This is a genomic window from Dehalogenimonas alkenigignens (assembly GCF_001466665.1).
In the GTDB taxonomy this organism is placed as follows: domain Bacteria; phylum Chloroflexota; class Dehalococcoidia; order Dehalococcoidales; family Dehalococcoidaceae; genus Dehalogenimonas; species Dehalogenimonas alkenigignens.
The window spans coordinates 1376355-1432542 of the sequence record NZ_KQ758903.1; the positions used below are offsets into that span (position 1 = coordinate 1376355).

At 51.2% G+C, this 56188-nt stretch carries 62 protein-coding genes and 5 tRNA genes (2 of these 67 only partly in view); 39 read left to right on the forward strand and 28 right to left on the reverse strand.

Annotation, left to right across the window (positions count from 1 at the left end; all coding sequences use genetic code 11):
- The 4 genes in view from folD to DEALK_RS07190 are tightly spaced (at most 19 nt apart) and all read right to left on the reverse strand, a layout consistent with a single transcriptional unit that may run on beyond the window.
- Positions 1–466: the 5' portion of a bifunctional methylenetetrahydrofolate dehydrogenase/methenyltetrahydrofolate cyclohydrolase FolD gene (folD, locus tag DEALK_RS07175; protein ID WP_058439569.1), read on the reverse strand. 422 nt of this gene lie to the left of the window's left edge; 466 of the gene's 888 nt are visible here — the first part of the coding sequence; it begins with the start codon at positions 464–466; the stop codon falls past the left edge of the window.
- Positions 463–1242: an ATP-binding protein gene (locus DEALK_RS07180; RefSeq protein WP_058439570.1), complete on the reverse strand. Its 780-nt coding sequence runs from the start codon at positions 1240–1242 to the stop codon at positions 463–465. The genes folD and DEALK_RS07180 overlap by 4 nt, the downstream gene beginning before the upstream one ends.
- The gene (locus DEALK_RS07185; protein ID WP_058439571.1) at positions 1239–3167 is read right to left on the reverse strand and encodes an ASKHA domain-containing protein; all 1929 of its coding nucleotides are present in this window, start codon (positions 3165–3167) and stop codon (positions 1239–1241) included. Before DEALK_RS07185 ends, DEALK_RS07180 begins: the two co-directional genes overlap by 4 nt.
- Positions 3168–3186: 19 nt before the next feature.
- Positions 3187–4947: a formate--tetrahydrofolate ligase gene (locus DEALK_RS07190; protein ID WP_083496403.1), complete on the reverse strand. Its 1761-nt coding sequence runs from the start codon at positions 4945–4947 to the stop codon at positions 3187–3189.
- Positions 4948–5255: 308 nt separating this feature from the next.
- Between DEALK_RS07190 and DEALK_RS07195 the strand changes: the two genes are divergently transcribed.
- From DEALK_RS07195 to DEALK_RS09830, 10 genes are all read left to right on the forward strand, one after another.
- Entirely contained in the window at positions 5256–5465 is a 210-nt protein-coding gene (locus DEALK_RS07195; RefSeq protein ID WP_058439572.1) for an AtpZ/AtpI family protein, read from the forward strand.
- A gap of 17 nt (positions 5466–5482) precedes the next feature.
- Entirely contained in the window at positions 5483–6505 is a 1023-nt protein-coding gene (locus tag DEALK_RS07200) for a F0F1 ATP synthase subunit A (protein ID WP_058439573.1), read from the forward strand.
- Between the two features lie 50 nt (positions 6506–6555).
- A complete protein-coding gene (gene atpE / locus DEALK_RS07205) occupies positions 6556–6786 on the forward strand; it encodes an ATP synthase F0 subunit C (protein WP_058439574.1) in 231 nt (76 codons plus the stop codon).
- 23 nt (positions 6787–6809) lie between these two features.
- Positions 6810–7310, forward strand: coding sequence for a F0F1 ATP synthase subunit B (atpF, locus tag DEALK_RS07210; RefSeq protein ID WP_058439575.1), 501 nt, complete (start codon positions 6810–6812; stop codon positions 7308–7310).
- A gap of 9 nt (positions 7311–7319) precedes the next feature.
- Positions 7320–7865 carry a F0F1 ATP synthase subunit delta gene (locus DEALK_RS07215; RefSeq protein WP_058439576.1) on the forward strand — a complete coding sequence of 182 codons (546 nt, stop codon included), beginning with the start codon at positions 7320–7322 and terminating at the stop codon, positions 7863–7865.
- A 35-nt stretch (positions 7866–7900) separates the two neighbouring features.
- Positions 7901–9412, forward strand: a complete 1512-nt coding sequence (gene atpA, locus DEALK_RS07220; RefSeq protein ID WP_058439577.1) for a F0F1 ATP synthase subunit alpha — start codon at positions 7901–7903, stop codon at positions 9410–9412.
- An 18-nt stretch (positions 9413–9430) separates the two neighbouring features.
- The gene (atpG, locus tag DEALK_RS07225; protein WP_058439578.1) at positions 9431–10288 is read left to right on the forward strand and encodes an ATP synthase F1 subunit gamma; all 858 of its coding nucleotides are present in this window, start codon (positions 9431–9433) and stop codon (positions 10286–10288) included.
- 15 nt (positions 10289–10303) lie between these two features.
- Entirely contained in the window at positions 10304–11695 is a 1392-nt protein-coding gene (gene atpD, locus DEALK_RS07230; RefSeq protein ID WP_058439579.1) for a F0F1 ATP synthase subunit beta, read from the forward strand.
- 46 nt (positions 11696–11741) lie between these two features.
- Positions 11742–12185, forward strand: coding sequence for a F0F1 ATP synthase subunit epsilon (locus DEALK_RS07235; RefSeq protein ID WP_058439580.1), 444 nt, complete (start codon positions 11742–11744; stop codon positions 12183–12185).
- Positions 12186–12393: 208 nt separating this feature from the next.
- Positions 12394–12522, forward strand: coding sequence for a TM2 domain-containing protein (locus tag DEALK_RS09830; RefSeq protein WP_116632688.1), 129 nt, complete (start codon positions 12394–12396; stop codon positions 12520–12522).
- 197 nt (positions 12523–12719) lie between these two features.
- Here DEALK_RS09830 and DEALK_RS07240 read toward each other — a convergent pair whose 3' ends face one another.
- Positions 12720–12947 carry a KH domain-containing protein gene (locus DEALK_RS07240; protein ID WP_058439581.1) on the reverse strand — a complete coding sequence of 76 codons (228 nt, stop codon included), beginning with the start codon at positions 12945–12947 and terminating at the stop codon, positions 12720–12722.
- A 26-nt stretch (positions 12948–12973) separates the two neighbouring features.
- A complete protein-coding gene (gene rpsP / locus DEALK_RS07245; RefSeq protein WP_058439582.1) occupies positions 12974–13213 on the reverse strand; it encodes a 30S ribosomal protein S16 in 240 nt (79 codons plus the stop codon).
- Positions 13214–13477: 264 nt separating this feature from the next.
- Here rpsP and nfi point away from each other — a divergent pair, with 264 nt between their 5' ends.
- The 4 genes from nfi to DEALK_RS07265 all read left to right on the forward strand — a co-directional run bounded on the left by nfi (position 13478) and on the right by DEALK_RS07265 (position 18132).
- Positions 13478–14158, forward strand: a complete 681-nt coding sequence (gene nfi / locus DEALK_RS07250) for a deoxyribonuclease V (RefSeq protein WP_058439583.1) — start codon at positions 13478–13480, stop codon at positions 14156–14158.
- Between the two features lie 25 nt (positions 14159–14183).
- Positions 14184–15282, forward strand: a protein-coding gene (prfB, locus tag DEALK_RS07255; protein WP_186007590.1) for a peptide chain release factor 2 whose coding sequence is annotated in 2 segments (ribosomal slippage) — positions 14184–14249 and positions 14251–15282 — 1098 coding nt in all. Because the reading frame shifts where the segments join, the coding sequence is not laid out codon by codon here.
- Between the two features lie 58 nt (positions 15283–15340).
- Positions 15341–16507 (forward strand): peptidase MA family metallohydrolase, encoded by a 1167-nt coding sequence (locus DEALK_RS07260; protein ID WP_165802711.1) that lies wholly within the window; start codon positions 15341–15343, stop codon positions 16505–16507.
- Positions 16504–18132: a peptide ABC transporter substrate-binding protein gene (locus tag DEALK_RS07265; protein WP_058439586.1), complete on the forward strand. Its 1629-nt coding sequence runs from the start codon at positions 16504–16506 to the stop codon at positions 18130–18132. The genes DEALK_RS07260 and DEALK_RS07265 overlap by 4 nt, the downstream gene beginning before the upstream one ends.
- A gap of 96 nt (positions 18133–18228) precedes the next feature.
- On the opposite strand, the gene DEALK_RS07270 is transcribed toward DEALK_RS07265, so the two are convergent.
- Positions 18229–18318: transfer RNA gene (locus tag DEALK_RS07270), tRNA-Ser, on the reverse strand.
- Between the two features lie 107 nt (positions 18319–18425).
- Positions 18426–18755: a YciI family protein gene (locus DEALK_RS07275; RefSeq protein WP_058439587.1), complete on the reverse strand. Its 330-nt coding sequence runs from the start codon at positions 18753–18755 to the stop codon at positions 18426–18428.
- 186 nt (positions 18756–18941) lie between these two features.
- On the opposite strand from DEALK_RS07275, the gene thrS reads away from it, so the two are divergent.
- The 4 genes from thrS to hflX all read left to right on the forward strand — a co-directional run bounded on the left by thrS (position 18942) and on the right by hflX (position 22765).
- Positions 18942–20690, forward strand: a complete 1749-nt coding sequence (gene thrS, locus DEALK_RS07280; protein ID WP_058439588.1) for a threonine--tRNA ligase — start codon at positions 18942–18944, stop codon at positions 20688–20690.
- Between the two features lie 66 nt (positions 20691–20756).
- Positions 20757–21431: an FmdB family zinc ribbon protein gene (locus DEALK_RS09640; protein ID WP_083496404.1), complete on the forward strand. Its 675-nt coding sequence runs from the start codon at positions 20757–20759 to the stop codon at positions 21429–21431.
- 7 nt (positions 21432–21438) lie between these two features.
- A tRNA-Ile gene (locus tag DEALK_RS07290) sits at positions 21439–21514 on the forward strand.
- A 114-nt stretch (positions 21515–21628) separates the two neighbouring features.
- Positions 21629–22765: a GTPase HflX gene (gene hflX, locus DEALK_RS07295; RefSeq protein WP_240608192.1), complete on the forward strand. Its 1137-nt coding sequence runs from the start codon at positions 21629–21631 to the stop codon at positions 22763–22765.
- Between the two features lie 109 nt (positions 22766–22874).
- On the opposite strand, the gene DEALK_RS07300 is transcribed toward hflX, so the two are convergent.
- From DEALK_RS07300 to dxs, 7 genes are read right to left on the reverse strand one after another with little or no spacing between them, the layout of a single operon-like run.
- Positions 22875–24059, reverse strand: a complete 1185-nt coding sequence (locus tag DEALK_RS07300) for an LL-diaminopimelate aminotransferase (protein WP_058439589.1) — start codon at positions 24057–24059, stop codon at positions 22875–22877.
- A gap of 20 nt (positions 24060–24079) precedes the next feature.
- The gene (gene dapF, locus DEALK_RS07305; RefSeq protein ID WP_058439590.1) at positions 24080–24928 is read right to left on the reverse strand and encodes a diaminopimelate epimerase; all 849 of its coding nucleotides are present in this window, start codon (positions 24926–24928) and stop codon (positions 24080–24082) included.
- Entirely contained in the window at positions 24915–25850 is a 936-nt protein-coding gene (gene miaA / locus DEALK_RS07310; protein ID WP_058439591.1) for a tRNA (adenosine(37)-N6)-dimethylallyltransferase MiaA, read from the reverse strand. The genes dapF and miaA overlap by 14 nt, the downstream gene beginning before the upstream one ends.
- Positions 25851–25874: 24 nt before the next feature.
- Positions 25875–26636, reverse strand: coding sequence for a triose-phosphate isomerase (gene tpiA / locus DEALK_RS07315; protein ID WP_058440091.1), 762 nt, complete (start codon positions 26634–26636; stop codon positions 25875–25877).
- Between the two features lie 4 nt (positions 26637–26640).
- On the reverse strand, positions 26641–27870 hold the full coding sequence (locus tag DEALK_RS07320) for a 2,3-bisphosphoglycerate-independent phosphoglycerate mutase (RefSeq protein WP_244881596.1): 1230 nt from the start codon (positions 27868–27870) through the stop codon (positions 26641–26643).
- Positions 27867–29054, reverse strand: a complete 1188-nt coding sequence (locus tag DEALK_RS07325; RefSeq protein WP_058439592.1) for a phosphoglycerate kinase — start codon at positions 29052–29054, stop codon at positions 27867–27869. Before DEALK_RS07325 ends, DEALK_RS07320 begins: the two co-directional genes overlap by 4 nt.
- A 60-nt stretch (positions 29055–29114) precedes the next feature.
- Positions 29115–31025, reverse strand: a complete 1911-nt coding sequence (gene dxs, locus DEALK_RS07330) for a 1-deoxy-D-xylulose-5-phosphate synthase (protein WP_058439593.1) — start codon at positions 31023–31025, stop codon at positions 29115–29117.
- A 118-nt stretch (positions 31026–31143) separates the two neighbouring features.
- Between dxs and DEALK_RS07335 the strand changes: the two genes are divergently transcribed.
- Together DEALK_RS07335 and DEALK_RS07340 are read left to right on the forward strand one after the other, a co-directional pair.
- Entirely contained in the window at positions 31144–31695 is a 552-nt protein-coding gene (locus tag DEALK_RS07335) for a COG2426 family protein (RefSeq protein ID WP_058440093.1), read from the forward strand.
- 33 nt (positions 31696–31728) lie between these two features.
- Positions 31729–31802, forward strand: a tRNA-Arg gene (locus tag DEALK_RS07340).
- Positions 31803–32083: 281 nt separating this feature from the next.
- On the opposite strand, the gene rplT is transcribed toward DEALK_RS07340, so the two are convergent.
- From rplT to infC, 3 genes are read right to left on the reverse strand one after another with little or no spacing between them, the layout of a single operon-like run.
- Positions 32084–32431 carry a 50S ribosomal protein L20 gene (gene rplT, locus DEALK_RS07345; RefSeq protein WP_058439594.1) on the reverse strand — a complete coding sequence of 116 codons (348 nt, stop codon included), beginning with the start codon at positions 32429–32431 and terminating at the stop codon, positions 32084–32086.
- Between the two features lie 23 nt (positions 32432–32454).
- Entirely contained in the window at positions 32455–32658 is a 204-nt protein-coding gene (rpmI, locus tag DEALK_RS09835; RefSeq protein ID WP_083496407.1) for a 50S ribosomal protein L35, read from the reverse strand.
- Positions 32636–33256 (reverse strand): translation initiation factor IF-3, encoded by a 621-nt coding sequence (infC, locus tag DEALK_RS07350; RefSeq protein WP_083496465.1) that lies wholly within the window; start codon positions 33254–33256, stop codon positions 32636–32638. The genes rpmI and infC overlap by 23 nt, the downstream gene beginning before the upstream one ends.
- Before the next feature lie 98 nt (positions 33257–33354).
- On the opposite strand from infC, the gene DEALK_RS07355 reads away from it, so the two are divergent.
- The 13 genes from DEALK_RS07355 to DEALK_RS07415 all read left to right on the forward strand — a co-directional run bounded on the left by DEALK_RS07355 (position 33355) and on the right by DEALK_RS07415 (position 44345).
- A tRNA-Ser gene (locus DEALK_RS07355) sits at positions 33355–33444 on the forward strand.
- Positions 33445–33676: 232 nt separating this feature from the next.
- Positions 33677–34051: an NADH-quinone oxidoreductase subunit A gene (locus DEALK_RS07360; protein ID WP_058439595.1), complete on the forward strand. Its 375-nt coding sequence runs from the start codon at positions 33677–33679 to the stop codon at positions 34049–34051.
- Entirely contained in the window at positions 34042–34656 is a 615-nt protein-coding gene (locus tag DEALK_RS07365) for an NADH-quinone oxidoreductase subunit B (RefSeq protein WP_058439596.1), read from the forward strand. The genes DEALK_RS07360 and DEALK_RS07365 overlap by 10 nt, the downstream gene beginning before the upstream one ends.
- The gene (locus DEALK_RS07370) at positions 34653–35102 is read left to right on the forward strand and encodes an NADH-quinone oxidoreductase subunit C (protein ID WP_058439597.1); all 450 of its coding nucleotides are present in this window, start codon (positions 34653–34655) and stop codon (positions 35100–35102) included. The genes DEALK_RS07365 and DEALK_RS07370 overlap by 4 nt, the downstream gene beginning before the upstream one ends.
- Positions 35092–36195 carry an NADH-quinone oxidoreductase subunit D gene (locus tag DEALK_RS07375; RefSeq protein WP_058439598.1) on the forward strand — a complete coding sequence of 368 codons (1104 nt, stop codon included), beginning with the start codon at positions 35092–35094 and terminating at the stop codon, positions 36193–36195. The genes DEALK_RS07370 and DEALK_RS07375 overlap by 11 nt, the downstream gene beginning before the upstream one ends.
- Positions 36195–37247, forward strand: coding sequence for an NADH-quinone oxidoreductase subunit NuoH (gene nuoH, locus DEALK_RS07380; protein WP_425479153.1), 1053 nt, complete (start codon positions 36195–36197; stop codon positions 37245–37247). Before DEALK_RS07375 ends, nuoH begins: the two co-directional genes overlap by 1 nt.
- Positions 37234–37812 (forward strand): 4Fe-4S binding protein, encoded by a 579-nt coding sequence (locus tag DEALK_RS07385; protein WP_058439599.1) that lies wholly within the window; start codon positions 37234–37236, stop codon positions 37810–37812. The genes nuoH and DEALK_RS07385 overlap by 14 nt, the downstream gene beginning before the upstream one ends.
- Positions 37812–38294: an NADH-quinone oxidoreductase subunit J family protein gene (locus DEALK_RS07390; RefSeq protein ID WP_058439600.1), complete on the forward strand. Its 483-nt coding sequence runs from the start codon at positions 37812–37814 to the stop codon at positions 38292–38294. The genes DEALK_RS07385 and DEALK_RS07390 overlap by 1 nt, the downstream gene beginning before the upstream one ends.
- Positions 38294–38605, forward strand: a complete 312-nt coding sequence (nuoK, locus tag DEALK_RS07395; RefSeq protein ID WP_058439601.1) for an NADH-quinone oxidoreductase subunit NuoK — start codon at positions 38294–38296, stop codon at positions 38603–38605. Before DEALK_RS07390 ends, nuoK begins: the two co-directional genes overlap by 1 nt.
- A gap of 16 nt (positions 38606–38621) precedes the next feature.
- Positions 38622–40586, forward strand: a complete 1965-nt coding sequence (gene nuoL, locus DEALK_RS07400) for an NADH-quinone oxidoreductase subunit L (protein WP_240608131.1) — start codon at positions 38622–38624, stop codon at positions 40584–40586.
- A gap of 12 nt (positions 40587–40598) precedes the next feature.
- The gene (locus DEALK_RS07405) at positions 40599–42089 is read left to right on the forward strand and encodes a complex I subunit 4 family protein (RefSeq protein WP_058439602.1); all 1491 of its coding nucleotides are present in this window, start codon (positions 40599–40601) and stop codon (positions 42087–42089) included.
- Positions 42090–43550 (forward strand): NADH-quinone oxidoreductase subunit N, encoded by a 1461-nt coding sequence (locus tag DEALK_RS07410; protein ID WP_240608127.1) that lies wholly within the window; start codon positions 42090–42092, stop codon positions 43548–43550.
- Positions 43551–44345 (forward strand): TatD family hydrolase, encoded by a 795-nt coding sequence (locus DEALK_RS07415; RefSeq protein WP_058439603.1) that lies wholly within the window; start codon positions 43551–43553, stop codon positions 44343–44345.
- On the opposite strand, the gene nth is transcribed toward DEALK_RS07415, so the two are convergent.
- Complete coding sequence (gene nth / locus DEALK_RS07420; protein WP_116632683.1) at positions 44342–44980, reverse strand: endonuclease III; 639 nt, start codon at positions 44978–44980, stop codon at positions 44342–44344. The genes DEALK_RS07415 and nth overlap by 4 nt on opposite strands.
- Positions 44981–45027: 47 nt before the next feature.
- On the opposite strand from nth, the gene DEALK_RS07425 reads away from it, so the two are divergent.
- The 4 genes from DEALK_RS07425 (at position 45028) to DEALK_RS09995 (ending at position 48038) form a co-directional block, all read left to right on the forward strand.
- On the forward strand, positions 45028–46044 hold the full coding sequence (locus DEALK_RS07425; RefSeq protein ID WP_058439605.1) for a tyrosine-type recombinase/integrase: 1017 nt from the start codon (positions 45028–45030) through the stop codon (positions 46042–46044).
- A gap of 9 nt (positions 46045–46053) precedes the next feature.
- The gene (locus tag DEALK_RS07430) at positions 46054–46845 is read left to right on the forward strand and encodes a nuclease-related domain-containing protein (protein ID WP_083496408.1); all 792 of its coding nucleotides are present in this window, start codon (positions 46054–46056) and stop codon (positions 46843–46845) included.
- 108 nt (positions 46846–46953) lie between these two features.
- The gene (locus DEALK_RS10280; RefSeq protein WP_083496409.1) at positions 46954–47556 is read left to right on the forward strand and encodes a PH domain-containing protein; all 603 of its coding nucleotides are present in this window, start codon (positions 46954–46956) and stop codon (positions 47554–47556) included.
- A 68-nt stretch (positions 47557–47624) separates the two neighbouring features.
- On the forward strand, positions 47625–48038 hold the full coding sequence (locus tag DEALK_RS09995; protein ID WP_144437092.1) for a hypothetical protein: 414 nt from the start codon (positions 47625–47627) through the stop codon (positions 48036–48038).
- A gap of 469 nt (positions 48039–48507) precedes the next feature.
- On the opposite strand, the gene DEALK_RS07445 is transcribed toward DEALK_RS09995, so the two are convergent.
- The 5 genes from DEALK_RS07445 to DEALK_RS07465 all read right to left on the reverse strand — a co-directional run bounded on the left by DEALK_RS07445 (position 48508) and on the right by DEALK_RS07465 (position 53259).
- On the reverse strand, positions 48508–49770 hold the full coding sequence (locus DEALK_RS07445; protein ID WP_144437093.1) for a zinc ribbon domain-containing protein: 1263 nt from the start codon (positions 49768–49770) through the stop codon (positions 48508–48510).
- A 5-nt stretch (positions 49771–49775) separates the two neighbouring features.
- On the reverse strand, positions 49776–50114 hold the full coding sequence (locus DEALK_RS07450; RefSeq protein ID WP_058439610.1) for a hypothetical protein: 339 nt from the start codon (positions 50112–50114) through the stop codon (positions 49776–49778).
- Positions 50115–51103: 989 nt separating this feature from the next.
- Positions 51104–51598: a terminase small subunit gene (locus tag DEALK_RS07455; RefSeq protein ID WP_058439611.1), complete on the reverse strand. Its 495-nt coding sequence runs from the start codon at positions 51596–51598 to the stop codon at positions 51104–51106.
- Positions 51599–51677: 79 nt separating this feature from the next.
- A complete protein-coding gene (locus DEALK_RS07460) occupies positions 51678–52994 on the reverse strand; it encodes a TOTE conflict system archaeo-eukaryotic primase domain-containing protein (RefSeq protein ID WP_058439612.1) in 1317 nt (438 codons plus the stop codon).
- A 1-nt stretch (position 52995) separates the two neighbouring features.
- The gene (locus DEALK_RS07465) at positions 52996–53259 is read right to left on the reverse strand and encodes a hypothetical protein (protein WP_058439613.1); all 264 of its coding nucleotides are present in this window, start codon (positions 53257–53259) and stop codon (positions 52996–52998) included.
- 90 nt (positions 53260–53349) lie between these two features.
- Here DEALK_RS07465 and DEALK_RS07470 point away from each other — a divergent pair, with 90 nt between their 5' ends.
- Together DEALK_RS07470 and DEALK_RS09840 are read left to right on the forward strand one after the other, a co-directional pair.
- Positions 53350–54231 carry a hypothetical protein gene (locus tag DEALK_RS07470; RefSeq protein ID WP_058439614.1) on the forward strand — a complete coding sequence of 294 codons (882 nt, stop codon included), beginning with the start codon at positions 53350–53352 and terminating at the stop codon, positions 54229–54231.
- 43 nt (positions 54232–54274) lie between these two features.
- Positions 54275–54442 carry a helix-turn-helix domain-containing protein gene (locus DEALK_RS09840; RefSeq protein WP_083496410.1) on the forward strand — a complete coding sequence of 56 codons (168 nt, stop codon included), beginning with the start codon at positions 54275–54277 and terminating at the stop codon, positions 54440–54442.
- 108 nt (positions 54443–54550) lie between these two features.
- Here the strand turns inward: DEALK_RS09840 and DEALK_RS07475 are convergent.
- The 4 genes from DEALK_RS07475 to DEALK_RS07490 all read right to left on the reverse strand — a co-directional run.
- Positions 54551–54626: transfer RNA gene (locus DEALK_RS07475), tRNA-Lys, on the reverse strand.
- Positions 54627–54695: 69 nt separating this feature from the next.
- The gene (locus tag DEALK_RS07480; protein ID WP_058439615.1) at positions 54696–55349 is read right to left on the reverse strand and encodes a thymidylate synthase; all 654 of its coding nucleotides are present in this window, start codon (positions 55347–55349) and stop codon (positions 54696–54698) included.
- A gap of 23 nt (positions 55350–55372) precedes the next feature.
- The gene (locus DEALK_RS07485) at positions 55373–56077 is read right to left on the reverse strand and encodes a hypothetical protein (RefSeq protein ID WP_058439616.1); all 705 of its coding nucleotides are present in this window, start codon (positions 56075–56077) and stop codon (positions 55373–55375) included.
- Between the two features lie 7 nt (positions 56078–56084).
- Positions 56085–56188 carry the 3' portion of a hypothetical protein gene (locus DEALK_RS07490; protein ID WP_058439617.1) on the reverse strand. The gene runs 484 nt beyond the window's last position, so only the last 104 of its 588 coding nucleotides appear in the window; its start codon lies off the right edge, out of view — the gene reads right to left on this strand; it ends in the stop codon at positions 56085–56087.

Below are 56188 nucleotides of genomic sequence, written 5' to 3' on the forward strand. Positions count from 1 at the left end.
TAATACCGCTGCGTAAAAGTAATTGTTGGATGCCGGCCGGAGTGCAGGACAGGAAAGTAGGCTGCCCGATAACCATGCGGCCGACGCTGACAGGATGAAAACCATCGACGTCCTTTTCTGGACTTATGGCTACCAGCACCTTGCTCTCATCGATATGTTCCGGTAAGGGCACCTGGACCAGAATACCGCTGATGCGGTGGTCGCAATTCAAAGTATCAACCAACGCCAGCAAATCAGACTCCAAGGTCGATCCCGGCAATGGATGGTTTAGTGAAAATATTCCGAGCGCCTGGCATGCCTTAACCTTCGAATTGACGTAAGATTGAGACGCCGGGTCTTCGCCTACAATGATAGTAGCCAGTCCCGGCACGATCCCATGTCGCTCTTTCAACTCGGCGATCTCTGTTTTCAGTTCTTCGCGTATTCGACCGGCGATAGCGGCGCCGCTGATGATTCTAGCTGTCATGCCTTTTCTCCGGTAAAACGATTTGAACCGATCTTTCTCATGAGCCCATTGACCGCAGCGACAGCAGGGGAATCGTCCGGCATTTCCAGTAGGGAACGACGATGCCAATCGAACTCCACCACCATGCGGTCCTCGGGAATAGCGGCGTCAACCCCGATCCCAAGCCTGTCGATTTCTGCGGCCACCAAAGGATCGACCACGGCAGGGCACTGATTCAATATCACCCATTTCCGTTTTACGTTAAGCTTGAGTTCATCGACCAAGCTGATGATGGTACCGACAGTGCGTATTCCTTTGATAGAATGGTTAGACATTAGAATCAATTCGTCCACACATTCTGTCGTTCCACGGCTTAGATGCTCTAACCCGGCTTCATTGTCCATGACAAGGTGACTGTAGTTGGGCAAGAGTTGGTCAATAAAGTTCTTAAGAACGTTATTTGGGAAGCAATAGCAGCCTGCACCCTCGCCGCGGCCCATTGTGATTAGATCGACACACCTGCTCTCAACGATGGTTTCGTTGAGTCTGATGCTGAGAGAAGCCTCTTTAGATAGCCCGGGTGGTATCAACAGCTTGTTCTCGTTAAAACCGGCAAGTACCTGGCCGACCGTTTTTCCGACTTCTAAACCGAGTCCCAAGCCCAGGTTGGCTGCAGGGTCGGCGTCTACCGCCAGCACCGGAGCACCGCCGTGCCGCACCAGGTAGCGAATAATAAGGCAGGCAACCGAGGTTTTTCCCGTGCCGCCTTTGCCCGCCATGGCAATCGAGACCGTCATCGGGTCGCCTCATCGGCAGACGTTTCCAACCGTTGAGCAACGTTGGGAAAGAGTCGGGCGTCGGTGTGGGGCAGGAACATCGAGGCGGTGTAATTCTCCATGAAATCGGCATTCTCGGAAAGTTCGATATTGGTCACCAGCCGGGCGACACGCTTGCCAGCCTCGATAAGTTCTGTCGAAAAGGATGACAGCCTTGTGCCCAAGAGCGAGCTGTTACCGACAAAGACGAATTTCTCCCGGTCAATATCCGGTAAGAGGCCGACGGTTACCGCGTCTTCGACATCCAAGTGGCTGCCGAAGGTGCCGGCGACGATGACCTTATCCAACTTATCGAAAGAAAGGTCAACACTCTGTAGGAGCGTCTGATATCCGGCATACATTGCCGCTTTTGCCCGAATTAGATTGTCGATATCGATTTCGGTCAGGACAATGTCCCGACTGATACCGGTTTCCTGAGCGGGGGTCAGCAGATACTCCAAGCCATCGCTGCCGGTACGAATCCTGTAGGACGTGCCGATATTGAACTTGCCTTTTTGATTGATGACGCCACTAAGGAGCAGTCCGGCGACGACGCTGATGAGTCCGGCCCCGCAGATCCCACGCGGTTTTTCGCCGCCGATTGTGATAACCTCAGACTGTCCGGTGGAAGGATCGAGCCGGTAACTCTCTATGGCGCCGCCTGTTGCCAGCATCCCGTGACGGATGCCGCCACCTTCGAAAGCCGGACCGGCGGAGCAGGCGGCGGACACCATCCATTCCTTATTGCCGACCACCGTCTCGCCATTGGTTCCGATGTCGATATAAAGCACCGTTTCCGAGCGCTGAAAGATGCCGGTGCCGACGAGTCCCGAGACAATATCGCCGCCGACGTAACTAGCGACCGAGGGGATAACGGAGAGGGGAGTAGCCTTACCGACATCGAGACCGATATCTCCGGCGCGCACTACAGGCAGCGCCGCTGCGGTGGGCACGTAGGGTGACAAACGAAGATGTTTCGGGTCGAGACCGAGCAGAAGCTGGACCATCGTGGTATTACCGGCGACCATTATGTGGGCGATGTCTGATTTTGTAATACCGGCATGCCGGGACATCTCACCGGTGAGTTTGTTGAGTGTCGAAACCACAGCCTGCTGAAGGGTGTCCAGACCGTCGGGCTTGCTGGAGTAAGCAATGCGGCTGACGACGTCATCTCCATAGGAGCGCTGGGAGTTGTATTCTACACCTTGCGTCAGCACTCTGCCTTCGGTCAGGTCAAGGAGTTCGCCGCGAATGCCGGTAGTGCCTATATCGAACGCCAATCCGAACAGGGAGTCTCGGGTGTCGCCTGGCTCGACATTGGTCAGGCGCAGTCCGTCTGGTTCCTTCAAAAAGCTGAGAGTGATCTTCCAGCCGCAGTCGCGGAGTGATGCCGCCAGTTTTTTCAACAGACCAACATCACAATGCGGATTTTCGATGCCGTGTTTCTCCAAAGCGCGCTCGAGTCGGGTCAGGTCGCTGGAGTTGTCCTGAAGGGTAGGCGGCGGCAACTCCAGGTAGAGTTTAAATACCGGAGGGGCAAAACGCCAGCCGGCAGCCGCCATTATTTCCTCGCGGGTCACCAGCGACCGCAGGTGACCTGTTGAAGCCGGAACGCGTGCCTCTAAAACGACTGAAACGACTAGATCGCTCATTACCCGGCAGCGACAGGCGAGCCGGACGCCCGTGGCGATTTCTTCACTGCACAGTTGGGTGGCAGGCGGACTTTCGATCTCGCCTTGTTCAATAACCACCCTGCAGGTGCCGCAGACACCGTCGCCGCCGCAAGAAGCAGCGATACCTACACCAGCTCGCCGGGCGACGTCCAGCAGGTTGTCGCCACGGGCGGCAGCGGTGATGATGCCGTCTGGCTCGAATCGAACTCGATATGGTGCTTCAGTGGGCATCATGATCTAATCATAAAAACAATTAAAATAACCCTTTAACCCGACCAGTATCTACATCGACATCAATACGGCGGAAGGCCGGGTCGGACGATGTCCCCGGCATCAGTTTGATGTCGCCGGCCACGGGCACGATAAACCCGGCGCCGCTATAGACCAAGATGTCGCGGATGGGCAGCGCCCAGCCTGAAGGCCGCCCCTTGAGACTGGGGTCGTGGGACAGGCTGAGGTGAGTCTTGACCATGCAGGTGGCGAATTGCTGCATCGACGGGTCTGTCTCGATGGCTTCTGCCTTGGCTTTGGCTTCGGGAGTATAACTGACGCCATCGGCGCCGTAAACTTCGTGAGCGACCTTTTCGATACGCGCTCTAACGGGTAGGGAGTCTTCGTAGAGCAATTTGAAATCGGAAGGCTCGTCGCAGGCGTCGATGACAGCGTCGGCAAGTTCCAATGCGCCTTCTCCACCTTTAAGCCAGTGCTGGGACACCGCCACTCTAGCCCCCGCGGCCTCGGCAGCGCGCCGCACGATAGCGATTTCCTCGGGGGAGTCGGTATGGAAGTGATTGATGCAGACCACCGGATTTATGCCGGATTTCTTGACGGTCTCAATGTGAGCCAATAAATTAACAATACCTTTTTCAACCAGCGCTGGATTGGGCTCGGTGTAAGCCACGTCCAGCGGTTTTCCCGGTACTACCCTTGGACCGCCGCCGTGCATCTTGAGCGCCCGCACCGTTGCGACGATGACGGCGCAGTTGGGTTTCAAGCCACTCACCCGGCACTTGATATTCCAGAATTTTTCGAAGCCGATGTCGGCGCCAAAGCCACTTTCGGTCACGTGGTAATTAGACAGCTTCAGAGCTACCTGGTCGGCGACGATGGAGGACTGCCCGACGGCGATGTTAGCAAATGGCCCGGCGTGGACCATCACCGGCTGGCCTTCCATAGTCTGCAGCAGATTTGGGTTACTTGCCCTCATCAGCCAAGCGGTCATTGCACCATCGACCTCGAGGTCCCTTGTTGTTACCGGCTTCCCCTGGCGATCATATGCCACAACAATACGTCCGATGCGCTCTCGCAGGTCGCGTAAACTGGTAAAAACGGCCAAGATAGCCATAACTTCAGAAGATACCGAGATGGCGAAACCCGAGCGCATCATGAATCCGTCGGTCTTGCCGCCCAGGCCGATGATGGTGTCCCGCAGAGATTGGGCGCAGAAGTCGATAACCCAGCGCATTGAGACGTTGGTAGGATCAATATTTAACCGATGAAGTCCCCGTTTAGCTAAAAACTCATCGGTGTTGATAGCTTCGTGCTGCAACCGAGCGGTGACGGCCACCATAGCGAGATTATGCGCGTTGGTCACCGCGTCAATGTCGCCGGTTAGTCCCAGAGAAAAAGGCGTCAGCGGGATGCACTGTGACAGGCCGCCGCCAGCGGCTGAACCCTTGATGTTAAATGTAGGACCGCCTGAAGGCTGGCGGATAGCGCCGGAGACTCCGCCCTTCCTCTTAGCCAAGCCTTGAACCAAGCCCATCGTCGTCGTGCTTTTGCCCTCGCCAAGAGGCGTCGGCGTGATGGCGGTGACATCGATGTACTTGCCGTTAGGCCGTTCTTTGAGCCGATCCAGCACCGAAGCGTAGTCTATCTTGCCCAAATGATGGCCGTAGGGCAAAAGTTCCGCATCCAAAATACCCCAATCGGCGGCCAACCGGGATACCGATTTCATCGATCTCTCGGCTTCTTCAGCGATCTGCCAGTCGGCAAGCTTGGTCGGGTCAAGCATAATTACCTCTTCCTGTCGCCTCGTCTTCTGAGAATATAAGAATAAAGGAATAAAACTACCCGTATGACTGGAAGAATCGATATCGAAGGGCAATCCAGTATAATTTGGTCCCCTTGGTGAGTCAAGGAATATGGGTATTATAGCACACTAGTACTTATATTCTGTCAATCGGGTGTTGTCGTTTTATATTGACATAAAATAATATATATCAGCGAACAAAGCGACAATAGTGGACATAATTCGGGAGTATTAGGACTTGACCCCTAAAAAGACTTCTGCTATGCTTTGGCGGGTTTTTTGAGGCAGGGATGAACCGATGGCAAACCGGCCTGCAGTTCATCGGCATCGGCTGGTATATCAGCCTGACTATCCTTGGAGGAATCCTCCTGGGGCGGTGGCTTGATACCAAGTTCGAGACCGAACCTCTGCTCCTGATATTGGGTCTTTTTCTAGGCCTCTTCATAGCGTTTTACGGCGCCTACCGGATGATGCCGAGGCCGTCCGATAAAACCAAATAGAATAAGGAAAACCGATAGTGCTTGACGCAGCGCCAAAAAAGAAGATAATCGGGTTATCCAAACCGGTCTTCATCGCTTTTATCCTCGTGGTGCTGGCACTGTCTATCGTTAGCATGCTAGCCGGCGCAATCGGCCGGGCTATTATCGGCGACGTCGGGCTGCCGGACTGGATCATCGTCGACCAACCGCACCCGGAACTACCCGCCGAAGCAATCGCTCATGTCGGCAGCATCCCGATTACCAACACCATGCTTACCGCCTGGATCAGCATAGCCGTGCTTGGCATCTTCTTCTTCCTGGCCACCCGTAAGATGAAGCTCATTCCCAACCGGCTGCAGGCAATGGCCGAGTCTATAATCAACTACCTCTTTGGCTTCTGCACCGACATCGCCGGCGAAAAACACGGCCGGAAATTCTTCCCACTGATGGCTACTATATTTCTCTTTGTCATCACCAACGCCTGGATGAACCTCATTCCAGGTTACGGCTCGATCCTCATCGACTCCGAACACGGGATGGTCCACCTGCTCCGCGGCGCCAACACCGACATCAACTTCCCGTTGGTGCTTGCGGTAGTTTCCTTCGTCATGGTGGAGTATTGGGGTCTCAAAGCCCTGGGCGTCTTCCACTACCTAGGCAAATTTTTTAACTTCAAGAAGTTTTTCCGCGGCTGGAAGGAACTTTTTACCGGCAGAGCTAAGGCTGGAATCACCAATATCTTCATGGGAGCAATCGACATCTTCATAGGCCTCATCGAGCTGATGTCCGAGTTCATTCGCCTGCTCTCCTTTACCTTCCGTCTTTTCGGCAACATGACCGGCGGCGAAATCCTGCTCATCTCGATGCTCTTCCTGGCACCGTTCATAGTGGCCATTCCGTTTTACATCCTGGAAATCTTTGTAGGCTACATCCAGGCGCTTATCTTCGCCGGCCTGACCCTGGTCTTCGCCTTCATGGCAGTGACACCGCATGCGGCTGAGGATGAATCTCATGCCTCGACGACCCACCATGAGGCGCTGGCCGAAGGTGCCCATCACTAACTGCGTTCAAGTAAACACGATAAACGGAAAACCAAGAAAGGGGAATATCAATGGAACCTGAGGCGGTAAAACTCCTGGCAGCTGGTCTGGCAATGGGTCTGGGCGCAATCGGTCCCGGCGTCGGCCTGGGCATCCTGGGCATGGGCGCGGTCAACGCGGTCAGCCGCAATCCCGAGGCTAAGGGCACCATCTTCACCAACTTCCTTTTCGCCCTGGCTCTGACCGAAGCCGTCGCCATCTACGCCCTGGTCGTAGCCATTATCCTGATCTTCGTCGCCTAGCGCTACCAAGGAGGATTGGACCCATGGGAGAACTAGGCATTAATCTGCCTTCTTTCATCGCGCAGCTAGTTAATTTCGGTATTCTGTTCCTGCTGCTTTCGGTACTGGCATACAAGCCCATCCTCAAGATGATGGATGAGCGAAGCCGCCGTATAAAAGAAAGCCTTGAACAGGCCGAGGTCATGAAGGCGCAGGCGGAGAAGGCCCAAGAAGAGTTCAAACGGCAGATCGCCGAGGCATCCAAGCAGGGGCAGCTGGTCATCGAGCGCGCCGCCAAGACCGGCGACGAGATCCGCGAGAAAGCCAAGGTGGAAGCCCAGGCCGAAGCCGAGGCGCTGCTGCAGCGGGCCAAGGCCGACATCCGGCGCGAGCGCGACGAGGTCATCGACGAGCTGCGCAAGGAGTTCGCCGACCTGACCATCCTGGCGGCGGGCAAGGTTATCGGTAAATCCCTGGACAAAACGGCTCACCGTGAAATGATCAACCAGGTGCTAGAAGAAAGCGCCGGGCTGAGAAAGAACTAGGGGAACGAGTTGGCAAAGAGCGCCTACGCGCTGGCCCTGCGGTACGGCCAGGCAGTCTTTGAGATAGCCGCTGAGCACCAGAACTTCAACACATGGCGTGACAACCTGGAAACGCTGGTGCGCATGGTACAGGACCGCGACGTTCTTGCGTTCCTCGAAAACCCCAGGATCTCCATCTCTAAGAAACGCCAGGTGCTGGAAGCCAAGCTCAAGGGCGTCAACCCCATGGCGGTCAACTTACTCTACCTGCTAGCCGAGCGCAACGGCTTGGGAATGATGCCGTACGTCTTCGCCGACTACAACCGCCGGTTGGACGACCTACGCGGCGTGGCTCACGCCACGGTGACAGCGGCAGTGCCGCTGTCCGACGCCGAAACGGCTGATATCCGCGAGAAGTTGGGAAAGATGTTTGGCAAGCACATCGAACTAAGCGCCAGACTTGACCCATCGCTTCTGGGCGGCATCGTCGCCCGGGTAGGCGATAAAGTCATAGATGGCAGCGTATCGCGCCGCCTGCAAAACCTCAAACGAGAAATTAACCAGGCCAGGTTATAATACCGCGGCCAGGCTCCCGGAAGGAGATATAAGTCATGGCTCAACAGGGACTGGACATCGTCGCAGTCATTAAGGAACAAATCGAAAGCTTCGGTGCCGAGGTAGCGGTCACCGATGTCGGTACCGTCATCGAGGTCGGCGACGGCATCGCCCGCATCCACGGCCTGGCCACCGCCGAATATAACGAACTGCTGGAGTTTCCAAACGGAGTCATGGGCATTGCCATGAACCTCGAAGAGGATTCTGTAGCCGCTATCCTGCTGGGCGAAGACACTCTGATCAAAGAGGGCGACGAAGTCAGGCGCACCAATCGCATCGTCGAAGTGCCGGTCGGTCCCGAGATGATCGGCCGGGTGGTCAACCCGCTGGGTCAGCCTGTTGACGGCAAGGGTCCGATCAAAACCTCCCGCCAACGCGCCGTGGAGCGTGTGGCGCCCAACGTGGTCACCCGTAAAGGCGTCGACACCCCGGTACAGACCGGCATTAAAGCTATCGACTCCATGATTCCGGTCGGCCGCGGCCAGCGCGAACTCATCATCGGCGACCGCTCCACCGGCAAGACCGCCGTGGCTCTCGACACCATCATCAACCAGAAGGGCGGCGACCTCATCTGCATCTACGTAGCCATCGGCCAGAAGACCTCCAAGATCGCCCAGATAGTGGGCACTCTGGAGAAGTACGGCGCCATGGCCCATACAATCGTGGTAGCCGCTTCGGCTTCCGATCCAGCCGCTTTCCAGTACCTGGCTCCATTCTCCGGCTGCGCTATGGGCGAGGAGTTCATGGACAACGGTAAAGAGGCGCTCATCGTTTACGACGACCTAACCAAGCACGCCTGGGCTTACCGCCAGCTTTCACTGCTGCTGCGCCGCCCGCCAGGCCGTGAGGCTTACCCCGGCGACGTATTTTACCTGCACTCCAGGCTATTGGAGCGCGCCGCCAAGCTCAACAAAGAAAATGGCGGCGGTTCATTGACGGCTCTGCCGATTATCGAGACCCAGGCTCAGGACGTTTCGGCCTATATCCCCACCAACGTCATCTCCATTACCGACGGCCAGATCTATCTGGAGCCGGACCTGTTCAACGCTGGCATCCGCCCGGCCTTGAACGTAGGTATTTCCGTCTCCCGCGTCGGCTCGGCAGCCCAGACCAAAGCGATGAAGAAGGTTGCTGGCCGACTCAAGTTGGAAATGTCCCAGTACCAGGCGCTGGCTGCCTTTGCTCAATTCGGTACGTCTGAACTGGACAAAGCCACCCGCGCCCAGATAGACCGCGGTCAACGCATCACCGAGGTTCTGAAGCAGCTCCAATACAAGCCGGTGGCTATGGAAAACCAGGTCATCATCTTTTTTGCCTTGCTGAACGGTTTTCTGGATGATGTCCCGGTAGCTGCCTGCTCCAAATTTGAAACCGACCTCTACCAGTTCCTGGCTGCCAACTACCCGAACATCGGCAAAACCATCGCCGAGACCAAAAACTTCACCCCGGAGACTGAGACCGCCTTGAAAGCCGCCCTGACGGAGTTCAAGAAGAGTTTTGTGGCTTAAGGAAGGATCTGACGATAAATGGCTAATTTAAGAGCCATCCGGCTGCGCATCCGCGGCGTCAAAAACATCGCCAAGATCACCCGGGCCATGGAGATGATAGCCGCCTCGAAGATGCGCAAAGCGCAGGACCGCGGCTTGGCTGGACGGCCTTATTCAGAAAAAATAACCGCGGTCATCGCCGCTCTGTCAGCTCTTACGGCAGGCAAGGGGGGAGACCCATTGTTGGCGCAGAGGCCAGTTAAGAAGATCGCGCTGCTGCAGATCACCCCGGACCGCGGACTGTCCGGCGGCCTGGTGGGCAACATCAACCGCGCCGCTCTAAATTTTGCCGTTGAGCACCGCGAGACGCCGCTGCAGATGGTCGTCGTCGGTAAAAAAGGCCTTGACGCCATGCGCCGTGCGCAGCGGAATATCGTCGCCGAATTCACCGGCCTGGGCGACAAGCCCGGTCTCTATGACACACTGCCCATCTCCCGCATAATCATGGACGATTTCAAGTCCGGCGTGGTCGACGAAGTTTATGTGGCTTACACCCAGTTTGTTTCCACCATGGTACAGAAGCCGGTCATCATCAAGTTGCTGCCGGTTGAGCCGGCTGAGATACCCCCGACGCAGAATGTTGAATACATCTTCGAACCGGACGCCGCCGCGGTGCTGGGTTCGCTCCTGCCGCGCTATGTCGAGATGAAGATCTACCATCTAATACTGGAATCCATTGCCTCGGAGCAGTCGGCGCGGATGGTTGCGATGAGGAGCGCCACCCAGAACGCCAACGAACTGATCGGCGAACTTACCCTGGAATACAACAAAGCCCGGCAGGAGTCCATCACCGCCGAACTCCTCGATATCGTCGGCGGCGTGGCGGCGCTGGCTTAATAACTGGAGGATTTGATGGCCAAAGGCAAAGTAGTACAGGTTATCGGCTCGGTGGTAGACATCGAGTTTCCGTCGGCGGAACTTCCGGCGCTGTTCAACGCCCTTGAGATTGACAACGAGGGCGAACGCATTGTGCTGGAAGTCCAGGCGCACGTTGGCAACAACTGGGTACGGTGTCTCTCATTCATGCCCACTGACGGACTTGCCCGCGGCGCCGAGGTAGTCGATACCGGTGCGCCGGTTTCCGTTCCTGTCGGCCAGGCTACCCTGGGCCGTATCTTCAACGTGTTAGGCGAACCCCTTGATAATGAAGGCGAGGTCAAAGCCACCGAACGCTGGCCGATCCACCGCAACGCCCCGCCCTTCGATGAGCAAGAAACGACAGCCCAGATGCTGGAAACTGGCATCAAAGTTATTGACCTGATTACCCCATTCGCCCGTGGCGGTAAGATCGGCGCTTACGGTGGTGCCGGCGTGGGCAAGACGGTTATCATCCAGGAACTCATCCGTAACATCGCCTCGGAGCATGGCGGCTTCTCAGTCTTCGCCGGCGTCGGCGAGCGTTCTCGCGAGGGTAACGACCTGTGGCATGAAATGAAGGACTCCGGCGTTATTGCCAAGACAGCCCTGGTCTTCGGCCAGATGAACGAGTTGCCGGCTGTCCGTTTGCGCATCGCCTTGACCGGCCTGACCATGGCCGAGTATTTCCGCGACGTGGAACATCGCGACGTACTACTTTTCATCGACAACATCTATCGCTATACTCTGGCCGGCGTTGAAGTTTCCGCTTTACTCGGCCGCATGCCTTCCGCGGTGGGTTACCAGCCGACGTTGGCTACCGAGATGGGCGCCCTCCAGGAGCGCATCACCACTACCAAGAATGGCTCCATCACCTCCTTCCAAGCGATTTACGTCCCTGCCGACGATTATACCGATCCGGGCGTAGTGGCCACCTTCGGCCACCTTGATGCCGTAATCGCTTTGGAGCGCTCGCTGGCGGCTCAGGCTCTGTTCCCGGCTGTGGACCCGCTGGCGTCTAACTCTCGCATCCTTGATCCTATCGTCGTCGGCGACGAGCATTATCGAGTCGCTCGCGAGGTGCAGCGGGTGCTGCAGCGCTACAAGGATCTGCAGGATGTCATCGCCATCCTGGGTATGGAAGAGCTCTCCGAAGAAGATAAGGCCACGGTTGCCCGAGCCCGTAAAATCCAGCGTTTCTTGACCCAGCCGTTCTTCGTTTCCGAGATCTTCACCGGCAGGCCAGGTAAGTATGTGCCGCTGTCCGAAACCATCCGCGGCTTTAAAGAAATCCTGGAAGGCAAGCATGATGCGTTGCCGGAACAAGCATTCTATATGGTGGGCAGCATCGACGAGGCGGTCGAAGCTGCGGCTAAAATGGCGACCTAGCGCCATTATCGAGCGTGCGATAGAATAGATAGCATCGGAGTCGATCTTGGCAACGATAAGACTTGAGGTAGTCACCCCTGAGCGCAGTGTTTTTTCCGACGATGTCGATATTGTAGTAGCGCCGGGCATCGAGGGTGAGCTTGGCATACTGCCGCACCATACGCCGTTGATGACAGCTTTAAAAACCGGCGAACTCCGGGCGCGCAAGGGCAGTGAGGAATTCCTGCTGTGTGTAGCAGGAGGTTTCATGGAGGTCAGACCTGACCGGGTCATCGTTCTGGCTGATACTTGCGAGCGTGCCGAGGAGATCGACCTGGCGCGGGCGGAAGAAGCACGGCGTAAGGCCGAACAGCGTATGGCCGAAAAATACCAACCCGGCTTCGACGCCGCTGAGAGCGAAGCAGCCCTCCACCGGGCTATGGCGAGGTTGGCCATTGCCGAGAAGTCGAAACGACGCAAGGGTTCGCTTCGACCGCCGCCAGCGAACTAAATTCTTAGTTGGAAGAGAATATACGACAGGCTCCGGGCATCCGGAGCCTGTTTTGTTTTTAAGGTGTTTATTCTCACAGCGAATCGTTGGTTGTAGGTTGCCTGCGGCGGGTCCATAATTCACTCAATAATCTGATGAGGTAGAAAGTACCATGACTGCCATTACAGTCTCGGACAAGTCACGGCTGGCGATAAGCCTATGAACTTTTTTGGGGGTATTCGGAGCGCACCGCCGGTGTCTGGGCAAAGCGGGTACGGGTTTTCTGATGCTATTGACGTTGGGAAGTTTCGGTATCTGGGCACTGGTCGATATTATCAGGCGGTATCAGGCCAGATGAAAGACATAAAAGGATGGGTGATAGCCAAATGGTAGCGAACCCGGGTTGAGATTCACCTGTTAAATCCTAGTAATACCCTTTTCACACTTGGGAAATCTCATGACGTACCGTTAGGCGAATATTGCGGAAAAGCAAAAGGGGTGCGTAATAACGCACCCCTTTTTGAATTATTATCGATAGTAAGAGCCGGGGAAATGCTAGAGGATCTCTAGGCGGGCTTTGGTGCCGGCTTTGGCCGCTTTCACCCGAATGAGGGTGCGCATAGCCTGGGCGATGCGGCCTTGCTTGCCGATGATGCGACCCTTGTCTACATCATCCACCTGTAGGGTTAGTTTGAGGCCTTCCTCTTCCTGTTCTTCGGTGACCACCACCGCGTCCGGTTTGTCCGCCAATGATTTGGCGATGTACTCCACTAGCTCTTTCATGGTGGGCTCCTTGTCTGGGTTAGAGTCTATAGAACCCCGACTTTTTTGAGCAGTCGGTTAACGGTGTCAGTGGGCTGGGCGCCTTTACTGATCCAGTTCTTGGCTTTCTCGACCTCAACTTTAACAGTTTCAGGCTCGGTCATTGGATCGTAGAGACCTATAATCTCCAGAAACGCGCCGCCACGGGAAGTCCGGGAATCGGCGACGACCATCCGGTAGCTCGGTTTTTTCGGGGCACCCATTCTGCGCAGTTTAATTTTCAGCATGCTGATTCTGGAATACTCGCTTCTCTTTTTGGGCTATTATCCAATATGCGGATAGCAGTGTCAAATACAAAAAGACTATATCGAAAGTACAATTCACAAACTACACATTTGTTCTCTGTTCTGGTTCGACCCAAAGGATAGACGCAGAAGTTGAAGATGTATCCTCTTTCAGATGACTCGCAAAGGAATTAAAGTGAGTATCAGCCGTTTTTAATAAATCCAGCGGCTTGGCAAGGTAGTGTACGACAGGTATAATTACATAAAGTGAACATTAATAAACTACATCGCTTCGACCTAACACGAGCCAACGCGATAAAACTTCAGGCTGAGTTGGCGCCGGCGATCAAAACAGTCGATCAACCGGAAGGCAATATTTTTCTCATCGCCGGGGTTGATGTTTCCATCGGCAGACAGGGGAGTACCGGGAGGGCCGCAGTGGTAGTCATTAACTACCCTGCGCTCGAAATCATCGCGGAATCCATTCACGAAGGTCCGGCGGCAATGCCTTATATTCCGGGACTGCTTTCGTTCCGTGAACTTCCATTGATTTTGCCTGCCCTGGAGAAACTCGATTTTGAACCCGACCTGTTCATTGTCGACGGCCACGGCGTAGCTCACCCGCGAAGGCTGGGAATCGCAGCCCACCTGGGGCTATTTATCGACAAGCCCACCATCGGCTGTGCCAAGTCAAGGTTGTGCGGCAAACATGATGAGGTCGGCTGGAGCCGGGGCAGCAGCGCCGACTTATACGAGGGCGACGAGGTCATCGGCCGTGTTATCCGCACCCGCGAAGGCAGCAAGCCGGTATATATTTCGGTCGGTCACCGCATCGGCCTTGAATTCGCAGCGTCTTGGGTGCTTAAATTAACCAGCCGCTTCCGACTGCCGGAACCGGTGCGACGAGCGCACTTAACCGCCGGCCGCAGCGCTAACCTTAAAGTGTAACCGGGCGTTATATATTGGAGATACGATGGCAGAATTGACTGACCGATTTTCCGAGCTATCCAAACGGATTTCCCATGACATGGTGCGTCTTTGACATCTCGGCTAAAGAAACAGAAATAGTGGAGTTTGAGAAACTGACCGGCCAGGCTGAGTTCTGGCAGGATTCAACGAAAGCCCAGGGGATCATGCGACGCCTGACCGAACTTAAAAAATCGGTCGAGCAGTGGCGAGGCTTGGAAAAGCGGTTAGCTGACCTGACCGAACTTGAATCGCTGGCGGAGGAAGACCCGGCATTGTCCGGCCAAGTAGCGGAGGAAATGGATGCTCTGGCTGGCGAATTGGACAAACTGGAATTTGAACTAGCCTACGGCGGGGAGTATGACGAGCGCAACGCCATTTTGTCCATCCACGCTGGGGCCGGTGGAGTGGAAAGCCAGGACTGGGCCGAGATGCTGCTCAGCATGTACCTGCGCTGGGCCGAGAGGCGCGATTACATTACTGAGGTATTGGAGACCTCGGCTGGTGATGAGGCCGGTATAAAAAGCGTCACCGTCATCTTCCGGGGCCGCTACGCTTATGGCAATCTCAAGAGCGAGCACGGCGTCCATCGGCTGATTCGGCTGTCGCCATTCGATTCCGACCATGCCCGGCATACCTCATTTGCCTTAGTTGAGGTCATGCCCGAAGCCGAAGCCGACGCTGATATCGAAATCGATCCGGAGGACATCAAACTGGAAGCATACCGTTCCAGTGGCGCCGGCGGGCAGAACGTGCAGAAAGTATCTTCAGCGGTGCGTCTAACCCACATTCCAACCGGGACGGTAGTCACTGCCCAGACGGAACGTTCACAACACCAAAACCGGGAGATAGCTATGGGGCTGCTCAAAGCGCGGCTGCTTAAGCTCAAGATCGCCGAACAGGAAGCCGAGAGGGCCAGGCTCAAAGGCGAGCGTATCTCAGCGGAGTGGGGCAGTCAGATACGGAGCTACGTACTACACCCGTATAAAATGGTCAAGGACCACCGCACCGGTTACGAGACCGGCAATACCGCAGCGGTGCTGGAGGAAGGTGACATCGACGGTTTTATCGGCGCTTACTTGAAAGAGATTCTCACCGATGGTTAAACGGTCCTGGTCGGCGTTGCTAGTCTCAGTACTGTTATGGATATGTTTGTGTCCACCTGTGTTCATCGAGGCCGATTCAATTCAGATCACCAAATCAGCAAACTTCGGCCAGTTTCCTACCAACATCAGTTTTAATCTTTCTGCGTCAAGCGATTATGAGATTACAGGCGCTCGGCTGCATTATCGAGTTCACCGCCAGAGCTATGCTATTGTAGTGAGCGAGGCTTTGGTACGCTTCACTCCAAGTAAAAATGTTGACCTCGGATACACCATCGATCTCAGACGAGCTGGCGGTTTACCGCCTGGCACCCTCATAGATTACTGGTGGACAATCACCGATGCAAACGGGTCTGTCACGCAGAGCCAGGTAACAACCATAAGATTCGATGATAATCGTTACTCATGGAAAGCCCTGTCTCAGGGTCTGGTCACCCTGAATTGGTATTCAGGTTCGGATTCATTTGCGAAAACGCTCATGGATACCGCGCAGCAAGCTCTTATCAAGCTCCACGAAGATACGGGCGCTGCTTTGGTCCAGCCGGTTTCGATCTATATCTATGAAAACGCTCAAGCCTTACAAGGTTCTATGGTGTTCCCCCAGGAATGGACGGGCGGCGTAGCTTTTACTGATTTTAATACGATTTGTATCGGGATTGAACCGGCAAACGTTTCCTGGGGGAAGCGGGCTATCGTCCACGAACTGGCGCACCTGGTGACCAGCCAGATGACCGATAATCCTTACGGAGGAATACCAACCTGGTTAAACGAAGGGCTGTCGATGTATGCCGAAGGGCCGCTGGATGCGGTTTATGTTGCCTTCATGAATGCGGCATTGGATCAACAAACCCTGTTTTCCGTTGCTTCCCTGGCGAGTCCGTTTTCAGCCTTCGCGAATCTCTCGTATTTATCGTATGCCCAGAGCTATCACATAGTCAAATACCTTATCGAACAATATGGTCAGGACAAAATGCTTCAACTACTTAACACTTTCGCCTCTGGCGCAACGACAGATGATGCACTACTTGCAGTCTACGGATTTGACACTGAAGGTCTTAATAAGGATTGGCAAACCTTCATCGTAAACACTGTTCCCGAGAGAGTTAACTCAGATATAATCTGGACACCGTGGCTGGTGGTTCTCATGGTGATGGTCGCCGGCGCCACATCGATTATAGGAGTTTGGTTATTCTATCCCGCATCGTTTACCGACAGGAAAAAATCATGACCGGTTTTCGTATCGGGGCTTCTTTTATAATTCTTTTAGCCGCGTTCAGCCTGTTGATTACATCTTCGTGCACACCTGCGGCAATAGTTCCTTCTCCCACGAGTTCAGGCGGGCGTCTGACATTGACTACCGCCGAACCATTCACCCTTGACCCGGCCATGGTAGGGGACGCGGGCGCCCTCACTTTTGTCACCCAGATATTTAGCGGTCTTGTTAAAATTACCGACACTGGCGTGATGCCAGACATCGCTGAAAGTTGGACTATCAGCGCCGACGGGACAACGTACACTTTCAAGCTGCGAAAAGATGTCAAGTTTCATGATGGCCGGCCAGTCACCTCGGCGGATATCAAATATTCATTTGAAAGGGCACTTACTCCTTCCACAGGTTCCACTACCGCTAGAACATACCTCGGGGATATCGTGGGCGCAGTTCAAATGCTGTCAGGCGCCTCAATAAGTCTGGAAGGTCTACATATTATCGATGATTACACGCTGTCAATTGGGATAGACAAGCCGAGGTCCTATTTCTTGGCAAAACTGACTTATGCCACAGCATACGTCGTCGACAGAAACAGCGTCGGTGGCGCTCAGTGGTGGCGCAGCCCTATAGGTACCGGCCCGTTTAAATTAGCGGAGTGGAGTTCCAATTCATTCATCCGCTTGGACCGTAACTCGGACTATTATGGCGGTGCACCGAAACTTGAGAGTGTCGTTTTCCGTTTTCTTGCCGGCCGCCCAATGGACCTTTACGAGACGGGGCAGGTAGATGTCGCCGTCGTCGATCGAGCATATATCGACCGAGCTCTCGACGTAAATGGACCTTTCGCCAGTGAAGCGCAGGTCGTCTCTGAACTCAGCTTCTATTTTTTAGGGTTTAGTTGCAACTCACCTCCATTTAATGACCCGCTCATCAGGCAGGCGTTTTGCCTGGCGCTAGATCGCGAGACAATCGTCAGGCTTGTATTCAACGATATTCCCCAAGCAGCCCAAGGCATAGTACCGCCGGGGATACCTGGGCACAATTCTACCATGAGCGGATTGGGATTCGACCTTCGTCTTGCAGACGCCCTAATATCACAATCTAGTTATGGGAGTATCGAAAATATACCTCAGATTGTTCTAACGACGCTGGGATATGGAGGAACGATCACACCAGAGCTTGAAGCGATAATCTTTCAGTGGAAAACGAACTTAGGAATTGACGTCAGTATTCGGCAGCTGGAACCTGAAAGGTTCTTGTACAACTTAAAGCAGGAGAAGGATCAAATTTACTACCAGGGTTGGATTGCAGACTATCCTCATCAACAGAATTTTCTTGAGGTACTTTTTCAAACCGGAGCCGATAACAATTGGGGAGAGTACTCAAACGAAGAGGTTGACAGCCTTCTTGATCAAGCTGCGGGTTTATCCGATACTGCTATGAGTCAGGCATTATACCGTCAAGCTGAAGACCTGATTGTGCAGGACGCGGCTGTGTGGCCGATTTTATTCGGTCGAAACTATATTTTAATAAAGCCTTATGTTATCGGGTACGAGCTCAATCCGTTGGGCGTGCCAGTACTCCAGAATGTAACTATTGAACGGTCAGACATCCCCTCACCGATAAGTCTAAGCGTTCATTGAAAAATCTTATCGTTTGAAGAATGTCGACCGTTTTCGCCTTTAAGCCTGTCTAGCAACTTTGTACAAATGATATACCTGTACAAATGATAAAAATGATGGCGGAGGGTGTGGGATTCGAACCCACGGCTCTCTTGCGAGAGCAACGGTTTTCAAGACCGTCACCATAGGCCGCTCGGACAACCCTCCGTTAAAGCGGGGAGCATTTTAACATGAAACCAGGGAAAACGCATTCGAGTCTGAGAAGGATAACTATCGTTCTGGTTTAGAATTTTGATTTAACCCAAATTGAACAATCAGGGGCAGAATATATGCTGTCTCATGTCGGTAATGCCGCCGATAGCTTCAATGATAATGTCACTGGTCTTTTCAAAATCGGCTAAAGGTTGTACAGAAAACTTGCTCAGGTGGATCAACGGAAAGCTCAGCATTATACTTGTAAGTTCTTCATGAGAGGTGGCATCTATGATGAATATACCTCCGCCATCCGGGAAACTATAGGCCCCGCAAAGCTTTTTCTCGTCACGAAGGCGCTGAACCCACTCTTTGCTCGATTCAAGATAGTTTAGTTGGGACCGATGCTCCGCGGCGGCCAGAGTCTGATGACCGGATACCAAGAACTTCATAACCGCCTCCGATTCGGATATTCTCAACAAATGGTTTGTGTTTGAATTGTAGATTGAGGTTAGTGCCATGTCAAGAAAGCATGAATGGTATGTATCGTTGCGTCCTTCCGAGGGTGGGGCTATAATGGCCGGAATTGCCATCAAATAAACTGTGATTATAACGAATCGATTTCAGAGGTAATGCAAATGGTACACGGTACGCCAAGTGAAGCACTTGACATAATGCGTCATTCCGCCGCTCATATCCTGGCTTATGCGGTATCGCAGCTATTCCCGGGAACCAAGTTGGGGATAGGACCAGCAATTGAAAATGGTTTTTATTACGATTTTGAGCTTTCTCGAGCACTGTCTCAGGATGACCTGCCTCTGATAGAAGCTAAAATGAACGACATCGTCAAACAAAACCTTCCCTTCATGCGAGAAGCAGTAGGGCGAATGGAGGCTGAAATAACCTTTGCCGATCAGCCGTATAAATTGGAATTGTTGTCGGAGTTGCCTGCCGATGAAGATGCAATACTTTACCGAAACGGTGACTTTGTTGATCTGTGCAAAGGTCCGCACGTCTCCCATACCGCCAGGGTGAAGGCTTTCAAGTTATTGTCCATCGCCGGTGCCTACTGGAGAGGAAATGAAAAACGACCGATGCTACAGCGCATTTACGGAGCGGCTTTCCAAACCAAGTCCGAACTGGATGAATATTTAAAGCGACTGGCTGAACTTGAAGCGCGTGATCACCGCAGGATTAATAAACAGTTGAACCTTTTCGCGACCCCAGATGAAATCGGAGGCGGTCTTGTCATTTACGGGCCAAAAGCAGGCCGTATCAGAACCACAATCGAAGAATTCTGGCGCCGCGAACATTATGACAACGGCTATGAAATCCTTTACAGCCCACACATCGGGCGGAGCACGCTGTGGGAGATCTCAGGTCACCTGGCCAATTATAAAGATATTATGTACTCCCCAATGGATATCGACGGGCAAGATTATTATGTGAAACCGATGAATTGCCCGTTCCACATCCTGTACTATAAATCTCAGGCTCGGTCCTACCGCGACCTGCCGCTACGTTGGGCCGAACTGGGGACAGTCTACCGGTACGAGCGCAGCGGTGTCTTGACCGGTCTTCTACGGGTTCGGGGCTTCACTCAAGATGATGCTCATATTATATGTACTCCGGAACAGATTGAAAGCGAGATATCCGAAGTTATAAATTTCTCTTTTAAAATGTGGAACACTTTTGGATTCAAAGAACATCAGCTGTACCTGGCAACCCGGCCGGAAAAAGCCATCGGCACAGAAGAGCAGTGGCAAAAAGCATCGGATGCGTTGAAACGGGTGTTGGACGCTCAGGGATTAGACTACAAAATTGATGAGGGCGGCGGCGCGTTTTACGGCCCTAAAATAGATCTTAAGGTAAAAGATGCTTTAGGGCGCGAATGGCAGATGACGACCATTCAGTTTGACTTTAATCTGCCAGAGCGCTTTGAGATGGTTTATACAGGCGCAGATGGGCAGGAGCATCGACCATATATGGTACATCGGGCTTTATTAGGTTCATGGGAACGATTCTTCGGGCTACTCATTGAACACTATGCGGGAGCTTTCCCTGTCTGGTTGCACCCGGTGCAGGCTGCCGTGCTGCCGATCTCAGACAGGCACATTGAATATGCACGTAAATTGGCGGAAAACCTTAAATTACAGGGCATCCGGGTATATCTTGATCAAAGGTCGGAGACCATCAACCAAAAAATAAGGCAGGCACAACTTGAGAAAATCCCATGTATGCTGGTCATCGGCGATAAGGAGATTGACAACCGTACCGTCGCCGTTCGTCTGCGTACAGGGGAGCAAAAATTTGGGGTCGGCCTCGAAGAGTTTAAGGAATCAATCAACACAGCGATTCGTGACCGACTGCCAAATGTCGTCGTCTAACTTGCCCGGGAGCTTTGGTAAGTGATACAATTTAACGTAAAATAAACGTCTCGGGGGTTTGGTTTAATGCCGATTTATGAATACATCTGTCCGCAGTGCCGGAAGACATTTGAACTGCGGCGTCCATTCAGTGAATGTGACGCGATAACCCCATGTCCAACCTGTAACGTTGAATGTGATCGGATTCTGTCATCAAATTTCTCTCAGGTAATGGCTACTCCGGCGGACAGTTACCTGCTGACCCAGGATAAAGCCAAGGAGAAGATGTGGTTATCACAAAGGCGGGTTGAAGATGACAAAATAAAGGATCCAGATCCTCTAGCCCGCTGGCGAAAAGAGCGCGAGCAGGCTTGCGGTAAGGGTCCTGAAGCTTGGGTGGAATGGGCTAAAGAAGAGCTGGTTAAACAGGAGAAAGAAAAAGACGAGAAGCGGATGAAGGAAACCGCTGAGAAGGATTATGCCGCTTGGGCGCTCAAATCTTCCAAAGTGGATCCGCTGGAAAAGACGCGGTATGAAGCCCTGAAAGAACTTCAAAAAATTGATGCTGCTGAACAAGCCTACAAAGAAAAAATGAAGTGGAATCCTGCCACCGAAACCTGGGAAGAGGATAAGCCGGCTTTTGATTACCCGCCGGTCATCAAACCGACCGGACAGAAAAAAGAAAGCAAATTTGACCGAAAAAAGACGGTTACAGAGGAAGAATCGGAAAACGAGATACCTGAAGACGAGCAATATCTCTAAAGCTACCGGGCTCGTAGCTCAGTGGTTAGAGCGGGCGGCTCATAACCGCTTGGTCGCAGGTTCGAAACCTGCCGAGCCCACCAAATCAAACCTTTCACAGAACGAGGAAGAGGATTTTCTTCCCCGTTCTTATTTTTTGGAGGAACTGGATCATCGTTAAAAAACTGTTTGAGACGGTTGAAAAACCCGAAAAAACGATACTTGTAGCCGTAGATACGGGGTCGCAAGCGATACAGTCGGGATGGACGGTCCAGGACTCACTCAACGAACTTGAGCAGTTATTAACAACAGCTGGTGGAGTATCAGTTGGCCGCCTCATTCAAAAACTGAGCCAGCCGAATAAATCGACTTATTTGGGTAAGGGGAAATTAGAAGAGTTATTATCTTTACAAAATACACTTCAATATTCAATGGCGATCTTCGATGATGAACTCACGCCTGCTCAACAGAGAACACTTGAGGATTTCCTTAAAGTTAAGGTGATAGATCGTGCTGCTCTTATTCTGGATATTTTTGCTCGGCACGCCAAAACGATGGAAGGCAAACTTCAGGTGGAATTGGCGCAATACCAGTATCTGTTACCGCGCCTGGCGGGACAGTGGAGTCACCTTGAAAGACTTGGCGGCGGCATTGGTACCAGAGGACCTGGCGAGTCCCAACTCGAATCTGACAAACGGCTGTTACAACAAAGAATATCTAAGCTTAAAGATAATATCGATCGCGTGAGTCGGCAACGTAATCTGTATCGAAATACGAGACGCGCCCGCGGCATTCCAGTTATCGCCATCGTAGGATATACAAACAGCGGGAAAAGCAGTTTGTTAAACGCGCTTACCAAGTCAAATGTTCAAGCAGAAAATAAACTATTCGCGACTTTAGACCCCACTACCAGGCGGATAGGTCTGCCTGACAACCGTCAATTCTTACTAACCGATACAGTTGGTTTCATTAAAAAACTACCTCCAACAATCATAAAGGCGTTCCGGGCAACCCTTGAGGAAATCGTTGATTCAACCCTTCTAATACATGTCATCGATATCAATTCACCTAACGCCGTCGAGCAGTGTCAAACGGTGGAACAAATTCTAAATGACTTAGGCTTAGGAGAGAAACCCCGGATCACAGTATTTAACAAGATAGACCTTTTACCTGAGTTGAAGGGGAGAGTGAATGAACCTAACAGACTTTCCATGCTTGACGACTTTCTGCAATTTCAACCTTCAAATACTGTCCTGACATCGGCAACTCGCAGATGGGGTCTAAAGAATCTACTAGAAACAATAGGCAGGTATCTGCCAGAACCATATCGATCAGAAGAAGGAAGCGTATCTTAATCGAGAAGACTTAGGGATCGAATAAGGTTCGCACTATATATGTTATGTAGTGTTAAACGATCCGCTATCATGGTAATTTGACATAATATTACTTGTTTCGTCAAACATTTTATCTGTTTTTTGAACGTCCGAGTGTACCTTTCCACGCTGATAGACGTGATAAACCCTTCACAAGGCTGGCATCAGGGATAGTCAGAGACAACCTAACATAGCCTTCGCCTGCCTTGCCGTAACCGGTCCCTGGAGTTACCACAACCCCAACCTGTTCTAACAGTTCTGAAGCGAATCCAGCGGAATCGTACCCTGGAGGTACTTTAGCCCACACATAGAGACTTGCCTTGGGAAGCAAAACCTCCAGTCCCATATCGCGAAGAGTTTCAACCATTAGATCGCGACGTCTCTGATAAATATTGTTATGTAGTGTTAATTCATCCTGGGGACCAGTCAATGCCTCGACTGCCGCAAGTTGTATTGCCTGGGGGATCCCCGAATCCAAATTAGATTTAAACCGTTTGAGCGCGTCGATAACCTGAGAATTACCAACAACCATGCCAACGCGCCATCCAGTCATATTGTAACTCTTGGATAATGAATGGAACTCAACGCCGACTTCTTTCGCACCAACCGCCTGCAAGAAACTCGGCGGGCGGTAACCATCATAGGCAACTTCGGTATAAGGTCCGTCATGGCACACGATTATGTCATGTTGTTTGGCGAAAGCGACAACGCGGTCAAAAAAGGCCGTATCTGCCACCGCTCCAGTTGGATTGTTAGGATAACAGATCCATAATATCTTGGCTCTATCCAAGATGGTTTGAGGGACAGCACCCAGGTCAGGCAGATATCCATTCTCCGGGCGAAGAGGCAAATAGTACGGTTCTGCATCAGCAAGTGTAGTACTGATACTATAAACAGGATAAGCTGGATCAGGGACCAAAGCAACATCTCCGGGATTCAACAAACACCAGGCAAGGTGCCCGATGCCTTCCTTTGAGCCGATTAGAGGCAACACCTCCGCGTTAGGGTCTAGACCAACATCAAATCTCTGCTGATACCATTGAGCGATAGCCTGCCGTAATTCCGGCAACCCTTCGGATTCAGGATAACGGTGATTGGCCGGATCTTTGGCCGCCTGGCATAGGCGCTCGATAATATGCGATGGTGTTGCCAGGTCAGGATCGCCTATCCCAAAACTGATTACTTCTTCACCACGGGCTCGCTTCTCGGCGATTTTTCTACTGATGGTGACAAACAGATATGGCGGAAGATTTTCGATCCGTTTGGCGATTTGCATCCTCAAGCCTTTCAAACCCTCTATTTTAACCAGCTGCCGTTGAATACGGTTTCGGCCCGACCCGATAAGTAAACCTCCCCTTGCCCGCACCAGTCCGCAGTTAACTGGCCACCTGGAAGTTTTATGTCAACTCTATTTCCGGTGCGTCCCAAAATCCAACCGGCTACGGCGACGGCACAGGCTCCAGTACCGCATGCGAGGGTCTCCCCTACTCCGCGCTCCCACACTCTCATCTCGACGGTTCCGTGATTAATAACTCTGACGACTTCAAGATTTGTTCTTTTAGGAAACATTGAGTTGCGCTCAATCATCGGGCCGATGATATTTAAAGGGAAATCGGCGACTGCATCGTCTATGAAACACACCGCATGTGGATTTCCCATGGATACGAAATTGAGATTTAGTTGTTTCCCGTTTGCCTCAACGGGATAATTGGATATCATGCCGCAAATGCGGTCTCCAAGATCGGAATCGATTTCTACGGGAATTTCATCCGGTTCGAGAATGGGTACGCCCATACCAATTTTGATATTGGGAGAGCCGTTTATCAGGGTCACCTGTGCTATCCGAATACCCCCATAAGTCTCGATGGAGAGCATTTCACCAGGCGCCATTCCGGTGGTTATAAGATGATGCACCAGGCAGCGAAGGCCGTTGCCACACGCTTCGGCTTCGGATCCATCTGCATTGAAGATCCTCATACGGAAATCAGCTTTTAAAGATGGCAACAGAACCAGTAATCCATCTGAACCCACGCCATAATGACGGTCACATATTGCCAGGGCAAGGCTTTTCCAATCGAAAGCGTCCTCTCGAGACTCAACGAGGACGAAGTCATTGCCGACACTCTGTACTTTAGTAAAATCCATTTCCGACACCTTCTCCCCTTATGAACGCCAGAACCAGGTTATTAACATCGGGCTTGTATTCGCTGGCTGTGATATCAAACCAGTGGATTCTATCGTCACTCAGCCGAAACCAATTGTATTGCTGTCGTACCAATCTGTGGGTTTCTGCTTTAATACGCTCACTTAAACCTTCATAATCCAGCTCGCCTCGAAGGTACTTAATAACTTCCTTATAACCAACGCTTTTGAATCCGGGTGTTTCTGAAGAAAATCCCCTGGTCAGGAGACTTTCAACCTCCTCGACAAAGCCTTTACACAGCATTTTATCAACTCGCTGGTCAATCCGTCGATAAAGCTCAGTCCTGCTGCATGTAAGCCCGATAACTAGAATTCTGTATGGCGGAGGTATCTTTTTTGATTTGTTGGGATCCTGCTGATGTGTACTTAACTGTATCTCGAGAGCCCGGATAACTCTGCGGATGTTACGCGGGTCTATTGATAAAGCCCTTTTCTCATCAAGCTGCCGATAAAGGGCTTCGGGGCCTTCTTTTCTGGCGCGGTTCTCAAGAACTCGACGTAAGGTCTGATCCGGCGGCACTTTGGATATCTGCCAGCCCTCGAGCAAAGACCATACGTATAGACCGCTACCGCCCACCAAAATGGGTATACATTTTCGAGATTGGACCTCTCCAATGATCGCGTTCGCCGCCTGTTGAAATTCCGCGATGTTATAGTCTTCACTCGGCTCGATGATATCTATCAGATAATGCGGGACGTTATCTCTTTCCTCAACAGACAATTTTGCTGTGCCAATATCCAGGTGCCGGGAAAACTGACGGCTATCGGCATTAATAATCGCTCCGCCAAATATTTTTGCTAGTTCAACAGCCAGAGCGCTTTTACCAGTACCTGTCGGGCCCACAACAGCTATCAATCGGTTCACGATGTAGCTTTCCGTAGATACAACTTAACAGCTACTTTTCGCAGCTTGCCGGACGATTGACAAAAACAATCCGGGCTTGAGGCTGGCTCCGCCGACTAAAGCCCCGTCGATATCCGGCTCAGCTAGCATTTCAAGGATATTTTCTGGGTTAACACTGCCCCCGTAAAGGATCGGAAGCTCGTTTGCCGCAGTTTCAGTGAATATCTCAGCAATCTGGCGCCGGATAAATGCCATCATTTTTTGAGCATACGTTCCGGTCGCAGCTTTTCCGGTACCTATCGCCCACACCGGTTCATAGGCAACCATAAGATTAGAGGAAGTTAACCCGCTCAAGCCGACCCGGAGTTGTTCACTGATAACAGACTCTGAAGTACCGGATTCATTTTGCTTAAGATTTTCGCCGACACACATGATCGGCTTGAGTCCATGCCGGAGTGCCGCTTTCATTTTCCGATTTACGATCTCATCTACTTCGTTAAAATATGCTCTTCGCTCGGAGTGCCCGACAATCACATACTGGCAAAGGTCACTCAGCATTGACCCCGATATCTCACCTGTGTAAGCCCCTTTATCCTCGTAAAATAAATCTTGGGCGCCTAACCTAATCGAGGTGCCTTGGAGCAATTCCTTTATCTTTGCGAGCGAAATGAACGGCGGACAGATAATTTTCTCAACGGTGTCAATTTCGTCGAGTTCGTATCGTAGTCCATTCACTAACTCTACAGCTTCATCCAAAACTGTGTTCATCTTCCAGTTACCGGCAATGACCCGAATACGTTGCGACATTATTTCAAGCACCATATTTCCCAAGTTTTAAAGCATTGGCCATGACTAGCGGCATCAAATGGTATGCTGGCAACCTGCCGAGACCGCCCTGACAGCAAGCGGTTTCATTGAACTCCCGAACCGTATCTGGTCGGCAGTAGCGGCCAGATACCATCACCGGTACCGGGTGCCAACTGTGGCTTCCCATCATTGCCGGAGTCGAGTGATCGCCCGTCACTAAAATAACTTCTGGATTCAGTTCGGTGATCAACGGCAAGCACCGATCAAACTCTTCGATGGCGCTGACTTTACGCTGAAAGTTGCCATCCTCCCCTGCCGCATCCGTAGCCTTTATATGGAAAAAGAAGAAGTCGAATTGGCGATAATTGGCTTTCAGGATTTCCAACTGTCCACTCAACGAGGTTCCGCTCTTCAACACGGTCATACCCACAACTTTAGCCAATCCTCGATACATTGGATACCCGGCGATAGCGCATGCGTTTAATTTGTAGACCTCTTTGAAACTCAAAAAGGACGGCTTTTTCGAGAAGCCCCGAAGTAACAAACCATTAGCAGGATGAAAATCGCTGATAATCTCCGCTGCGGTCTCAAGAAAACGGTTGACAATGGAAGCGGTTCGGTTTGCTGAAGACTGCGATGGAAAAACTGCTAACGGACGAGAACCGGTACGTTGGGGATCGGAATCACTGAGGGCATCTGAAAGCCCTCCACCACGGAAAACCGCAACTAACCTATGATCCTTAACTGGCTCCACAAGAACTTGGACACCGTCAATCTCGATGTTATTTAACAGCGCGGCGATCTGCTGACTTTTTTCGGTGTTTATTCTCCCGGCTCTCCGGTCAACGATGACACCATTATCATCCAGAGTGCATAAATTGACTCGGGCAGCCACGTCACCTTCTTCCAGCTCAAAATCGATACCCAAAGCTTCGAGAATACCGCGGCCGATTATAAACTTTAGCGGGTCATATCCAAATAAGCCCAAATGCCCCGGCCCGCTTCCCGGAGTGATACCCGGCATAACCGGGTCAGATAAACCGCAAACACATTTAGCAGCAAGGGCGTTAAGATTAGGCACCGCAGCGCTTTCCAGTTCGGTACGTCCGGTTTCAGGACTTGGTAATCCCCCGAGACCATCCAGTACGATCATAACAATTTTGCTGGGAGTTTCCAGCGATAATTCACGCATCAATGAAATCTGGTCAACCGAATTCATTATGTTAGAGCTCATAGCTTTCTCATCAATGCTTCGACACCGGGAAGGTTTTCACCGGACAAATACTGCATCGATGCTCCGCCCCCAGTGGAAACGAAACTCATTTTATCGGCAAGTTTAAGTTCCGCCACAATTTCAGCGGTCGAACCGCCACCGATAATGGTAGTTGCGTGTAATCGGCTGATGACATCTGCCATGCACTTGGTGCCTTCTGAGAATTGCGGCATTTCATATATTCCCATTGGACCATTCCAAAAAACGGTTCGGCAGCGTTCAAGTTCCCGGGTGAATTGGTTTATTGTCAGCAAGCCTATATCAACGATCTTCCCCAGTGGAGGGATATTCTCAACCTGAACGCAAATCCCGCGGGCTTCAGGTGTTAGATCACCGGTCACAACCACATCTCTGGGTAAGAGTAATCGAATATTATGTTGTGCAGCTTTGGCCATGATTTTCGCTGCCAGCTCAAGGCCCTTTTCGTCAACAATGGACTTCCCAACGATGTAATTATTCGCTTTGAGAAAAGTCGCCGCCATACCACCGCCGACAAGGATTACATCCACCTTATCCATGACGTTTTCAAGTAGCTTCACCTTATCCGCTATCTTTGCGCCGCCGAACAGCACACAGAAAGGCCGCACCGGTTTTTCAAGAATATGACCTAATGAATTCAGCTCTTTCTCCAGAAGCAAGCCGGCGACTGATGGCAGGTGCCGTGTGATGCCCACGATTGAGGCATGCTTGCGATGAGCAGTGCCGAAGGCATCATCGACAAAGATGTCGGCAAAACGAGCAAGTCTCGCCGAAAATTCAGGATCGTTAGTTTCTTCCTCTGAATGGAACCGCAGGTTTTCTAGGAGCAGGATATCTCCATCCGCCATGCTGTTTACGCCACTCTCGACTTCTGGCCCAATGCATTTATCAATGAATCTCACCGGGTGCCGAATCAATTCCGATAGACGTTCTCCCGTTACTTCAAGAGACATCGAGGGAATGGATTTACCATCGGGCCTCCCGAGATGGGATACAATGATTACCTTTGCCCCTTGCTCAACCAGATATTCCAGCGTTGGTATTGCGGCACGGATGCGGCCATCGTCTGAAATGCTCCCGTTTGGGTTCAACGGCACATTGAAATCTACCCGAACGAGAACACGCTTGCCTTTGACATCAACGTCACGCACCGTCATTCGATCCATGATGGCTCCTGATGCTTCGTTCGGGACAATTCCAGATAATTTAATCTTGCCGGTAAACCTTTAAACGTGGGAAGAAATCAAGTCGAGTTTCATCAATCGGTTGGCTTCAATGAAGCGCTGCACTTCCGTTTGAATCCCGTTCGCATCCAGATGATAGAGGGAGCGTAATTCCGCCTGTGTTCCATGGCTGACAAACTCATCCGGAATGCCAAGACATTTAAGGTGAACCCCTCTAACATCAGATCGATGCAGCAAGGAGGCTATCTGGCTCCCAAGACCGCCTGAAAGAACATTCTCCTCAACCGAGATAATGTTTTTAGTTTCTCGGGCCACATCTAGTATTAATTGTTCATCCAGGGGTTTTACAAACCTCATATTGATTACCGCAACCCGGTAGCCTCGTTCACTTAATCGTTCTGATGCGGCTAGCGCGGCGGAAACCGATGGCCCAGTAGCTAAAATCGCTGCATTGTCGCCGGTCCGAAGGGTTTCGGCTGAACCAATTGGGATCTCTTTCAATTCATGTTCGAGCTCGACCCCAATACCAGTTCCTCTTGGATATCTCACCGCCATTGGGCTTCCGCATAACGTCGCGGTGTAAAGAAGATGCTGAAGTTCATTTTCATCCTTTGGCGAAGCAACAATCATGTTGGGAATCAATGATAAATATGATAGGTCGAAAATCCCCTGATGTGTTTTCCCGTCTTCACCTACAATTCCGCCCCTGTCCAGAGCGAAAACCACAGGCAACTTCGGCAGCGCAACGTCATGAATTATCTGATCGAATGCCCGCTGCAGGAATGTGGAATATATCGCTACAATGGGCGTCATTCCCTGTGCTGCTAACCCTGCCGCAAACGTCACAGCATGTTGTTCGCAAATGCCCACATCAAAGATACGATCTGGCATAACTGATTGCATATGGCCCAGACCATAGCCGTCCGGCATTGCCGCAGTGATGACGGCTATCTTTGGATTACCTTTCGCCATCATTTCAACAGTTTCGGCAAACACCTGGCTGTAGGACGGTACTTTCTGCCCGCTGCCGTTTTTCTTTGGGCTTCCCTTTGGAGAGATCCCATGGAAATTTACTGCGTCTATTTCGGCTGGAGCATATCCCTTCCCTTTGGTCGTCACCAAATGAATAAGCGCAGGTTTATGTGTGTAATTCTTTGCTTTTTCGAGCGCTTGAATGATTTCGTTGATATTATGACCGTCTATTGGCCCGGAATACGCAAAACCGAATTCCTCCCACAGAGTGGTCGGCATAATTATCTTTTTTAAACTACCTTTTATCTTCTGCCCGAAATTCCAGAAATGCTTTCCCATACTAAACCGGGATAAGAGACGCTTACTCTTTTCGGATGCCTGGTAGTATCGTCGATCAAACCGGACACGGGAGAACAATCGCGACATCGCGCCTACAGTCGGTGAAATTGACATGCCATTGTCGTTCAAAATAACGATCAGTCGTTTGCCAAGATGGCCTGCATGGTTAAGGGCTTCGAGAGCCATTCCTCCGGTGATCGCGCCGTCTCCGATAACCGCAATCACATGGAAACTCTCTTCGGCAATATCCCGGGCAGAAGCCATCCCAATTGCTGCTGAAATTGAAGTGCTGGCATGCCCGGTAGTAAAAGCGTCATAAGGACTCTCATCACGGCAGGTGAAACCGGACAGACCCCCATATTGCCTCAGTGTTGAAAATTGTTCACGCCGGCCGGTAATAAGTTTATGGGCATATGATTGATGGCCTACGTCCCAAACGATTTTGTCTTTCGGGCAATCAAATACGCGGTGAAGGGCGATCGTCAACTCGACGACCCCAAGACTTGATGCCAGATGCCCGCCATTTGCGGTAACCCGACTAACCATTTCTTCGCGGATTTCGGCAGCAAGTTCGGATAGCGAAGAGCCATCGATTGATTTTAAATCGGAGGGTGAGTTGATACTATCTAGAATTTTGGGCATGGACCGCCTTTATATTGAGGTTCAGGCTTACTTTTAATACTAACAGCGGTTCGACTGCCATGTCAAGCTAATTTGTTCGTATTGACGTTTAATGAATGGCTCTGATACACTCGCCGCCATGAGCCTCGAGCAGACCTTGGCTGACTTTGGGTTGCCCCCGTCATTCATCGTTTTCCTCATCGCAACTCTACCGATCATTGAATTGCGCGGCGCGATCCCCATAGGAATCAACTATTTTAATCTTGAATGGTTTCCAACTTTAGCCATTGCAGTCGCTGGAAATATGCTGCCCGTTCCCGTAATACTTGGGCTTCTTAGAAGAGCCGAAATAATTCTCTCGCAATACCCCATTTTCAAGCGTTTTTTCGCCTGGTTATTTTGGCGCACCCGATCCCGCAGTACAACTATCCAAAAATACGGCATGCTCGGGCTCGTCATTTTTATCGCGATACCGCTGCCAGTGACCGGCGCCTGGACTGGATCTGTCGCCGCCGTCCTGATGGGATTCCCATTTCGCCAGGCATTATTGCACATTTTCTATGGCGTATTAGCTGCGGGTCTGATTGTGACCATGCTGTCCTTAATAGGTTGGCTTGGAGCGATTGTTGCGGGAGCATCAGTTCTAACGCTTTTGTTAGTAACCTCTTCTCGCTCAACACTCAAGCCTTGACCGTGTTTAAACCTGGTGTTAGTATAGCGGCGTGTCCCAGTAGCTCAGCTGGATAGAGCGGCTGCCTTCTAAGCAGCGGGCCGTGGGTTCGAATCCCGCCTGGGACGTTTTCAAGTCGCTTTAATACAAAGCCACACATTGTAATTGTGTGGCTTTTTTACTGTCAGCGAAGTTGACCAGAGGATCAACTCCCCAGAGTCCTTCGAATTCTATTGTGAACCGCGGCGTTTAAATATGAAAAATAGAACCCCTATAATCACTAGAATGATGATGATTTCAACCGGCCCGATGCGCACTACTGTTACCTCGCTGACTTAATGACTTTTCCATTATATACCAAACACCCTCTACCGTATAGCAGAGGGTGTTTGGTAATAGCACCGAATTTCTAACCCTGCGAATTTTTCGCCAATGTTGCAAATGCCTCAGGATTGTTCACAGCCAGGTCGGCTAAGGCCTTTCTGTTAAGAGCTATGCCGGATTTCTGCAATCCTTCGATAAACCTGCCGTATGTTAGGCCGTTAATACGTGCGGCGGCGTTGATGCGTGCAATCCAAAGCTTCCGGAAATCGCCTTTCCTATCACGGCGGTGAGCGAATGCGTAGGCCAATGCGTGTGTTGCACTCTCATGAGCCCGCTTCCAAATATGATTGCGCTGGCCCCGATGACCTTTGGTTAGCGCCAGAATATTCTTATGTCTTTTGTGGGTTGAGACTCCACCTTTAATTCTAGCCATCTGATGTTATCCTTTTATATTTTTTACGCGGATCCGTAGGGTATCAAACGCCCCAAGCGTTGAACATCTACCTTGGCAACCGGAATCATTTCGTCGAATTGACGTCGAGCTCTCTTTGACTTGTTGCGGCGCAGATGACTTTTTAAACCCTTCATCCGCATCATTTTCCCAGTGCCAGTGATCTTAAACCGGTTTTGTGCGCCTTTATGCGTTTTTAGTTTCGGCATCTTCTAATGAACCTTCTTTATTTTTGTTACCTTTATTGGTAGTTTTTGGTAGCAACATCAGGTGGATTCGCGATCCCAGGAGTGTCGGTTGTCCTTCAACCGTTGAAATGTCGGTTAAATCTTCAGCAGCACGTTTCAGGATTTTAATACCCAGTTCCGAGTGTGTGATTTCACGCCCCCGGAACATAATGGTTAGTTTTACTTTATCGCCGTCTTCGAGTTGTTTCCTAACACTTCGAACTTTTGCTTCGTAATCATGCTCTCCAATTTTGGGCCGTAGCCTGACTTCTTTCAATAGTGAAAGCTTCTGACCCTTTTTGGCTTCCCGTTCTTTTTTTGTCTGTTCGTAACGGTACTTGCCATAATCCATCAACCGGCAAACTGGAGGTATCGATGTAGGTGCAACTTCCACGAGATCGACATTCGCCCGGCGCGCCATATCTTTTGCCTGGGCGACTGTCATCACCCCGAGTTGTTCTCCATTCTCCCCGACCACCCTGACTTCTCTTCCAAGTATCTTTTCGTTGATTCGAAGTTCCTTAATTATATGCCGGCTACCTCCCGTAAGAATAAAGCAAAGGTAAATATAACACAGCATCAGTGTTTCATTCAAGTTGTTGTATCAACTTGTGTAGAACCAGGAATACGAATCCACATTGTTTCACTTTACTACTTCTTTACGCTAAAATACCCCCCGGAGAGGTGTCCGAGTGGCTTATGGTGTCGCTCTCGAAAAGCGATCTCCGTTCATCCGGAGCGTGGGTTCGAATCCCACCCTCTCCGCCAGAAAAACTAGTTACTTTTTCTAAGTTAACGCTCGAGCTTAACTACTGGTTCGGGAGTATGCTCTTGCCTCCGCGGTCATGAATCGCTATCCTATAGCAGAAGGAACCCGTTACTCTTCAGGTTTTTCAAAGATTGAAAGTCAACATACTGGACAATTGTTTCCAGGCCTCGAGTTAATGTATAATGTACTAATACTTTCGTCCTAGTACCGATATCCGGAGGCTGACAAACTATGCTCTCTCAATTCGGCTATATCGGGCTTTTCCTCATTTTCGGTTGCACGTTTATCCTCATAACCCTTGGAATACCGGCGGTGCTTTCACGGCTGACGCGGATCGTGCCCAGAAAACCCACTAAGATCAAGCTGGAAACCTATGAATGCGGCATGGAGACCACCGGCCGCAGTTGGGTGCAATTCAACTTCCGCTACTATATCTACGCCCTGATGCTCATCGTCATGGATGTTCTGGCGGTTTTTCTATACCCCTGGGCATCGAGTTTAGGTGACTTGGGGATGACCGGTTTTTTCATCATCGCCTTCTTCTTGATTATCGTCACCGTCGGCTACCTTTACGCCTGGAAAAAGGGAGCCCTGGAATGGCAATAGAAAACCTGAGACCATCGGCCTACTCCGACATCGAGCTAGACGCTCGAGAGGGCGCCATCGTCGAGAGTTTTTTCACCGAGCACCAGACCGCTATCCCCGATCCGGCCGACTGGATCGGCGCGCCGCCACTGCCGGGTAATATCTTACTAACCACCGTTGATAAAGTCATTAACTGGTCCCGCCATTACTCTCTGTGGCCTGTGACTTTCGGTCTGGCTTGCTGCGCTATTGAAATGATGTGCACCGCAGCTTCGCGTTTCGATATCGCGCGCTTCGGCATGGAAGTTTTCCGAGCCTCTCCGCGCCAGGCGGACCTGATGATCATAGCCGGCACACTGACCTGGAAAATGGCACCGTGGCTGAAGCGTATCTACGAACAAATGCCGGAGCCCAAGTGGGTGCTGGCGATGGGCGCCTGCGGCACCTCCGGGGGTATCTTTAAGGGTTCGTACTCCGTGGTGCCGGGATTCAATAGGGTCGTGCCCATTGATGTCTACGTTCCCGGCTGTCCACCGAGGCCGGAAGCCCTGCTACAAGCCATCATGGAGATCCACAACAAGATCGAAAAGATGAGCCCCACCAGAAAGGCACCCGGCGTTTTATGAAAGACATCGCTTTCATCGAGATCGCCGCCCTCATCCGTGAGCGATTCGGCGACGGTGTTGCGGCGGCCGATGATAAACGGCTCATCGTCGAGCCGCCTCGCCTGGCCGAGGTTGCCGCGTTTCTACGCGACGACCCTAATTTAAACTTGGATTATCTGAGTTCGGTCACCGCCATCGATCACAAGACCGATTTCACTTTGATCTACCACCTCTATTCTCTAACTAAAAACCAACGGCTCACCATGAGGGTGCCTGTAGTAGACAGGGTTAGTCCGGCTGTGCCCTCTGTCACACCCATCTGGCGGGGTGCCGATCTCCAGGAGCGAGAGATCTTTGATCTGTTCGGCATCGAATTTTCCGGCCACCCCAACCTCAAGCGGTTGTTCATGTGGGAAGGGTTTCCGGGCTTTCCGCTGCGAAAGGACTGGGTGAATCGTGGTCCTTAAAACCGAGCATTATGTCATCAACGTCGGCCCACAGCACCCTTCCACCCACGGCGTCTTCCGGCTGCGGTTGACCCTCGACGGTGAAGTTATCGTCGATGTCGAGCCCATTTTCGGTTACCTCCACCGAGGCATGGAGAAAATCGCCGAGGGACGAAACTACACCAAGAACATCCCGCTGACCGACCGGCTGGACTACCTGTCCTCCATGATCAACAACCAGGCCTATTGCATGGCTGTCGAGAATCTCCTCAACATCACCGTCCCGGAGCGGGCGCAATATATCCGGGTCATAATGGCCGAACTACAACGGATGGCCTCTCACCTGGCTGGTATCGGCTTTTTCATGAACGATATCGGCGCTTTCTCGACGCCTCTTTTGTATATGTTCCGTGAGCGCGAGAAGATCGTCGAGCTTTTCGACATGGCCTGCGGCCAACGTCTGAATTACAACTACATGCGCTTCGGCGGTGTCTCCATGGACTTACCGGAGGAGTTCCTGCCAGCGCTTAAGAAACTGCTGGACGGTATGCCCGGCTTCATCAATGAATACGACAAGCTGATCTCCACCAACGAAATCGTGTTGGTTCGGGCTAAGGGCGTAGGTATCTTGCCGAAGGAACTGGCTGTTAACGCCTCGGCAGCCGGACCTGTGCTTCGGGGTTCGGGCATAAAGTGGGACCTGCGCAAGAACCAACCTTATTCCATCTACGATCGGTTCGAGTTCGATATCCCGACTGGCGAGATAGGTGACACCTACGACCGCTATGCAGTACGACTGGAAGAGATCCGACAGAGCGTCCGGATTCTAAAGCAAGCGATTGCACAATTGCCCGCCGGCGAGACCATGGCTAAGGTGTCGAAACTCATACGGCCACCGGCCAGCGAGACCTACACTGCAGTCGAGGGACCAAAGGGCGAACTCGGCTTCTTCGTTGTCGCTGATGGATCTGAAAACCCTTACCGCTGGCACGTACGGGCGCCTAGCCTGATCAACCTCACGGCACTTAAAGAAATGCTCTTGGGTTGGAAGGTGGCGGATTTGATGGCCATCTTTGGTTCCATCGACATCGTCATGGGCGAGGTGGACCGCTGATGGACTGGCTGCACTTCGCCCTCTTCACCCTGATCGTCTTCGTCTTCGTTATTACCGGCGTCCTCTTTTTTATCTGGTACGAGCGCCGCGGCCTGGGGCGTTTTCAGTTGCGCCCCGGCCCGAACCGCGCCGGGCCTTTCGGCCTGCTGCAGCCGCTGGCCGATGCCGTCAAGGTGCTACTCAAAGAGGACATTGTGCCGGCGCTAGCCGACAAGCCGGTGCATTTCCTGGCGCCGATGGTGGCTTTCGTGCCGGCGCTGGCCGTTTTTGCCGTCGTCCCCTTCGGCGATGGCGCGATGCTGGCCGATCTAAACATCGGCATCCTTTACATCATGGCTGTCAGTTCCATAGTGGTCATCGGTATTTTCATGGCCGGCTGGTCTTCTTCCAACAAGTACTCCCTACTCGGCGCCATGCGCACAATCGCCCAGGAGGTCAGCTATGAAATACCTCTGGTGCTGTCCATCCTCGGTACCGTCATGCTGGCCGGATCGCTGTCTTTGAACGATATTGTCAAAGCCCAGCAGGTGCCGTTCATCCTTATCCAACCCCTCGGCTTCCTCATATATATGACAGCCGCCATGGCCGAGATCAACCGCACCCCGTTCGATCTATTGGAGGCCGACTCGGAGATTATCGCCGGTTTCCAGACAGAATACTCCGGCATGAAGTTCGGACTGTTTTACCTCACGGAGTATGCTGAGACGTTATCAGTCTCCGCCGTAGCCAGCACCTTGTTCCTGGGCGGTTGGGCTGGGCCGATATTGCCTGGATTCATTTGGCTTATTATCAAGATCGTGGCTGTGTTCTCGTTCATCATGTGGGTGCGGGCGACCTTCCCGCGCCTAAGGATCGATCAAGTCATGGCTTTCTGCTGGAAGTTCCTGCTGCCGCTGTCGGTAGCAAACCTCCTCATCACCGCCGGGTTGGTGCTCACCGGCTTCAACGAACAGATATGGCTGGCTGTTCCGCTGAACCTCGGTCTGGCTGCAGTGCTAGTAGTGCTAGCCAGCCGTCAATTCCGCACCGGAGGCGGCCATGCCGTCACTTAATAATTTCGGCGAGGGACTGCTGCGCGGTCTAAAGGTAACGTTAAATCATATCGGCCGAAAATGGATTACAGTGCAGTACCCGGAGCAGAGACTCAATATGTCGAGGCGTATTCGAGGCACCGACATCATTTGGGACCGGGAGTCCTGCATCTCCTGCCGTGCCTGCGAACGCGCTTGCCCGGTGCAATGCATCTCAATGGCCGTGTCGCGAGGAGAAGATAAAAAACTAAAAACCGATGATATTACCGTAGACTTGGGACTGTGTATTTTTTGCGGTTTATGCATTGAGTCATGCCCGACCGGCATCTCCATCTACCTGGGGTACAACTATACCAACACTACACACCGCTGCTCCACCTTCAGCGGCGCCAAGACGGGGAATACTCCCTCAGACGGTCGTTGCCGTGAGATAGTGCGGTCCAATGACGAACTGCTCGTAGACGATGCGGCGCGGCCCCGCTCCGGCTACTACCGCCCGGAGATCAGCTCCGCTCTGCCGCCGCAGACGCTCTTAATCGACCAGACGACCTATCTTGAAGATCTCAGGAAGCGAGGGTTAAAGTAATGGCTCTCGCATTCTTGATCTTTTCAGCGGGTATCATCATAAGCGCACTGGCGGTAGTGCTGCTCAAGAACATCTTCCGCGCCTCCTTAATGCTGGTGCTGTGCTTCTTCCTGGTAGCCGGGCTATTTGCCAGCCTCTCGGCGGATTTCCTGGCCGCCATCCAGGTACTCATTTATGTAGGCGCTATCTCGGTGCTCATCATCCTGGCCATCATGCTGACCCGGGAGATCACCCTAGGCAGTCTAACCAACAAACAGGCCATGCCGGCGCTCCTGGGCAGCGGCTTTGTCGCCGCGGCTCTCGTTTTCTCGATGCTGGCCACCGACTGGAACATCTCTACTGCCGAACCGGCCGAACCGACTACGCCGATACTGGCCAACCTGCTGTTTACCCCGGATAACTTCATGCTGCCGCTGGAGATGGCCGCGGTGCTGATGCTCACCGCCATAATCGGCGCCATCATTCTGGTGAGGGACAAGTGATGGAAGTCGGTCTGGACCACTATCTCATCCTTTCGGCGGTGCTCTTCGGTATCGGCTTATGGGGCGCGCTATCCAAAAAGAGCGCCGTGGTGATATTGATGTGCATCGAACTAATGCTCAACGCCGCGGCCATCGCCATGGTCGCCTTTTCCCGTTTCGTCGTGCCGGGACTCCTGACCGGGCAGGTATTCGCCATTTTCATCATCGTCGTGGCCGCCGCCGAGGCCACCGTAGCTCTGGCCATCATCATGTCCATCTACCGCTCCCGCGACACCATCGACGCCACCAAGATCGACCTGATGAAATGGTAACCATGGAGCGAATGACTTGATAACGCAACCGTTTGTTTGGGCGATCTTCCTGCTTCCGCTGGGCGCCTTCGCCTTGATTTCTCTGGTCGTCAAGCCGGTACTGAAGCTGCGGGCTGAGGTCTCCGGCTATATCGGTATCGGCGCCATCGGTCTTGCCATGGCCCTGGCGCTGTGGGCGCTTGCCGCCGTTCTGGGCGCCGAGGAGCACGAAATCTTTATCGCCCCTCTGGAATGGTTGTCCGTCGGCAGCCTCAATATCGAGATGAGCATCATCCTCGACGGTCTGACGTCGGTGATGCTGGTGGTAATCTGCGCCGTGGCACTTATGGTCAACATCTACTCCATGGGCTACATGCACGGGGATCCCGGCTTCGAGCGCTATTATGCAGTACTGTCGCTATTCTCCGCCTCCATGATCGGGCTGGTGCTTTCAGGCAACCTGTTCATTACCTTCGCCTTTTGGGAACTGGTAGGCTTGTGCTCCTATCTGCTCATCGGCTTCTGGTTCCAACGCCCGGCGGCGGCCAGTGCCGCCAAGAAGGCCTTTATCATCACTCGCGTCGGCGATTTCGGCTTTTTGGCGGCGATCCTAGTACTGTTCGCTGCGACCGGAACCCTCAATATCCACGAACTCAACGAACTGGCCGTAGCTGGCGTCCTGGCCGGTGGCGTGCTGACATGGGCGGCGCTGGGCATCTTCATGGGGGCGGTGGGCAAGAGCGCCCAGTTCCCGTTGCACGTCTGGCTGCCCGACGCCATGGAAGGCCCGACGCCGGTCTCGGCCCTCATCCACGCGGCGACCATGGTCGCCGCCGGTGTCTTCCTGGTGGCCCGCACCTTCCCTATGTTCGAGCACTCAACGACGGCGCTGACCATGGTGGCCGTCATCGGCGGCGTCACCGCCATTTTTGCCGCCTCGATGGGACTGGTGATGCACGACATGAAGCGTGTCCTAGCGTACTCCACCATTTCCCAACTCGGCTATATGATGCTGGGCTTGGGCACCGGCGGCGTGGCCGTAGCCATGTTCCACCTGGTGAACCACGCCTTCTTCAAGAGCCTGCTGTTTCTTGGTTCCGGTTCGGTCAACCACGCCACCGGCACCTTCGACCTGCGGCAGATGGGCGGGCTGAAACAACACATGCCCAAAACCTACTGGACCATGCTCATCGCTTCGGTTTCGATGGCTGGAATCTGGCCGCTGTCCGGTTTCTTCAGCAAGGACGAGATCATCGCCGGCTCTTCGTCCCAGCCATTACTCATGGCGCTGGCGCTGGCCACCGTCTTCATCACCGCTTTCTACATGTTCCGGCTGATGTTCCTGGGTTTCCACGGGCATTACCGCGGCCACAGCCACCCACACGAATCGCCCTGGGTAATGACCGCACCACTGCTTTTACTGGCAGTGCCGGCCGCATTCTCCGGCTTCCTCAACCTGACCGGCGGCTTCGGAGGCTTGCTAGGCCATGGCGAGGAGACGAGCGTCATCGAAGGGCTTTTCGGCGCCTTCGCTCACCCCCTGACCTGGCTGTCGCTGGGGCTAGCCGCGGCAGGTATCTTTTTGGCTTATGCCATCTATTTGAAGGGTTGGCTGTCGGCCGAATCCATCAGCCGCCGTTTCGGCGTCTTCTACGAACTGGTCAAGCGTAAATATTTCTTCGACGAGCTGTACGAGAAGGTAATCGGCGAGATACTGTTATTGCGCGGCGTATTCTCCGGCCTGCAATTCTTCGATTCCCGTGTGCTGGACAACGGCTTGAACACCGTGATCGTCGAAAACGCCGTCACCAGGAAACTTTTCGGCAAGTTCAAGTACTTCGATGAGAAGGCGGTCGACGGCACCGTTGACGCGATGGCTGAAAATACTATCGCCGCCGGCTCTTTGCTGCGGCGTGCCCAGACCGGTCAGCTTCAGAACTACGGCCTGTTCATCGCCTTCGGCATCCTGGCCGTGGCCGTGATCGTCTTTCTTGCCGGCTAATAGGAGGTAGATTTGGAGATACCCTATTTGACGCTCACCATCGCCATCCCTATCGCGGCGGCGATACTTATAGCCTTCTGGCCGCGGCTTCCGGCTTCGGGCATCAAGGTTCTTTCGCTCCTGGCGACCATTGTACCGTTCATCCTTTCGGTGATCGTTTTCGCCGGCTTCGACCGTACTGCCGGCGGCTCTATGCAGTACGCCGAGAAAGTCTCCTGGATACCCCTCATCAACGCCAATTATGCACTTGGTGTCGACGGCCTTTCGCTGCCCTTCTTGTTACTGACCACCTTCATCGGCTTCCTGGTCATCCTCATCTCATGGAAGATCAACCTCCGGGTTCGCGAATACTTCGCCTGGGTGCTGCTGCTCCAGGCTTCCATCACTGGAGTCTTCCTGGCCACCGATTTCTTACTCTTTTTCATCTTTTGGGAGCTGGAACTCATCCCGATGTACTTCCTCATCTCCATATGGGGCGCCGGCCGCCGCGAATACTCGGCACTTAAATACGTCCTCTACACCCTTCTTGGCGGTGCTTTCATACTGGCTGGCATCCTTATCCTGTACTTTGCCACCGGTTCGCTGGACATCGTCAACCTTATCAACACCGACCTGACCGAAGTCTTGAAGACCAGTTCGCTGGCCCTAACCTTCGTCTTCTTCTTCCTGGGTTTCGCCATCAAACTGCCGGTATTCCCCTTCCACACCTGGCTACCGGACGCCCACACCGACGCCCCCACCGCGGTCTCTGTCATCCTTGCCGGTACTCTTCTTAAAATGGGCGGCTACGCCATGATCCGCATCAATGCCGCCGTGTTCCCCGAGGAGGCCCTGAAGTTCGCCCCTTTTATTCTCGTGCTGGCGGTGATCAACGTCGTTTACGGCGGCGCCATTACCTTGAAGCAGACTGATATCAAACGCCTCATCGCCTACTCCTCCATCAGCCATATGGGCTTCGTCCTGTTGGGTATCTTCGCCCTGGGCCAGGTATCGCTGGTCGGTGCATCGCTTCAGATGGTATCCCACGGCGTCATTACCGGCCTGCTCTTTGCCATCGTCGGTGTCGTGATGCATAATACGCATGAGCGGTCCATTCCCAAACTCGGCGGCTTGGCGCAGCAGACGCCGCGCACTGCCGTAATCTTCATCCTTGGCGGTCTTGGCGCCATGGCCGTACCGGCGACTTCCGGTTTTATTGCAGAAGTCATGGTGTTCCTTGGCGCCTATTCCAGTGGCGTAGTCGAGGGCATTCAGGTCTTCACTCTCATCTGCCTTTTGGGCATCCTCCTGGCCGCGGCTTACATCCTGTGGACGGTCCAGCGCGTCTTCTTCGGCCAACCGCTGCCGCGCTTCGAGGGCGTCCATGACGCCGACCGGGTGGAGCAAGCCTTCTCCGTCATCTTCATCGCCGCCATGTTCGTCATCGGCCTGTACCCGCGCATCATCACCGACGTTCTTGACAGCGGCCTGAAGCCTATCGCCGCCCTGTTCGGAGGCTCATAGTTGGACTACAGCCTCCTCCTGCCGGAACTCATCGTCCTGGGCACTGCCCTGGCCGTCATCCTGGCCGACCTGTTCATTACCCGGAAGAAGGTTTTGGTCGGCCTGGCTTTAGCCGGCCTTGCCACCGCCATCGGGATGGCGATTATCCAGTGGCCCGACGCGCCGCAGACTTTATTCGGCGGCATGGTGGCCCACGATCCCTTTGCTTCGTTCTTCAAGGTCTTCTTCCCATTGATGGCCGGATTGGTCATCCTGGCCTCGGAAGACTACGTCGATAAGTTCCGCAAATACCACGGCGAATACCACGCCCTGGTGCTGCTGGCTGCTCTGGGCATGATGCTTATCGCCCAGGCATCGAACCTGATCACCCTCTACCTGTCGCTGGAGATCACCGCCGTGGCCTTCTATGTCCTCGTGGGCATTCAGAAGGATAAGAAGTCCACCGAGTCGGCATTAAAGTACGTGCTGCTATCCGGCGTGGCCTCGGCAGTGCTGGTCTACGGCATGGCCCTGGTCTTCGGCTTCACTGGCTCCACCGGCCTCGCCGATATCGCCGCGGCCATCCAATCGATGCCTCCGGCCGAGATCCTTAACAGCCCCGGCCTGCTCATGGGTCTGGTGCTGGTTATCGCCGGGCTGGGCTTCAAGATTGCCGCCGTGCCTTTCCAGTTCTGGGTGCCTGACGTCTATGAAGGCGCGCCGACGCCCATCACTATGTACCTCTCGGTCGCTTCCAAGGCGGCCGGTTTCGCCCTCATCCTGAGGGTCTTGGGCTCCGCCTTCGTCGAGCCCGGGGCGCTAGCCCAGCAGTGGGCGCCGGTCGTCGCCATCGTCTCGGCTATCGGCATGACGCTGGGCAATCTGATGGCTATCCCCCAGCAGAACATCAAGCGCCTGCTGGGCTTCTCCACCGTGGCCCACGCCGGCTATATCCTGGTCGGCTTGGCCGCCCTGGGCAACGCGCCGGACCTTTCGACGCTGGCGGTCAGCTCAGTCCTCTTCTACCTCATTGCCTTCGCCGTCTCCGACCTGGCTGCCTTCATCGCCGTCATCGCCATCTCCCGGCGGCTGGGATCGGACAACTTCGCCGATTACGCCGGGCTGGCCCGCACCTCGCCGGTCATGGCCGGAGCGCTGACCCTGGCGCTCCTGTCACTCATCGGCTTCCCGCCGACTGCCGGCTTCCTGGCCAAGTTCTATATCTTTAACGCCGGCGTCCAGGCCGACTTGCTGTGGCTGGTGGTGCTGGCGGCCATCAACACCGTCATCTCCGCCTACTATTACTTCGGTGTTATCAAGTTGCTGTGGCTGCGTGAACCGGCGGAGCGTATCGACGTACCGGCTTCCGGTGCGTTGAAGACCGCCCTGGCTCTGTCGCTCATCGGCATTCTCCTTTTCGGCATCGTCCCGGCGGCGGCGCTGGAACTATCCGAGGCCGCGGCGGCGATGTTCGGCCCCTAAATGTCCCTCGACCTGATCGACAGCCACGCACACCTCGACCTGCCGGACTTTGCCCCGGATCTCGACGATGTGCTGATACGGGCGGATGATGCCGGTGTAAACACCATCATCACCATCGGAATTGACATTCCTTCGAGCAAGAAAGCCATCGGATTGGCCGCAGCACACGACAATATCTACGCCACCGTCGGCATCCACCCATGCGACTCTGCGGCAGCCACCGATGAAACGCTAGCGGATTTGGCGAAATTAGCGGCCAGTCCAAAGGTCGTCGCCATCGGTGAAACCGGCCTGGATTTCTACCACAAACCGTTCTCCGAGGCAGTCCAATTTAAGGCCCTGACATTCCAGCTAGACCTGGCGGTACAAACTGGTAAACCTGTCGTCATCCACAACCGAGCCGCCGATGCAGCTATCGTACCACTGCTCGAAGATTGGGCCGCGGCTAACCCGGGGCATCAACAGGGTGTCATCCACTGCTTCGGTGGCGACATCGAAACGGCGGACAGATACCTCAAAGCCGGCTTCCACATCTCGCTCGGCAGTTATGTCACCTACCCATCATCACGCAAGAGCCACGACATTTACCGTTACATCCCGCTAGAGCGTTTGCTACTTGAGACAGATTGCCCCTTCCTGCCGCCCCAGGGACAACGTGGCAAGCGCAACGAGCCGTCGTACCTAGTTCAGACGGTACAAGCGCTGGCCGACATTAGAGAGATCCCAGTTGAGGAACTGGCCCGGGCGACTGCGCAAAACGCCCGCAGACTGTTTGGCCTACCCGAAATCAGCTAGACCTTGAACGCCGAGGGGCAGATGTCGTTCAAAAAGCAGACGGCGCAGTTGGGCTTGCGCGCCGTGCAGACGGCTCGACCGTGGTCTTGGAGCAGGTGGGCGACACGTCCCCACTCGTCGTAAGGGACGATTTTCATCAGGTCTTTCTCTATCTTCACCGGGTCTTCCTGTTGTGTGTAGCCGAGCCTCTTTGACAACCGGGCGACGTGGGTATCTACTGCGATGCCCTCAATCTTGCCGAAGGCATTCCACAGCACAATGTTGGCCGACTTTCGCGCCGCCCCGGGTATCTGCACCAGTTCTTCCATGGTCTGCGGTACTTTACCCCCGAACTTATCAATAAGGGTATTTCCCATGCCGATGAGGCTCTTGGCTTTCTGATGGTAGAATCCTGATTTCTTGATTAGAGCCTCGAGTTCTTCGACGTCGGCGGTGGCATAGTCCTCGGCAGTCTTGTATTTGGCAAAAAGCGCCGGTGTCAGGGAGTTGATAGCGACGTCGGTCGTTTGCGCCGAAAGAATGACAGCCGTGAGCAGTTGGAGGGGATCGGTGAAATTCAAAGCGATATGAGACTTGGGGTAAGCCTTTTTCAAGCGGTTGATGGTCTCGGAGATATCGGCCGGTCTGTCGATCATGATTTAAGTGTAAACGTCAGGCGGGGGTTTGACAAGGGAATTGGGGTGTGAGTGGTGAGCCGCACAGGCTTCGAACCTGTAACCTGCTGATTAAGAGTCAGCGAAACACGAATAAACTGCTTAACAAGTTGACTGTGACCGAACTTGCCTTGTTAAGCGGATTGAGCAAATCCTATATCTCCCAAGTAAAAAGCAGTAAACGCCCTCCCAGTGAGAAATTACTTCGACGTTTGAATCACAAGACTACCTCTAATGCTCGTCAGGAAGATTATGTTGCTCTGTTCATATCATCAAGAACGTCAATGGGTGTCAGCCCCAAAACACTTAGATTCTATCTTGACAGACTTGGGCAGTTTGAAAGAAAAGTTTCCTATCTCAAAGCAAATAAACTTGATATAGAGCTTTACCTGAACACTATTCCACCTAATAAGAATGGATTGGCAACTCGTCATGCCTCATACCGAGCAATAAAGGCTTTTTATGCATGGTTAGAATCAACATTTGAAATCAAAAATCCAATAAGCAATCTCACTGCCCCAATACTTTCAAAGGTGATTATGCCCAGCCTCACGAAGGAACAGGTACAACATCTAATTGAAGTGGCAGATAATCAAAGAGATAAGGCAATTATTGCCCTTTTTGTTGAGAGTGGTCTTCGACTAAGCGAACTATCAAACATTCAAGCCCAGCACATAGACTGGAGCAACCGAACCATACAAGTACTTGGAAAGGGCAGGAAAGAGGCTCTAGCGCCCTTTGGCGAACTCTCAGAAGGTTATATAAGAGAACTGTTATCCAAGGAGCGTAAAGGTCAAAATATTTGGGGAATAAATCACTGGGGAATCGTAATGATGCTCAGACGACTAGAAGAGCGCACTGGTCTGCCCTGCAACCCCCATACTTTTAGAAGGACATTCGCTTGCTTGCTAAGGAAAGCTGGGGTGGATACAATGACCATCAAAGATCTTGGCCGTTGGGAAAGCATCGAAATGGTTCAGAGATATACCAGGTCGATTCGATTCCAAGATAGCTTGAAGTTCTACTCAGGTCCGCTAAGCGTTTGAGTAAATAGAATGAACAATCTCACTGCTAAAAGGGAAAAGCCCGCAACCCGACCACCATCCCTTCATTATCCTGGCCAGTCTCTTGATTATGAGATTGAAAACATCCGTTTGCTCAGAGCACGCAACTTCATAGTTGTAATGATACTATTGACAGTTGCGGTATATTCTTGGATGCCTTATCTGGGAATTCCACCTCAACCGTATGTCGCCACAGCGATTCTCATTGGGTATGCGGTTTATTTTATTACCGAGGATAGTAAACTTAGCCAGCGCTTACGCAATGCCCAGCTAGGAAGTGATGGAGAAAAACAAGTTGGAGAAGTACTCGACGGGCTCAAGCGTAAGGGCTACGCGGTATTTCACGATATAGTGTCTATCACGCCCGACTTCAATATAGACCATGTGGTAGTCTCTGAGCACGGAATCTTTGCCATTGAAACTAAAAACCATACGAAGCCTAATCCGCATGACAAGGTTGTATATGATGGAAAGAATATTGTTGTCGGTAGTTTGAAGCCCACAAGTGATCCCATTGTACAAGTGAATCGAAACGCAAAATGGCTTACTGAGAATCTCTACAAGAGTACTGGTAAAAGCTTCCCTGTCAAGCCAGTCGTTGTTTATCCTTATTGGATGGTAGACAACCTCGTAAAAGACAATTCTCGAGGAACTTGGGTATTAAATCCTAAGCAACTTTCGGGATATATCGAGCGTGCCCCAATGAGTCTTAGCCAGGAAGAAGTGCAACAAGTCAGCTATTATCTGACATTTTTAATTCGCGTGAACGAAACGAAAAAATGAATAGCAATATAGTCAACCCAGACACGCCATTTTCTATGTAAGAAGGAATTTTCGTCTAATTAGAAAATACAATAAAGGCTAGCAATTAGAGAGAGGAATAACCTAAAAATGCGTTGCGTCTCTTGCGGTGCTGAAATTGGAAAATCTAATACTCTGTTTTGTTCCAACTGCATGCAAATTCAGAATGCACCAAAAACAGGAAGTCAGACCTATAATCCAGTGCATCAACAACCAGCGATCGATTGTCCGAATGAGGTTAAAAGAATCTTGGCGCCAGGTGAGCAGATAATGGCTGTCGTACAGCAGTCAAGATTAAAAGCAACTATTACCCCAGATTCAATTGTTGTCACGCACGAAAGAATCATCTTGTGTAAACCCTCAACGCTTGGTCTCAAGAAACAGGTCGAAGATTTTCGCTACCATGACATGGCAAATTTTAAAGTGGAAAAGGGAATCCTTTGTGGCTCGATCATTATTAGGCAAAATTTTATGAGCGATGATGTTGTGATCGACAACTTGCCTAAAGACCAGTTAGATAAGGTGATGAAAATTGTGCAGGAAAAAATCAGACTCGCCCGTACCCCACACCCAATCACTCAAACATCTGCTTCATCTCAGTCTCAGGATCCTCTTACGTTGTTGAAGACCAGGTTCGTTAAGGGCGAAATCACGCAAGACCAATTCGAGGAAATGAAAAGGTTGTTAGAGTAAAATTGCGCTGTTAATAATGTGTCGCGGTTTAGTGATCTGCATTCATTTTTTCATTGGATTGTTGAAAAATGATAAAAGTAATCAACAATAATATTCAGCGACATACTCGCCATGCCTTTAGTTTAATTTTATCTGCAGTCGTCCTATTTTGCCCCGCTTGTGATAGAGATACACCAGAAACCAATCATACTCCTGAGATTTCTCAAGCCTATGGAGTTGATTTTAATTCAACCTGGGGCGATTTAATCCAGGTAAACGGTGGTAAATTGCCTTGGGATACTCTTACAGAGTACCAACAAAGCCTTGTACATTACCCCAAATTTGATTCCAGTTGTGTTTATTGGGTTGACGGGGGCTATGCCTATCATTCGGTCGATTGGTGCTATACATTGTCCAAATCATCCAATATTAGACACGGGACACTGGAAGAAGCCAAAGCCGCAAGGAAAACAGATCCCTGCAGCAAATGTGTCGGCAACTGAAAACATTTAACTGCTGAATTGCAGAAACAAGCGATATGGTCAAAAAACTAAGCCGAAACCTAATGGGAAATCCATTTATCATTCTCCTGAAATAGTCAATGGATTATTGCTCATCTATACTTTTAGTTTTTATCCCCCATTGAGCCGCAGTAAGGACGATAGCAATCATTGACACGATCACGATACTCTCGGAATGATTCTGGAAGAACTGAACCCAAATTGGATTGCTCTTAGGCGAAGGCAATCTTTCGTAATCTGGCACAACCTGCCTACCATCATATAGTTCAATATATTCTCCGCTCCAATATGATTCACCCATTGGATATGAGTTGTTGGCTATGCCAGTAACAGCGCAGAGAATAAGCCCTATAGTAATAACCAAGATTCGTAATATGTTCCTCATCGCATCAATGTGTCGGTCAATCCTACTGTTCTAAAACTGAAGGTTGATTAGACTCACAAGATCAATTTATTTCCTAAAGGCCATGATAATACCCCAAATAATCGCCGAAGCTACAATTCCGACCATAAGGCTAATTACTACTGCCATCGCGATATTATCAGGTTCTGGACTCGGTTTAATAAAGAAAAATCCCAAAGCGACCAATAGTATCGTCAAGATCGCTGGAATGAAATATTTCCCATAATACCTTTTAAACCCGCCGAGAGCCGCTACACCACCCAATCCAATCGCTACACCAAAAAGAATTATTACTGACGAGGTTCCCAAAGCGATACCAACTCCTTGAGAAAGATTATCGAAGAATGTAGGCAAAGCAAGTAGAATCCCTACAGCAAATCCGATGAATAACCCCCATTTTGTGTTATTCACTACAATGGAACCGTAATTGTTGACCTCACTGTGTTCGATTCTATTATTCTGACTCTTTGGTATTGTGGAAGGTCGTAACATTGTGGAAGGTCTTAACGGTTGTTCGGCTGTAAGTGATTCGCCCAGTCTTACCGATGCTCCACACCTGGAACAAAAAACGTCTTCACTTTCCAATTTTTTCCCGCAAGCGACGCAGTAAATAAATTTAGTTTTTTGGTTGAGATTGTGCAGAGTCGTTCCGCATTTTGCACAGTACTCTCCTCCCTGTCTAAACACAGTGCCGCAACTTGGGCAATAAGGCATACCAATATTAGGACTGCGCTCATTTGGATGATTGAAGGAGGCACGTGTTTTGTTAGAAGCCAAATATAGCCTTTCCCTATATGGCCAATCTATCAACCAGCACGCGCCGACAATTAATAAGATACCAGGAACGCCAAAAAGCATGAAATTGAAGCCCAATTCATAATCCAGGGATGGATCAATCCACATCATTAGATTGAGAACGGGTTCAACTCCTAATAGTATTGGACCAACTACAACCGCCAATGAAGATACTATTTGTATCGGCCACTCAGCTTTGTTCGGCTGGGTTTTGGGGTTCCTATTTTCGAGAGCTACAAGCACCACGAAAGCAACAATCCCAAAAGGTACGAACAATAAAAGTAGGAACCACAGACTTCGGTTCTTTTGCCTGAGCACCCAACCGACAATTACTGCCTGAATAACGGCAATCACCCCGAAAATACTCAATTGATACTCATTCAACGCGATATTCAACGATTCTGGATTTGTTGTGGCAAATACCAGGGTCAATAACAATATTCCTGTTAAAAAACCAATAGGTACCGAAAACCAAAGAGTAAAATTGAGATGCCTAATGAACCAATTGGTTTTCACAAATGTTAACCCACCTTTTTCCCACAATATATGCAAAATATGTCTTCAGGCTTTAATTTCCTCGAACAAAAAACACAAACCTTATTGTTTGTAGGCACTCTCGGCTCAATTTCACTCTTACCTATACTCTGTTGTTTTCCTGAATTGGTTATTAACCTTATCAATTCGGATTTGGCAGCCGCATAATAGCAGTCAAAGTCAATTGGGAACACCGACCTGATTATTGTGTCCAATTCTTGGATTTCCGCTTTGTCCCCCATGTATGCCTTTAAAACGATTTCAGCCCGTCGGTCAATCGTACTGGTGGCACCTTGAGACATTCTTTGTTTTTTAATCTCAGCCATTATTCTGCTGAAGTTAGATATAACGAGTCTCTCAAGGACTTCATATTTGGGCGGTTCTATAAGGTCTCTTTTGTTGCCTTGTTGGATCGAAGGATTGTATGGTTTCCCGCAGGCAACACAAAAGTGATAGTCAGATTCTAGAAATTCACCACAATTAGAGCAATAAGGCATTGCACACCCACTCAAATAAATTTATATAAACGGTGTGTGTCGCTTTTTGACCACCAACAATAATACTACCATTCACATCGGCCTCGTAGATGGTTGGGGGAAATATTTTTGAATTCTTTTTAGGCTCCCTGTGTGGTGCCAATAGGGATAGTTCCGTAGAACACCAAATATTGGATGGCACAATCAGCATTGGTTGGAGAATTGTGTATTTCGGCAGCAAATTATTGGTAGCTTTATAGCCCCAGTATTCTACATAGCTGCGGCGTTAGTAGGATTTGTCCTTGGTTTGGTTTTCTGACTCGACAACCCATAGAAAAGGTTATTCTGAAGAATGAAATTTTTTGTAGGTATCACATAGCTCTGTTCATGAACGTTTTCTAAGGTATACACCGCAATCCCCACGTTTCAATCGTAGATACTGTTAAACTCGTCGCCCACGCGTGGGTCTCTGAAGATTTGGTAAACATAACACAATATTGATGGCACACTGCGGAATCTCGCGCGTGACTGGGGCATTCGGTTTGGATTTCATACTGTGGAGATTAGACCCGCCCTACCCTATATTCGACTTGTGAAGATTAGCCATGCCCGATAAGACCCCACCAATGCGATTTGAACAACTAGGTATCGTCATCTCTGGCGCAGTGAAAGCCATAACAGCAAGGAATAGAAAATGAAAAAATTTTCCCCATGGCATCCCATAGATCCGTGAGGTATGCTCTTCTAAGGTGTACGCCGCCACTCCCCCAGGGGGTTGTTAGGCGCACTTCTTGAGTTCGCGCGTTGAAGGCGTCACTTTACCCCAATTCGGCAAGTTGTTACACGATAGGCACGATTCTATAGTCCGACTCGTTCGTGTCATGGTTCTCACTATCTTGTTCAAGCATTCTAGCCTTACCTTCAATGATCCGTTGGACTAATCCTTTAGTCTTGGCATCATGGACTATGATGTTGTACGTTCGATTGTTTGATACCACAGGATCAGAACGATATAGATTGTCCATCTTGTTCAAGAGATCGATAGCCGCAATGTTAGGCATAGGTGTGACTCTTCTATTATCAGACCATTCGGTTCGAATGATTTCGGTCAGAATTTCTTTCCGTTCGCGTACTGAGGCTATCGTCGTATCTGACGACTGCTCTTTAAGTTCCTTTAAACGTGCTTGGATCTTAGGATTTCTTAGCAATACCGAGCAAGTTGTATAGGCTGATCTTGGTGAATATCCTGCTAATCTGGCGCTTTCAGCCTGAGATTTGCCTAACATCAACTGCTGGCAGAATAGTTCCCATTTGGTCTTATTCAATGGTGGCATAACGTTAACCTCATCAGGTGCAGACTTTGATACTCTCTATACAAGGCCCCCCCTGTATAGAGGGGTACAAAACCTGCACCTACTCCCTTAGTTTCGACAATACACTCCCAACGAGATCTTGAGTGATTGCGGGTAAAACGTAAAGAGTGAATCTAGAAGCGACAGGTACTCTTTTTAATAAGCCATAATCCAGTAACTTATTCCTCGCGTCAATCACGGTTCTCTTGCTACAGTTGGATAACTGAATGAGCTGTTGTATAGACAGAGTAAAAGTAGGTTGCTTGTCCCAGGTTCCGACAGGGAGTTCATCAGCGATATCTTCTATGACCAGATAAATAGCCCAGGCTGACTTACCGATTCCTTTAGGTTTGGCATTTGGCGCATTGAAGACTCCAAGTCTCTGTAGCAACCTGAGATTACAATGTCCATGGTTCTGTACGAGTTTACACTGGAATTCCTTTTCACATGCCGAACGCATAGCTGATTTAAAGATTGGATTTTCACATAGCTCTGCATGAGCGCCATATCTTTGATAATGTTTTAGAAGTCGTAAAGCATCTTTAACTCGCCATTCCCTACTAGAAGTTGTTAAGCAATCAGGGATTCTGTTTCCAGCCCAGTGTATGATCAGACTCTCTTTCTCAGACAACTCTTTATTTTTTACGAGTGCGTTGGCAATCACACATGTTGCCGAATGCCTGGTATGTGGTTTTTGTAGCCCAGCCTTCCAAAGCTGATTCACGCAAGGCCGAGCAGAGATTGTATCTGGGGTGGTGAGAGAAGATTGACTGACTGTGATCCTTGAGATGTTCTTCAGAAAGTCAATCGGGTCACTGACTTCATTCAAGTCGTCATCGAGGAAATGACATAATTTGCCTGTCTCGGGATGTAGCCCTAATGGGAGGGCAAACGAATTGCCTTTTCCTGTTATAGACGGAGAAATAGAATCATATGGAATCTGATAGGCGCCCAGTAATTTTTTAACCCTCTGAGCGGTTTCAATGGCTTGTTGGGTAGGCACTGCACTCTCAAAAAATGCGGTTAGGTGATATCCCTTCTTGCCCGAAAAGGAGACGTAGAACGGCAAACCATTGCCCCACAGGGCATCATATGACTTCCTCAATACATCCAAATCGAGCATGTCAAGATCTATCGATATCCATTTAGAGAAACCATTGTGGCTTGGAATGGCGCATATGCTCGTCTCCCCTCGAATGTGTTGAAGCACCCTCCGAATAGTTATCGGCTCTCGAATAAGGGGGTAAGATTTGTGATCTGTTACTAGTTGACCAGCATGGTAGAAAGCCCCAGGTAGGAAATACAAGTCCAAGAGCAAAGATGCCAAGACTTCTTCTCTTTGGAGCTGAATCAGCACACTGGGGCTTTGGATTGCCACGCTAGCTCTTTTTCTTGCGGCGCTCGTTGAACAGCCTGCGAGCCCTGGATATGGATGATGGTGATGGTGACCGATTAAACCAATCTACAAACGGGGGGTACTTGTCCCCTAAAACGTCTTGCAAGCCGTTGAACTCCGTCCAGAATTCAAGAGTCGTTGTTTTGTCTGACGCCAACGCTTCGGGATTGTTTTTTGCAATCACCTCGAGCTTGATGACCAGAGTGCCGATGTATTCGTCTTCCCAAAATCCTTTTTGAACCCACATAGGTCCTCCTTACCCAATTTTCTTTCTTTTTACCAAATTGGTGTTGCATAATTGGGTACTTAATGAGGCCTAATCAGGGGGAAATAATTTATGGGTAAACAATCCGCGCCAAGCCCTGAAGAGCTAGAGTTCATCTACAAAGAATTTTCAAAAGGATCTACTGATCAAGCAGTAATAGACGAAATGCAAGAAAACGAAGGATTTCCAAGGAGAAATTTAAGGGCGATCAGACAGCGTAGGCGTGAATGGGAAGCAGCAAAAAAATCTCTTGGGCAACGGCAAATTCAAGAAATTGATCCAACCATACTCCATGCAAGAGAAGAACATGCCAACGAAATACGTGACCTTTTGACAAAATGGCGACATGTTATCCCTGAACCAAGCCCAATATTTGCGAAAGCGGATTTTCGTCGAGTTGGGTTCAATGATCTCCCATGGGATTTAAATGGAGTCAGAAACGTTCAGTTATTCTCGGTTCTCCCCCAGCACCTTTCGGATCCTGAATTCTGGAAAAAATATCGTGAATTCGAATCAGATTATTCTGAGTTCGTGAGGTCAGTAATGCAGTTTATTTCCGACATTAGAAGTTGGGGCGAAAAGTGGCCTAATGTGCAAATAACAGATAGGTTTGAAGATACCACCCTTCGTTATCTCTCTGCTAAAACTTATGATGAGCCCCATATCAATTATTGTATTCGAGGAAAGGGGCTATATGCACAGGTTTTTATTGATCACGATGAACCTTGGGAAGAAATACGAGTGTTAAATATTCTCAGTGAACAGGGTACAGATTTTAGCGAGAAATATCAGGCAATGGTAGGAAAACTCGAAAACAGCCAGTTGTATCACAGAATTCAAGAGTTGGACAAGAAACTTATGAACAGCGAAGAACATATAAAGAATAGAATAGAGCGCGCACTCTTAAGCCGTGAGTATTTAAATAACGTTTGCGAATTTTGCCCTGGTAATTGACTTTATAACTGTTAACAGTTATATATGTTGTCAAGGAAAAACGATGTACTCGACCAAAGAAGCCGCCGAAAAGCTAGGATTATCTCAAGATCACGTCCGCTTGTTGGCTAGAACTGGGCAGATCAAGGCAAAGAGACTTGGACACGATTGGGTGATATTGGGGTTGGACTATAAAAGAAAAAGGCAACCGAAACAGATGAAAAGCCGCTAGCTCAATTGGCAGAGCAGGGACAATCAGCAAGTAAGGTTCGAAAAAGAGAAGGGGATGGCAAATGAACCCGAAAATTAAGCAAACAGTTAAGCAAACAAGAAAACCGACTGGTGAGCCGCACAGGCTTCGAACCTGTAACCTGCTGATTAAGAGTCAGCTGCTCTGCCAATTGAGCTAGCGGCCCATCGAGACAACTTATTGATAATAACAAAAGCCGCCGTCTGCGGCAACTTTTTTTAGGGAATCAAGGTAATCATATTTCGTCCAGACCACAAGCAGTTCGAGCGATATCCCAAGCGTAATCGTATAAGTGCATTCCCTTACTGACAGCAAATATTTCGCCGTCCCCCACGCCGATCTCGCACGCCATGTACTCCTTGAGAAGCTGCATTGCCGCCAGGTTGGACGGAAAACCCGCCCACAAATCCCATGATCTAAAATAGACAATGAAATGCAGCTTACCATAGCGGATGCGGGTGTCGATGCCGCGAAGGCATGGTGGATCGGTGAGAAAGATAGCCTCGGGATTCCCCACCGTCATATATGCCTGGTTAGTGTTGAAGCCGTCCTCTTTATACATACGGATGACTTCGGCGATCTGACCTTCAAGATACTGGCCATATGTATATTGTTCACCTTCAGCGCGCTGCGCCGTCATCAAATACGGCAGATAATGATCCAGATATTCCATAGTCGAAGGCGGCGGGACCCCTGGCGGCACGTCGGGTATGATGGGCCGGTTGCCTGGATTCAGGATCTGGACCGTGACCATATCCAGTTCGCGGCGCTTCTGCCCGGCATATGAGCCACGCTCGATGGTGTATTCGTAACCGTGCGTCAACACCTCGCGAAGGCACAGAAACCAGGCTTCCGACAGGTCGCGGGCGGTAATGGTCGATGCTCTCATTGTCGGTCCTTTTCTATTATGACTTACCGCCGGCGGCGGAACAGATCAAGAAAGCGATCCTGGTATTCATCGAAAATCCCCCAGCGGTCGAGTTCAGTCTTGAGCAGACCTGGGTCGAGCTCACCACGGGACGCGTCCCAGAACATCTGCTCAATGCGCATCCTCGCCTCAATAGGCAAGCCGCTGTTATCTACACCAAACAAGCCATGCGCTTTGAGTTCAGTTACATTTTGGCTGATAGAATGTTCGGTGAGTTCGTAAATAAACTTGAAAAGCGACACGTCCCACATCTCATCCACTCCGCGGATTATGGTGGCACCCTTCTCGCCGCGCTCGTTGATATCGTCATTGATGCGGTTTGCTACCGCCGGCAGGCTGCCAGTTAAAATGCTGGTATCCTTGGGCTCATTCTTGTAGGTGTAAAGCAGCCCCGGGGCATGGGGTCCGTGGCGCCGCATTATCATCTCAAAATACCGTTGGGCATCATCGCCGAATCCTTCCAGCTTGTGCATGTAGACAGGCGTTACCAGCTTGGGGCGTTCAGCGATCACCCGCCCTTCGCGCAGCACCGTCTCCGGCCTCGCCTGCTGTTCCAGTTCAGCGTAGATAGGTTCGGTCAATAAGTAGTAATGAATATTAGTTTGACCGAAGGTCGCCAGTAATTGTTGCGGCGGCCGGATGACCTGGGTATGTAAAGCGGCGAGTTTAATACGTTCTTGGTCGTTCATTAATATACTATTCTATCTGGGCAAGATGTTTCTTTATCTCGTCGATGGACTTCACATACTGCATATCTAACTGCGTCTGAACGCGACGCCATTCCTCCTGAAACTGGGGGT

Bases quoted from the DNA above. Each gene is read 5' to 3' on its own strand.
- DEALK_RS07190 (WP_083496403.1), bottom strand. From the start codon at position 4,947: ATGCTTGACCCGACCAAGCTTGCCGACTGGCAGATCGCTGAAGAAGCC.
- DEALK_RS07365 (WP_058439596.1), top strand. From the start codon at position 34,042: ATGGCAATAGAAAACCTGAGACCATCGGCCTACTCCGACATCGAGCTA.
- DEALK_RS07455 (WP_058439611.1), bottom strand. From the start codon at position 51,598: ATGCCACCATTGAATAAGACCAAATGGGAACTATTCTGCCAGCAGTTG.
- atpG (WP_058439578.1), top strand. From the start codon at position 9,431: ATGGCTAATTTAAGAGCCATCCGGCTGCGCATCCGCGGCGTCAAAAAC.
- DEALK_RS07325 (WP_058439592.1), bottom strand. From the start codon at position 29,054: ATGGATCGAATGACGGTGCGTGACGTTGATGTCAAAGGCAAGCGTGTT.
- rpmI (WP_083496407.1), bottom strand. From the start codon at position 32,658: ATGCCGAAACTAAAAACGCATAAAGGCGCACAAAACCGGTTTAAGATC.
- infC (WP_083496465.1), bottom strand. From the start codon at position 33,256: ATGCTGTGTTATATTTACCTTTGCTTTATTCTTACGGGAGGTAGCCGG.
- DEALK_RS07485 (WP_058439616.1), bottom strand. From the start codon at position 56,077: ATGAACGACCAAGAACGTATTAAACTCGCCGCTTTACATACCCAGGTC.
- DEALK_RS09995 (WP_144437092.1), top strand. From the start codon at position 47,625: ATGATAAAAGTAATCAACAATAATATTCAGCGACATACTCGCCATGCC.
- DEALK_RS07300 (WP_058439589.1), bottom strand. From the start codon at position 24,059: ATGCAAATCGCCAAACGGATCGAAAATCTTCCGCCATATCTGTTTGTC.
- atpE (WP_058439574.1), top strand. From the start codon at position 6,556: ATGGAACCTGAGGCGGTAAAACTCCTGGCAGCTGGTCTGGCAATGGGT.
- atpF (WP_058439575.1), top strand. From the start codon at position 6,810: ATGGGAGAACTAGGCATTAATCTGCCTTCTTTCATCGCGCAGCTAGTT.
- DEALK_RS07185 (WP_058439571.1), bottom strand. From the start codon at position 3,167: ATGATGCCCACTGAAGCACCATATCGAGTTCGATTCGAGCCAGACGGC.
- thrS (WP_058439588.1), top strand. From the start codon at position 18,942: ATGGTACACGGTACGCCAAGTGAAGCACTTGACATAATGCGTCATTCC.
- DEALK_RS07450 (WP_058439610.1), bottom strand. From the start codon at position 50,114: ATGGCTGAGATTAAAAAACAAAGAATGTCTCAAGGTGCCACCAGTACG.
- DEALK_RS07385 (WP_058439599.1), top strand. From the start codon at position 37,234: ATGCCGTCACTTAATAATTTCGGCGAGGGACTGCTGCGCGGTCTAAAG.
- DEALK_RS09840 (WP_083496410.1), top strand. From the start codon at position 54,275: ATGTACTCGACCAAAGAAGCCGCCGAAAAGCTAGGATTATCTCAAGAT.
- DEALK_RS07180 (WP_058439570.1), bottom strand. From the start codon at position 1,242: ATGACGGTCTCGATTGCCATGGCGGGCAAAGGCGGCACGGGAAAAACC.
- DEALK_RS09640 (WP_083496404.1), top strand. From the start codon at position 20,757: ATGCCGATTTATGAATACATCTGTCCGCAGTGCCGGAAGACATTTGAA.
- dxs (WP_058439593.1), bottom strand. From the start codon at position 31,025: ATGCCCAAAATTCTAGATAGTATCAACTCACCCTCCGATTTAAAATCA.
- DEALK_RS07415 (WP_058439603.1), top strand. From the start codon at position 43,551: ATGTCCCTCGACCTGATCGACAGCCACGCACACCTCGACCTGCCGGAC.
- DEALK_RS07275 (WP_058439587.1), bottom strand. From the start codon at position 18,755: ATGAAGTTCTTGGTATCCGGTCATCAGACTCTGGCCGCCGCGGAGCAT.
- atpD (WP_058439579.1), top strand. From the start codon at position 10,304: ATGGCCAAAGGCAAAGTAGTACAGGTTATCGGCTCGGTGGTAGACATC.
- nuoK (WP_058439601.1), top strand. From the start codon at position 38,294: ATGGAAGTCGGTCTGGACCACTATCTCATCCTTTCGGCGGTGCTCTTC.
- rpsP (WP_058439582.1), bottom strand. From the start codon at position 13,213: ATGCTGAAAATTAAACTGCGCAGAATGGGTGCCCCGAAAAAACCGAGC.
- nth (WP_116632683.1), bottom strand. From the start codon at position 44,980: ATGATCGACAGACCGGCCGATATCTCCGAGACCATCAACCGCTTGAAA.
- DEALK_RS10280 (WP_083496409.1), top strand. From the start codon at position 46,954: ATGCGTTGCGTCTCTTGCGGTGCTGAAATTGGAAAATCTAATACTCTG.
- rplT (WP_058439594.1), bottom strand. From the start codon at position 32,431: ATGGCTAGAATTAAAGGTGGAGTCTCAACCCACAAAAGACATAAGAAT.
- DEALK_RS07370 (WP_058439597.1), top strand. From the start codon at position 34,653: ATGAAAGACATCGCTTTCATCGAGATCGCCGCCCTCATCCGTGAGCGA.
- DEALK_RS07335 (WP_058440093.1), top strand. From the start codon at position 31,144: ATGAGCCTCGAGCAGACCTTGGCTGACTTTGGGTTGCCCCCGTCATTC.
- DEALK_RS07470 (WP_058439614.1), top strand. From the start codon at position 53,350: ATGGGTAAACAATCCGCGCCAAGCCCTGAAGAGCTAGAGTTCATCTAC.
- DEALK_RS07320 (WP_244881596.1), bottom strand. From the start codon at position 27,870: ATGAGCTCTAACATAATGAATTCGGTTGACCAGATTTCATTGATGCGT.
- DEALK_RS07465 (WP_058439613.1), bottom strand. From the start codon at position 53,259: ATGTGGGTTCAAAAAGGATTTTGGGAAGACGAATACATCGGCACTCTG.
- atpA (WP_058439577.1), top strand. From the start codon at position 7,901: ATGGCTCAACAGGGACTGGACATCGTCGCAGTCATTAAGGAACAAATC.
- DEALK_RS07195 (WP_058439572.1), top strand. From the start codon at position 5,256: ATGAACCGATGGCAAACCGGCCTGCAGTTCATCGGCATCGGCTGGTAT.
- dapF (WP_058439590.1), bottom strand. From the start codon at position 24,928: ATGGATTTTACTAAAGTACAGAGTGTCGGCAATGACTTCGTCCTCGTT.
- DEALK_RS07265 (WP_058439586.1), top strand. From the start codon at position 16,504: ATGACCGGTTTTCGTATCGGGGCTTCTTTTATAATTCTTTTAGCCGCG.
- DEALK_RS07390 (WP_058439600.1), top strand. From the start codon at position 37,812: ATGGCTCTCGCATTCTTGATCTTTTCAGCGGGTATCATCATAAGCGCA.
- DEALK_RS07480 (WP_058439615.1), bottom strand. From the start codon at position 55,349: ATGAGAGCATCGACCATTACCGCCCGCGACCTGTCGGAAGCCTGGTTT.
- DEALK_RS07360 (WP_058439595.1), top strand. From the start codon at position 33,677: ATGCTCTCTCAATTCGGCTATATCGGGCTTTTCCTCATTTTCGGTTGC.
- nuoH (WP_425479153.1), top strand. From the start codon at position 36,195: ATGGACTGGCTGCACTTCGCCCTCTTCACCCTGATCGTCTTCGTCTTC.
- DEALK_RS07430 (WP_083496408.1), top strand. From the start codon at position 46,054: ATGAACAATCTCACTGCTAAAAGGGAAAAGCCCGCAACCCGACCACCA.
- tpiA (WP_058440091.1), bottom strand. From the start codon at position 26,636: ATGTCGCAACGTATTCGGGTCATTGCCGGTAACTGGAAGATGAACACA.
- DEALK_RS07240 (WP_058439581.1), bottom strand. From the start codon at position 12,947: ATGAAAGAGCTAGTGGAGTACATCGCCAAATCATTGGCGGACAAACCG.